General features: G+C 61.6%; 55 protein-coding genes (2 of these 55 running past the window's edge). 21 read left to right on the top strand and 34 right to left on the bottom strand.

Annotated elements, in window-relative coordinates; all coding sequences use genetic code 11:
* Positions 1–1,487, top strand: partial view of a YifB family Mg chelatase-like AAA ATPase gene (locus JNB88_RS01670; protein WP_220354033.1) — the 3' portion only. Its footprint begins 37 nt before the window's first position; only the last 1,487 of its 1,524 coding nucleotides appear in the window; the start codon falls outside the window, past its left edge; the stop codon is at positions 1,485–1,487.
* A 51-nt stretch (positions 1,488–1,538) separates the two neighbouring features.
* Here the strand turns inward: JNB88_RS01670 and cysK are convergent, their stop codons facing one another.
* Both cysK and JNB88_RS01660 read right to left on the bottom strand, forming a co-directional pair.
* Positions 1,539–2,501 (bottom strand): cysteine synthase A, encoded by a 963-nt coding sequence (gene cysK, locus JNB88_RS01665; protein WP_037130631.1) that lies wholly within the window; start codon positions 2,499–2,501, stop codon positions 1,539–1,541.
* 132 nt (positions 2,502–2,633) lie between these two features.
* Positions 2,634–3,251 (bottom strand): LysE family translocator, encoded by a 618-nt coding sequence (locus JNB88_RS01660; RefSeq protein ID WP_220354032.1) that lies wholly within the window; start codon positions 3,249–3,251, stop codon positions 2,634–2,636.
* Between the two features lie 228 nt (positions 3,252–3,479).
* On the opposite strand from JNB88_RS01660, the gene JNB88_RS01655 reads away from it, so the two are divergent.
* Entirely contained in the window at positions 3,480–3,998 is a 519-nt protein-coding gene (locus JNB88_RS01655) for a Dps family protein (protein WP_220354031.1), read from the top strand.
* A 20-nt stretch (positions 3,999–4,018) separates the two neighbouring features.
* Here JNB88_RS01655 and JNB88_RS01650 read toward each other — a convergent pair whose 3' ends face one another.
* Positions 4,019–4,915: a DMT family transporter gene (locus tag JNB88_RS01650; protein ID WP_220354030.1), complete on the bottom strand. Its 897-nt coding sequence runs from the start codon at positions 4,913–4,915 to the stop codon at positions 4,019–4,021.
* A gap of 104 nt (positions 4,916–5,019) precedes the next feature.
* On the opposite strand from JNB88_RS01650, the gene JNB88_RS01645 reads away from it, so the two are divergent.
* Positions 5,020–5,490 (top strand): Lrp/AsnC family transcriptional regulator, encoded by a 471-nt coding sequence (locus JNB88_RS01645; RefSeq protein ID WP_220354029.1) that lies wholly within the window; start codon positions 5,020–5,022, stop codon positions 5,488–5,490.
* 1 nt (position 5,491) lies between these two features.
* On the opposite strand, the gene JNB88_RS01640 is transcribed toward JNB88_RS01645, so the two are convergent.
* The gene (locus JNB88_RS01640; protein ID WP_220354028.1) at positions 5,492–6,394 is read right to left on the bottom strand and encodes a GNAT family N-acetyltransferase; all 903 of its coding nucleotides are present in this window, start codon (positions 6,392–6,394) and stop codon (positions 5,492–5,494) included.
* Positions 6,391–6,861: a dUTP diphosphatase gene (dut, locus tag JNB88_RS01635; RefSeq protein WP_220354027.1), complete on the bottom strand. Its 471-nt coding sequence runs from the start codon at positions 6,859–6,861 to the stop codon at positions 6,391–6,393. Before dut ends, JNB88_RS01640 begins: the two co-directional genes overlap by 4 nt.
* 90 nt (positions 6,862–6,951) lie before the next feature.
* Here dut and JNB88_RS01630 point away from each other — a divergent pair, with 90 nt between their 5' ends.
* A complete protein-coding gene (locus tag JNB88_RS01630; RefSeq protein ID WP_220354026.1) occupies positions 6,952–8,535 on the top strand; it encodes a peptide chain release factor 3 in 1,584 nt (527 codons plus the stop codon).
* Between the two features lie 54 nt (positions 8,536–8,589).
* Entirely contained in the window at positions 8,590–9,111 is a 522-nt protein-coding gene (gene tsaA, locus JNB88_RS01625; protein ID WP_220354025.1) for a tRNA (N6-threonylcarbamoyladenosine(37)-N6)-methyltransferase TrmO, read from the top strand.
* Positions 9,112–9,113: 2 nt separating this feature from the next.
* Here the strand turns inward: tsaA and JNB88_RS01620 are convergent, their stop codons facing one another.
* Positions 9,114–9,323 (bottom strand): TOBE domain-containing protein, encoded by a 210-nt coding sequence (locus JNB88_RS01620; protein ID WP_016552447.1) that lies wholly within the window; start codon positions 9,321–9,323, stop codon positions 9,114–9,116.
* 54 nt (positions 9,324–9,377) lie between these two features.
* On the bottom strand, positions 9,378–10,892 hold the full coding sequence (gene betC, locus JNB88_RS01615; protein WP_220354024.1) for a choline-sulfatase: 1,515 nt from the start codon (positions 10,890–10,892) through the stop codon (positions 9,378–9,380).
* A gap of 192 nt (positions 10,893–11,084) precedes the next feature.
* Here betC and JNB88_RS01610 point away from each other — a divergent pair, with 192 nt between their 5' ends.
* A complete protein-coding gene (locus JNB88_RS01610) occupies positions 11,085–11,987 on the top strand; it encodes a choline sulfate utilization transcriptional regulator (protein ID WP_220354023.1) in 903 nt (300 codons plus the stop codon).
* 13 nt (positions 11,988–12,000) lie between these two features.
* On the opposite strand, the gene otsA is transcribed toward JNB88_RS01610, so the two are convergent.
* The 5 genes from otsA to JNB88_RS01585 all read right to left on the bottom strand — a co-directional run bounded on the left by otsA (position 12,001) and on the right by JNB88_RS01585 (position 17,933).
* Complete coding sequence (otsA, locus tag JNB88_RS01605; RefSeq protein WP_220354022.1) at positions 12,001–13,377, bottom strand: alpha,alpha-trehalose-phosphate synthase (UDP-forming); 1,377 nt, start codon at positions 13,375–13,377, stop codon at positions 12,001–12,003.
* Between the two features lie 42 nt (positions 13,378–13,419).
* Positions 13,420–14,214: a trehalose-phosphatase gene (otsB, locus tag JNB88_RS01600; RefSeq protein ID WP_220354021.1), complete on the bottom strand. Its 795-nt coding sequence runs from the start codon at positions 14,212–14,214 to the stop codon at positions 13,420–13,422.
* Positions 14,215–14,362: 148 nt separating this feature from the next.
* On the bottom strand, positions 14,363–15,880 hold the full coding sequence (locus JNB88_RS01595; protein WP_220354020.1) for a S10 family peptidase: 1,518 nt from the start codon (positions 15,878–15,880) through the stop codon (positions 14,363–14,365).
* A gap of 86 nt (positions 15,881–15,966) precedes the next feature.
* Positions 15,967–17,259 (bottom strand): CynX/NimT family MFS transporter, encoded by a 1,293-nt coding sequence (locus JNB88_RS01590; RefSeq protein ID WP_220354019.1) that lies wholly within the window; start codon positions 17,257–17,259, stop codon positions 15,967–15,969.
* On the bottom strand, positions 17,256–17,933 hold the full coding sequence (locus tag JNB88_RS01585; protein WP_220354018.1) for a FadR/GntR family transcriptional regulator: 678 nt from the start codon (positions 17,931–17,933) through the stop codon (positions 17,256–17,258). Before JNB88_RS01585 ends, JNB88_RS01590 begins: the two co-directional genes overlap by 4 nt.
* 671 nt (positions 17,934–18,604) lie before the next feature.
* Between JNB88_RS01585 and JNB88_RS01580 the strand changes: the two genes are divergently transcribed.
* Entirely contained in the window at positions 18,605–19,414 is an 810-nt protein-coding gene (locus JNB88_RS01580; RefSeq protein ID WP_220354017.1) for a class II glutamine amidotransferase, read from the top strand.
* Here the strand turns inward: JNB88_RS01580 and coaBC are convergent.
* On the bottom strand, positions 19,404–20,612 hold the full coding sequence (coaBC, locus tag JNB88_RS01575) for a bifunctional phosphopantothenoylcysteine decarboxylase/phosphopantothenate--cysteine ligase CoaBC (RefSeq protein WP_220354016.1): 1,209 nt from the start codon (positions 20,610–20,612) through the stop codon (positions 19,404–19,406). The two genes, JNB88_RS01580 and coaBC, sit on opposite strands and share 11 nt — an antisense overlap.
* Before the next feature lie 124 nt (positions 20,613–20,736).
* Here coaBC and JNB88_RS01570 point away from each other — a divergent pair, with 124 nt between their 5' ends.
* Entirely contained in the window at positions 20,737–21,147 is a 411-nt protein-coding gene (locus JNB88_RS01570) for a DUF2946 family protein (protein WP_220354015.1), read from the top strand.
* 63 nt (positions 21,148–21,210) lie between these two features.
* Positions 21,211–22,581, top strand: a complete 1,371-nt coding sequence (locus JNB88_RS01565; protein ID WP_220354014.1) for a PepSY-associated TM helix domain-containing protein — start codon at positions 21,211–21,213, stop codon at positions 22,579–22,581.
* A 107-nt stretch (positions 22,582–22,688) separates the two neighbouring features.
* On the opposite strand, the gene JNB88_RS01560 is transcribed toward JNB88_RS01565, so the two are convergent.
* Together JNB88_RS01560 and JNB88_RS01555 are read right to left on the bottom strand one after the other, a co-directional pair.
* Positions 22,689–23,438 (bottom strand): SDR family oxidoreductase, encoded by a 750-nt coding sequence (locus JNB88_RS01560; protein WP_220354013.1) that lies wholly within the window; start codon positions 23,436–23,438, stop codon positions 22,689–22,691.
* Positions 23,439–23,559: 121 nt separating this feature from the next.
* On the bottom strand, positions 23,560–24,324 hold the full coding sequence (locus tag JNB88_RS01555) for an SDR family oxidoreductase (protein ID WP_220354012.1): 765 nt from the start codon (positions 24,322–24,324) through the stop codon (positions 23,560–23,562).
* Positions 24,325–24,449: 125 nt separating this feature from the next.
* On the opposite strand from JNB88_RS01555, the gene JNB88_RS01550 reads away from it, so the two are divergent.
* Positions 24,450–25,355, top strand: coding sequence for a LysR family transcriptional regulator (locus JNB88_RS01550; RefSeq protein WP_220354011.1), 906 nt, complete (start codon positions 24,450–24,452; stop codon positions 25,353–25,355).
* On the opposite strand, the gene JNB88_RS01545 is transcribed toward JNB88_RS01550, so the two are convergent.
* The gene (locus tag JNB88_RS01545; protein WP_220354010.1) at positions 25,356–26,228 is read right to left on the bottom strand and encodes a LysR family transcriptional regulator; all 873 of its coding nucleotides are present in this window, start codon (positions 26,226–26,228) and stop codon (positions 25,356–25,358) included.
* Positions 26,229–26,323: 95 nt separating this feature from the next.
* On the opposite strand from JNB88_RS01545, the gene JNB88_RS01540 reads away from it, so the two are divergent.
* Positions 26,324–27,604: an MFS transporter gene (locus JNB88_RS01540; protein ID WP_220354009.1), complete on the top strand. Its 1,281-nt coding sequence runs from the start codon at positions 26,324–26,326 to the stop codon at positions 27,602–27,604.
* Between the two features lie 27 nt (positions 27,605–27,631).
* On the opposite strand, the gene JNB88_RS01535 is transcribed toward JNB88_RS01540, so the two are convergent.
* The 8 genes from JNB88_RS01535 to ubiE all read right to left on the bottom strand — a co-directional run bounded on the left by JNB88_RS01535 (position 27,632) and on the right by ubiE (position 38,199).
* The gene (locus JNB88_RS01535) at positions 27,632–28,525 is read right to left on the bottom strand and encodes a DMT family transporter (RefSeq protein ID WP_223217063.1); all 894 of its coding nucleotides are present in this window, start codon (positions 28,523–28,525) and stop codon (positions 27,632–27,634) included.
* Between the two features lie 111 nt (positions 28,526–28,636).
* Positions 28,637–30,298, bottom strand: coding sequence for a urocanate hydratase (locus JNB88_RS01530; RefSeq protein ID WP_220354008.1), 1,662 nt, complete (start codon positions 30,296–30,298; stop codon positions 28,637–28,639).
* A 48-nt stretch (positions 30,299–30,346) separates the two neighbouring features.
* Positions 30,347–31,444: a DUF917 domain-containing protein gene (locus JNB88_RS01525; RefSeq protein WP_220354007.1), complete on the bottom strand. Its 1,098-nt coding sequence runs from the start codon at positions 31,442–31,444 to the stop codon at positions 30,347–30,349.
* Positions 31,444–32,706 carry a Zn-dependent hydrolase gene (locus JNB88_RS01520; protein ID WP_220354006.1) on the bottom strand — a complete coding sequence of 421 codons (1,263 nt, stop codon included), beginning with the start codon at positions 32,704–32,706 and terminating at the stop codon, positions 31,444–31,446. The genes JNB88_RS01525 and JNB88_RS01520 overlap by 1 nt, the downstream gene beginning before the upstream one ends.
* Positions 32,703–34,085, bottom strand: coding sequence for a dihydroorotase (locus tag JNB88_RS01515; protein ID WP_220354005.1), 1,383 nt, complete (start codon positions 34,083–34,085; stop codon positions 32,703–32,705). Before JNB88_RS01515 ends, JNB88_RS01520 begins: the two co-directional genes overlap by 4 nt.
* A 30-nt stretch (positions 34,086–34,115) precedes the next feature.
* Positions 34,116–35,699: an aromatic amino acid lyase gene (locus JNB88_RS01510; protein WP_220354004.1), complete on the bottom strand. Its 1,584-nt coding sequence runs from the start codon at positions 35,697–35,699 to the stop codon at positions 34,116–34,118.
* A gap of 92 nt (positions 35,700–35,791) precedes the next feature.
* On the bottom strand, positions 35,792–37,366 hold the full coding sequence (gene ubiB / locus JNB88_RS01505; RefSeq protein WP_220354003.1) for a 2-polyprenylphenol 6-hydroxylase: 1,575 nt from the start codon (positions 37,364–37,366) through the stop codon (positions 35,792–35,794).
* 56 nt (positions 37,367–37,422) lie between these two features.
* Entirely contained in the window at positions 37,423–38,199 is a 777-nt protein-coding gene (ubiE, locus tag JNB88_RS01500; RefSeq protein ID WP_220354002.1) for a bifunctional demethylmenaquinone methyltransferase/2-methoxy-6-polyprenyl-1,4-benzoquinol methylase UbiE, read from the bottom strand.
* Between the two features lie 151 nt (positions 38,200–38,350).
* Between ubiE and mutM the strand changes: the two genes are divergently transcribed.
* The 3 genes from mutM (at position 38,351) to rpsT (ending at position 40,493) form a co-directional block, all read left to right on the top strand.
* Positions 38,351–39,241: a bifunctional DNA-formamidopyrimidine glycosylase/DNA-(apurinic or apyrimidinic site) lyase gene (gene mutM, locus JNB88_RS01495; RefSeq protein WP_220354001.1), complete on the top strand. Its 891-nt coding sequence runs from the start codon at positions 38,351–38,353 to the stop codon at positions 39,239–39,241.
* A gap of 14 nt (positions 39,242–39,255) precedes the next feature.
* The gene (locus tag JNB88_RS01490) at positions 39,256–40,029 is read left to right on the top strand and encodes an enoyl-CoA hydratase (RefSeq protein ID WP_220354000.1); all 774 of its coding nucleotides are present in this window, start codon (positions 39,256–39,258) and stop codon (positions 40,027–40,029) included.
* Between the two features lie 185 nt (positions 40,030–40,214).
* A complete protein-coding gene (rpsT, locus tag JNB88_RS01485; RefSeq protein ID WP_016552476.1) occupies positions 40,215–40,493 on the top strand; it encodes a 30S ribosomal protein S20 in 279 nt (92 codons plus the stop codon).
* 417 nt (positions 40,494–40,910) lie between these two features.
* Here rpsT and JNB88_RS34535 read toward each other — a convergent pair whose 3' ends face one another.
* A complete protein-coding gene (locus JNB88_RS34535; RefSeq protein WP_220353999.1) occupies positions 40,911–41,144 on the bottom strand; it encodes a cysteine rich repeat-containing protein in 234 nt (77 codons plus the stop codon).
* Between the two features lie 185 nt (positions 41,145–41,329).
* Between JNB88_RS34535 and dnaA the strand changes: the two genes are divergently transcribed.
* Both dnaA and JNB88_RS01470 read left to right on the top strand, forming a co-directional pair.
* The gene (gene dnaA, locus JNB88_RS01475) at positions 41,330–42,877 is read left to right on the top strand and encodes a chromosomal replication initiator protein DnaA (RefSeq protein WP_220354253.1); all 1,548 of its coding nucleotides are present in this window, start codon (positions 41,330–41,332) and stop codon (positions 42,875–42,877) included.
* Between the two features lie 108 nt (positions 42,878–42,985).
* Positions 42,986–44,065: a saccharopine dehydrogenase family protein gene (locus tag JNB88_RS01470; RefSeq protein WP_220353998.1), complete on the top strand. Its 1,080-nt coding sequence runs from the start codon at positions 42,986–42,988 to the stop codon at positions 44,063–44,065.
* Here JNB88_RS01470 and JNB88_RS01465 read toward each other — a convergent pair.
* The 3 genes from JNB88_RS01465 to gcvA form a co-directional block, all read right to left on the bottom strand.
* Positions 44,062–45,189, bottom strand: coding sequence for an ABC transporter substrate-binding protein (locus JNB88_RS01465; RefSeq protein WP_220353997.1), 1,128 nt, complete (start codon positions 45,187–45,189; stop codon positions 44,062–44,064). The genes JNB88_RS01470 and JNB88_RS01465 overlap by 4 nt on opposite strands.
* On the bottom strand, positions 45,186–45,935 hold the full coding sequence (fhuF, locus tag JNB88_RS01460) for a siderophore-iron reductase FhuF (protein WP_220353996.1): 750 nt from the start codon (positions 45,933–45,935) through the stop codon (positions 45,186–45,188). Before fhuF ends, JNB88_RS01465 begins: the two co-directional genes overlap by 4 nt.
* A 170-nt stretch (positions 45,936–46,105) precedes the next feature.
* Entirely contained in the window at positions 46,106–46,993 is an 888-nt protein-coding gene (gene gcvA / locus JNB88_RS01455; RefSeq protein ID WP_220353995.1) for a transcriptional regulator GcvA, read from the bottom strand.
* A 217-nt stretch (positions 46,994–47,210) separates the two neighbouring features.
* On the opposite strand from gcvA, the gene JNB88_RS01450 reads away from it, so the two are divergent.
* Positions 47,211–48,128 carry a DMT family transporter gene (locus JNB88_RS01450; RefSeq protein ID WP_220353994.1) on the top strand — a complete coding sequence of 306 codons (918 nt, stop codon included), beginning with the start codon at positions 47,211–47,213 and terminating at the stop codon, positions 48,126–48,128.
* Here the strand turns inward: JNB88_RS01450 and hemW are convergent.
* From hemW to rph, 4 genes are read right to left on the bottom strand one after another with little or no spacing between them, the layout of a single operon-like run.
* Complete coding sequence (gene hemW, locus JNB88_RS01445) at positions 48,125–49,327, bottom strand: radical SAM family heme chaperone HemW (protein ID WP_220353993.1); 1,203 nt, start codon at positions 49,325–49,327, stop codon at positions 48,125–48,127. The genes JNB88_RS01450 and hemW overlap by 4 nt on opposite strands.
* Before the next feature lie 8 nt (positions 49,328–49,335).
* Positions 49,336–49,980 carry an RdgB/HAM1 family non-canonical purine NTP pyrophosphatase gene (gene rdgB, locus JNB88_RS01440; protein WP_037130522.1) on the bottom strand — a complete coding sequence of 215 codons (645 nt, stop codon included), beginning with the start codon at positions 49,978–49,980 and terminating at the stop codon, positions 49,336–49,338.
* An 8-nt stretch (positions 49,981–49,988) separates the two neighbouring features.
* Positions 49,989–50,405, bottom strand: a complete 417-nt coding sequence (locus JNB88_RS01435; protein ID WP_220353992.1) for a VOC family protein — start codon at positions 50,403–50,405, stop codon at positions 49,989–49,991.
* Positions 50,402–51,121, bottom strand: coding sequence for a ribonuclease PH (gene rph, locus JNB88_RS01430; protein WP_037130517.1), 720 nt, complete (start codon positions 51,119–51,121; stop codon positions 50,402–50,404). Before rph ends, JNB88_RS01435 begins: the two co-directional genes overlap by 4 nt.
* 177 nt (positions 51,122–51,298) lie before the next feature.
* Here rph and hrcA point away from each other — a divergent pair, with 177 nt between their 5' ends.
* Positions 51,299–52,387, top strand: a complete 1,089-nt coding sequence (hrcA, locus tag JNB88_RS01425) for a heat-inducible transcriptional repressor HrcA (protein ID WP_220353991.1) — start codon at positions 51,299–51,301, stop codon at positions 52,385–52,387.
* A 16-nt stretch (positions 52,388–52,403) separates the two neighbouring features.
* Here hrcA and JNB88_RS01420 read toward each other — a convergent pair whose 3' ends face one another.
* The gene (locus JNB88_RS01420) at positions 52,404–52,838 is read right to left on the bottom strand and encodes a GFA family protein (protein WP_037130515.1); all 435 of its coding nucleotides are present in this window, start codon (positions 52,836–52,838) and stop codon (positions 52,404–52,406) included.
* 217 nt (positions 52,839–53,055) lie between these two features.
* Between JNB88_RS01420 and grpE the strand changes: the two genes are divergently transcribed.
* Complete coding sequence (gene grpE, locus JNB88_RS01415; RefSeq protein ID WP_220353990.1) at positions 53,056–53,685, top strand: nucleotide exchange factor GrpE; 630 nt, start codon at positions 53,056–53,058, stop codon at positions 53,683–53,685.
* Between the two features lie 52 nt (positions 53,686–53,737).
* Here the strand turns inward: grpE and JNB88_RS01410 are convergent, their stop codons facing one another.
* The gene (locus tag JNB88_RS01410; RefSeq protein WP_220353989.1) at positions 53,738–54,682 is read right to left on the bottom strand and encodes a nucleoside hydrolase; all 945 of its coding nucleotides are present in this window, start codon (positions 54,680–54,682) and stop codon (positions 53,738–53,740) included.
* Positions 54,683–54,942: 260 nt separating this feature from the next.
* On the opposite strand from JNB88_RS01410, the gene JNB88_RS01405 reads away from it, so the two are divergent.
* Together JNB88_RS01405 and JNB88_RS01400 are read left to right on the top strand one after the other, a co-directional pair.
* Positions 54,943–55,374, top strand: coding sequence for an Hsp20 family protein (locus tag JNB88_RS01405; protein ID WP_220353988.1), 432 nt, complete (start codon positions 54,943–54,945; stop codon positions 55,372–55,374).
* A gap of 49 nt (positions 55,375–55,423) precedes the next feature.
* Positions 55,424–55,450 carry the start of a BQ00720 family protein gene (locus JNB88_RS01400; protein WP_007799651.1) on the top strand. The gene runs 231 nt beyond the window's last position, so only the first 27 of its 258 coding nucleotides appear in the window; its start codon is at positions 55,424–55,426; the stop codon falls past the right edge of the window.

The following is a 55,450-nucleotide window of genomic DNA, read 5'->3' as shown; positions in this document are numbered from 1 at the left end:
TAGAGGGTGTTCCGGTCGAGGTTCAGGTGATGGTTGCGCCCGGTCGGGTCGTGACGCAGATCGTTGGCCTTCCTGACAAGGCGGTTGCAGAAAGCCGCGAGCGTGTCCACGCCGCGCTGCATGCTTCCGGCCTAGCGCTGCCGGCCAAGAAAATCACCGTCAACCTGGCGCCGGCGGACTTGCCCAAGGAGGGCTCTCACTTCGATCTGCCGATCGCGCTCGGCCTGATGGCGGCTCTCGGTGCAATTCCCGCCGATGCGCTTTCCGACTATGTGGTGATTGGCGAACTGAACCTCGATGGAACGATTGCCCCCGTTGCTGGCGCGTTGCCGGCGGCAATCGGCGCCAACGCGATCGGCAAGGGCTTGATCTGCCCGGCCGAGAGCGGAGCCGAGGCCGCATGGGCGGGTCCCGATATCGATATTCTCGCGCCGCGAAGCCTGATCGCACTCGCCAACCACTTTCGTGGCACCCAGGTTCTCTCCCGCCCCGAACCTGCAATTCGCGCAAATACGGCGAGCCTGCCCGATCTTGCCGACATCAAGGGGCAGGAAAGTGCGAAGCGGGCGTTGGAGGTTGCGGCAGCCGGCGGTCATAACCTCCTGATGGTCGGCCCGCCCGGCTCGGGAAAATCCATGCTTGCGGCCCGGCTGCCTTCGATCCTGCCGCCACTTTCGGCCGCCGAGCTCTTGGAAGTCTCGATGATCCATTCGGTAGCCGGGCAATTGTCTGGCGGCAAATTGTCGGATCGACGCCCCTTCCGGACGCCTCACCATTCGGCGACGATGGCCGCGCTGATCGGTGGCGGTTTGCGCGCAAGGCCGGGCGAGGCGTCGTTGGCGCATCACGGCGTGCTGTTTCTTGACGAGTTTCCCGAGTTCTCGCCGCAGGCACTCGACGCCTTGCGGCAACCGTTGGAAACGAGTGAGTGCGTTATCGCGCGGGCGAACCACCGTGTATCCTACCCTGCCAATATCCAGCTCGTGGCGGCCATGAATCCGTGCCGCTGTGGCATGGCGGGCGAACCCGGTCACAGCTGCGCGCGTGGCCCACGGTGCATGGCGGACTATCAGGCGCGCATATCGGGTCCGTTGATGGATCGCATCGATATCCGCATCGATGTGCCTGCCGTTTCTGCCATCGACCTGATTCGACCGACACCGGCGGAGAAGAGCGCCGATGTAGCCGCCCGCGTCGCCCGAGCTCGGGACATTCAGCGAAACCGCTTCGGAGCGGGCGGCACCGGTACCAATGCCCGGTGTTCCACCGCCATGATCGAGAAGTACGCCACACCGGACACTGCTGGCCTGCAGTTGCTCCGCGACGCGGCGGAAAAAATGAAGTTCTCGGCGCGCGGCTACCATCGCGTGCTGAAGGTGGCGCGAACCCTGGCGGATCTCGAGGGCAAGGAAGAGGTGGGGCGCATTCACCTTGCCGAGGCAATCTCCTATCGGATCGCCGGCGAGCGATTGACCACCGCCGCATGAAATGAAAAGGGCGCCAGGAGGCGCCCTCGAGCCTCAGCAAGGAAGACCCGTTTAGCTGCCGAGGCCGTCGAAGAGCGCGGTCGAGAGGTAGCGCTCGGCAAAGGACGGGATGATCACCACGATGTTCTTCCCGGCGTTCTCCTCGCGGCTGCCGATCTTGATTGCTGCCGTCAATGCCGCACCGGAAGAGATACCGACTGGCACGCCTTCAAGCTTCGCGACTTCCCGGGCAAGGTCCAGCGCCTCGGCGCTGCTCACCGTGACGATTTCGTCATAGATGTGCGTGTCGAGTATGGCCGGCGCAAAGCCCGCGCCGATGCCCTGGATTTTGTGCGGTCCGGGCTGGCCGCCTGAAAGAATGGGAGATTCCGCAGGCTCGACGGCGACGACCTTGATGCCGGGTTTCTTCGACTTCAGCACCTGCCCGGCACCCGTGATGGTGCCACCGGTACCGATGCCGGCAACCAGGATGTCGACCGTGCCGTCGGTATCGTTCCAGATTTCCTCGGCCGTCGTGCGGCGATGGATCTCGGGGTTGGCCGGATTTTCGAACTGTTGTGGAATGATGGCATCCGGAAGCGTCGCGGCCAGTTCCTCGGCCTTCGCGATCGCGCCCTTCATGCCTTTTGGGCCCTCGGTGAGGACAAGCTCCGCGCCGAGCAGAGCCAGCATCTTGCGGCGCTCGACAGACATGGTTTCCGGCATCGTCAGGATCAGCTTGTATCCCTTGGCGGCGGCGGCGAAGGCCAGCGCAATGCCAGTGTTGCCCGATGTCGGTTCGATCAGGGTCGTCTTGCCGGGCGAAATCTTGCCCTGCGACTCCAGCGACTCGATCATGGCGACGCCGATGCGGTCCTTGACTGAAGCGATAGGATTGAAGAACTCCAGCTTGGCAAGCAGGTTTGCCTTCACGCCCTTTGCCTTGGCAAGCTTGTCGAGCCGGACAATGGGTGTGTCGCCGATGGTTTCGGTGATCGAGGAATAGATGCGGCCACGGCCCGGTTTCTTCGACATTAGGCTCTCCCTTGGTGAAACGTGCAGAGAGAATAGGGTCAAAGGCGAGTGGAGACCAGTGTGGCTTCACCCGCGGGAAGGCGCCCGCGGAGAAAAAATCCTTTAGGAGCCGGGCTTTGCCGAATGAATTTTTCAGGCCGCACGGGTGGCGATGAAGGCTGCCGTGCCCGCCAGAATGCCGGCCGCTGCCTTGTTCAGCGCCGCAAGCGCACGTGGTTGCTTGAGCAACATGCGGGCGCGCGATGCAAGCAGCATATAAGGCACCAGAACCACGAGAAGGACGACGAATGTGGTAGCCAGAAGGATACCGTATTCGCGAAGCCCTATGCTGTTAAGGTCGATCAGCGTCGGCACCAGCGCCACGTAGAAAAGCATGGTCTTGGGATTGCCAAGCGTCACCAGCAGGCCAGACAGAAAGCTCATGCCGACATTGCCGGCCTTCTTTGCCGCGATGTCCTGCGGAAGCAGCCCGGCGGTCCATAGCTTGTAAGCGATGTAGCAGAGGTAGAGAGCACCGGCGATCTTGATGACAATGAATATCTCGGTGAATGTCTGCGCCACGAAGGCCAGCCCGAGAATGACCGCTGTCAGGTAGGTCATGTCGCCAAGCACGAGGCCGAGACCCATGAAAAACGTTTCGCGAAAATTCGAGCCGAGCGCCCGGGCAACGATCGCTGTTATACCGGGCCCGGGTATTGCCGCTGCGATGAAGAGCGCCGCAGCGTAGGCGAAAAGCGCGGTGAATGACATGACGTGAACTCCAGCTTCAGCCGACTTCTACCTCTGCAGCCCATCGCATTCAAGGATGCGACGTCCTGTCATCATACTGCGGTAGCTTGCCGCTGTTGACGCCTGCTGTTGCAGTTCTAGTTCCAAGGCGGTGAATACGGCCGGTGAAAATCGCAACCGCCAAAGCGAAAGGGCGATGAAGCCGCTCTACACCTGCCGATGCCTGCCGCTCGCCAAAGGAGAAAGCTGATGAGCCCCACCGCAGCCGAAAAGCGCAGACTTGCACCACTCGCCACCCCGACAGACCTGAAAAGCAACGCCATTCAGGATATCTCGGCCGCTCTGGCCGCGTTGCTGGCGGATGTCTTTGCGCTCTACATCAAGACCAAGAATTTCCATTGGCATATGTCGGGACCGCATTTCCGCGACTATCACCTGATGCTCGACGAGCAGGCCGAACAGATTTTTGCCACGACCGACGCGATCGCCGAGCGGGCGCGCAAGATCGGCGGCACGACGCTTCGCTCCATCGGCCATATCGGCCGCCTGCAGCGCATCAATGACAATGATGCCGACTATGTCACGCCCGAGGATATGCTGGCGGAACTGCGGGACGACAACAAGCAGCTGGTGTCGCTGTTGCGCGAGACCCACGATGTCTGCTCCGAGCACAATGATGTTGCCACCACGAGCCTGCTGGAAGTGTGGATCGACGAGGCAGAGCGCCGCACCTGGTTCCTGTTCGAAACGACGCGACAGCAGAAGTAGCCACCGCGCCCTTTCACATATCAGCTTGCCCGCGTACGCAGGAGCTGCGCGGGCGTCCAGCCAAGGTTCATGCCGGCCGCGGCAATGAGAATGACCGCTGCGCCGGCAATCTGAAGTGGCTGCAATGCATGTCCGAAGGCCAGCCGGTCAACAAGGATCGCCGCGACCGGGTAGATGAACGACAACGCTCCCGTCAGGTGGATCGGCAGCTTCTGGATGGCGCCGTAGAGCAGCACATACATCAGCCCGGTATGCACAACACCCATGGTGACTAGGATCGACCATGACTGTCCGTCGGTGGGCAGGTCCGAAAAGCTCATGGTCGGCAACAGCATCAAAACGCCGGTTGCAACCTGGATGAGCGCAATCAGGTGCGGAGGCGTGCCCTTGAGCCATTTCGCCGCGAGCGCCGCAAGGGCATAGAAAAACGCGGCGCCGAGCGCCAGGAGGATGCCGAGACCATAGCCCTCATGCTGCCCAGCCGTTGCCGGCTTGGCTTCGACGATGGCCGCCATTCCGGCAAAGGCCAGCGTTAGCCAGAAGAGCTTTGCGGCGGTGATCTTCTCGCCAAGAAACAGCGCGCCGAGCGCAAGCAGCATGAAGGGTTGCGTATTGTAAACCGTTGTCGCTATCGAAATCGAGGCATGGCCGTACGCTTCAAACAGCAGCAGCCAATTGAGAACGATCGCCACGCCGCCGAAGACAGCGATGCCAAGCGCCTTCAAGGTAAGGATGCCCGGCCGCAACAGCCCCATGGTGGCGCAGACGACAAGAAGACTGACCGCACCAAAAAGGCAACGCCAGAACACCACGCCGCTTACCGGTTGTCCCGACATCACGACGAACCAGCCAATGGTTCCTGAAATCAGCATTGCTGCGGTCATCTGGGCAGAACCGGTGCGGACTTCGCTATGCATCGCATCTCTCCATATTGATGGAGGAAAGAATATTGCGACTACTGCTCGATCTATATAGATTGCGTTAGGTCCAGTGCAAAGTTGTCCTATTTTTGTGAGGAAAAGTGTCTGCTTCGCCTAATGACAACGGGATCGATGATATCGACCAGAGAATCCTGCAGGCATTGGCTGACAACGCCCGCATTTCCTTGAAGGAGCTGGCGCAGGCCGCGGGCCTGTCTTCGCCAAGCGCTGCCGAACGTCTGCGTCGTCTTGAGGAACGCAGGATCATCGCCGCTTTCACGATCGATATCGACGCCGCGGCGCTCGGATATCCGCTGCAGGCGATCGTGCGCGTTCGTCCGCTGCCCGGCCAGTTGCATGTCGTCCAGCACATCATCCAGGATACGCCTCAGTTCGTGGAGTGCGACAAGGTAACGGGCGATGACTGTTTCATTGCCCGGCTCGTTGTAGCCTCGATGGCGGAGCTGGACACGATTCTCGACAAGGTGGCCGAGAAGGCTGAAACGAGCACCTCGATGGTCAAGGCATCGCCGGTCAAGCGTCGCCTGCCTCCACTCTCACGAGGCCGATAGGTTAGAAGTCCGCCATCGGCGATAGCATCGCCGGTCGATCGAACGCGATCTCGGCCGGTGCGCGGATCATAAGCTGCGTGTGGGTCTCAAGCGGCTTCGCCTCTCCACTCCATCCGAGCTTGTCGGGACAAAACAGGACGTCGACTCTCTCGGCTTCGATCTCGAGCGCTCCCATGATCGCGGCGAGCGAGGGGATATTATCGCTGACGACGTCGAGAAGCGTGAAATGTCCGGGCGTTTCCATCTTCCACGCGACAGCGGCCCGTTCCTGTTCTATCCAGCTGATCCTGACCCCGGGATCGAGCTGCGTGTTGATGAGAAACATCGCGGCACTCTCGCGCACGGCGAACACGTTCGAGACTGGGGCGCGTGTCTGTAGAGCCATGCGCAATAGCTCGAAGTCTGCCTTTTCGAGCGGATCGAGACGCCGAGCCGGCGTCTGTGCCTTCGACGCGGCCGGCACTTTGCCGGAATAGGCATGCAGTGAAAGCGAGTGGAATCCGTAGGGTTCGTAGAGCGAAGGCTTGTCGGTGTAGAGCACGATCGCTTCGAAACCCTTCTCCTCGCACCAGGCGAGCGCCTTCCGGGTCAGGTCGCGATAGAGGCCGCGGCCGCGCCAGGGTGGCCGAACGGCGCCGGATTGGAAGGCTGCCGCGTTCACCCTACGCCCGTTGATAACGAGTGGCATGGAGAATGCCGAGAGGTTGGCGGCAAGCCGGCCGTCGTCGGTAAACCAGCCAAAGGGCATACTACTGGAATCTGGTCCACCCATTTGCTGCAATGGGCCGATGTCGATATCGAATGTGTCCTTCAAGAGATCGACCAGTGCCTGCCAGGCCTTGAGGTCGCCGAAGTAGTCACGGCGGAATGTCAGGCCGGAATGATCGACGCTCTTGGAGGTCATACTCCGGTCGACCCGAAACCGCCGGCGCCGCGCGCCGTGGCACTCGCCTCGGAAATCTCGAAGATATGAGCCTGGATCGCGGGTGCGATCACCATCTGGGCGATGCGCATGCCTCTGGTGATCTCGAACGGCTCTTCGCCGAGATTGATCAGCAGAACCTTGACCTCGCCGCGATAGTCGCTGTCGATGGTTCCGGGCGTGTTCAGGCAGGTGATGCCGTGCTTGAAGGCAAGGCCGGAGCGCGGGCGGACCTGGCCTTCGAACCCCTCAGGAATTTCGAAGATGAAGCCCGTCGGTACCAGCGCGCGCTTTCCGGGGGCGATCGTCATCGGTGCGGCGACATCGACGGCGGCGCGCAGGTCCATACCTGCCGCCCCCTTGCTTTCATAGGCGGGCAGATCGAGGTCCTGACCGTTGGCAAGGCGGATCAGGTTGAGCGTGGGGCGTGTATCGGCATGAATGGTCATGCGGCATTAGTTTGCGCCCGAAGCTCCAAGGTCAATTGCAATGCCCGGCTTTAATCGCTAGATACGCCGCAATTCCACAGGATTTACATCATGGCCGAAAGTCTCGCCGAGGCGGTCTCCCGCCGCCGCACATTCGCTATTATCGCGCACCCGGACGCGGGTAAGACCACGCTCACCGAAAAGCTGCTGCTGTTCGGCGGCGCCATCCAGCTTGCCGGCGAAGTCAAGGCAAAGAAGGATCGCATGCAGACGCGTTCCGACTGGATGAAGATCGAACGCGAGCGCGGCATCTCCGTCGTCACCTCTGTCATGACGTTCGAATACAACGACAACGTCTTCAACATCCTCGATACGCCCGGTCACGAGGACTTCGCAGACGACACCTATCGCACGCTGACGGCGGTCGACGCCGCCGTCATGGTGATCGATGCCGCCAAGGGCATCGAGCCGCGGACGCTGAAGCTGTTCGAAGTCTGCCGCATGCGCGACATTCCGATCATCACCTTCATCAACAAGATGGACCGCGAGAGCCGCGACCCGTTCGAAATCCTGGATGAAGTCGAGGAAAAGCTGGCGCTCGATTGCGCGCCGGTGACGTGGCCAATCGGTCGTTCGAAGACCTTCTGCGGCTCCTACCACCTGGCGACGAACGAGGTGCGCGGTGCCGACACGCAGGAACACCTGACCAAGGTCACCGATCCCGAAATGGCGTCGCACCGCCTGCCGGAAAATGAACGCGACGCTTTTACCGAGGAGACGATGCTGGCGATCGAGGCCTGCAAGCCCTTCGACCGGAAGGCGTTCCTCGAGGGCCATCTGACGCCGGTCTTCTTTGGCTCCGCACTGCGCAATTTCGGCGTTCGCGATCTTATCGATGCGCTCGGCGAGTTCGCGCCGCCGCCGCGTGATCAGGTCGCCGACATCCGCACCGTGCACGCGACCGACGACAAGATGACGGCCTTCGTCTTCAAGATCCAGGCCAACATGGACCCCAACCATCGCGACCGTATCGCCTTTGCCCGCATCTGCTCGGGCAAGCTCGAGCGCGGCATGAAGGCTCGCCTGTCGCGAACCGGAAAACAGCTCGGCCTCACCGCGCCGCAGTTCTTCTTCGCCTCGCAGCGGCAGCTTGCCGACACGGCCTATGCCGGCGACGTCGTCGGCATCCCTAATCACGGCACTCTTCGCATCGGCGACACGCTGACGGAAGGGGAGTCGTTGGTGTTCCAGGGCGTGCCGAACTTTTCGCCTGAAATTCTACGCCGCGTGCGCCTGGAAGACGCCATGAAGGCGAAGAAGCTCAAGGAAGCGCTCCAGCAGATGGCAGAGGAGGGCGTCGTCCAGCTATTCTCGCCGGAAGATGGTTCGCCGGCTATCGTTGGCGTTGTCGGCGCGCTGCAGCTCGACGTCCTGAAGGAGCGCCTGATGGCCGAGTACGGCCTACCGGTCTCCTTTGAAATGTCGCGCTTCTCGGTCTGCCGCTGGATTTCGGCCGACCAGCCCGCGGAGCTCGACAAATTCGTCACCGCCCGTCGCGGCGATATCGCTCGTGACCTCGACAACGATCCCGTGTTCCTGGCTCAGGACAGCTTCTCGCTTCGCTATGAAGCCGAGCGCTATCCGGCGATCAAGATGGCCGCACTCAAGGAATATCACGCCGTCAAGGCGGCGTGATATTGGATCGGATATAGCGATCTGCCATGATGCTTTGACAACGAGGAGTGTGGCATGGTTCGCGAGAATGAAATCAGGGAAAATGAAGTCGCCGTCGAGTTGCCGCCGGCGATCGATGCCGGGTTGGTATTCATCGGGCGCATTCTCACGCCGTGGACCTCGCGCATGGAAACGCCCCGTCAGGGGCGTCACGACGGTCCACTGTGCAGGATCGAGATATTCGAGCCGTGGAAGCAGGCACTTCAAGGTGTAGAGGCCTTCGAACGGCTGGAAGTGCTTTACTGGCTGGATCGGTCACGGCGTGACCTCGTGCTGCAAAGCCCGGCCAACAGCGGAAAGGTGCACGGCACGTTTTCCCTTCGCTCGCCGGTGCGGCCAAATCCGATCGGCACCTCCATCGTCAAGCTGGAACGTGTCGAGGATGGCATTCTGCTGGTTCGCGGGATGGATTGCCTGGATGGAACGCCGTTGCTCGACCTGAAGCCCGATCGCACGCTGTTCAAGCCGATCGCGCCGCCGCAGCCTGGAGACTTCCAGACTGGCGACGACGTGGCGCATTACTGCAAGAAGGCCTGACGTCAGTCGACGGCGACCATGACGTCGGAGGCCTTGACGACCGCATAGGCGTCGCCGCCGACGGCCAGCCCCAGTTCATCGACCGCTTCGTTGGTGATCGAGGACGTGACGATGGAGCCACCGCCAATATCGATCCGGACGTGCGCCGTGGTCGCCCCCTTCTTCACCTCGACGATCTTTCCCTTCAAGCGATTGCGTGCACTGATCTTCATGGGAGCCTCCTGTTTTGCGTGTGGACTGTAGTGGCTATGGTGTGCCGCCGCAATCTACTCACCGCGCGGATAACGCTGGCTTTCCTCCAGCACGTTCAGATCCATGTGGTTGCGCATGTAGCGTTCGGACGCCTTCTGCAGCGGCTGGTAGTCCCAAGGATAGTACGCGCCGTTCCGCAGCGCCTCATACACCACCCAGCGGCGTGCCTGGCTTTCGCGCACGGCGGCATCGAAGTTCTGCAGGTTCCAGCGTTTCTCGGCCTGGGCGGTGAGCTTCGCCAGGATATCGGCATACCCGGTATCGCCGGCGAGGTTGGTCAACTCCTTGGGGTCTGCCTCGAGATCGAACAGCATCGGCGGATCCTTCTCGCATAGCGTCAGTTTGAAGCGGCCGTCGCGGAGGCAGACGAGTGGGGCTTCCGACCCCTCGGCGGCATACTCCATTGGCACCGGACCACGACCGCCAGCGCCTGTCGCAAGGGGGGTCAGGTCCTCGCCATCCGTCCATGGCGCGAGCTTCACGATGTCGATGCCCGCCAGTGCCGCCAGCGTCGGCGTCACATCGAGCGTCGAGACCGGCTGCTGGATAGAGGCCGGTGCCCAGCCCGGCGCCGCAATCGTCAGCGGCACTCGTGACGAACCATCGAAGAAGCACATCTTGAACCAGAGGCCACGGTCGCCGAGCATGTCGCCGTGGTCGGAAACGAACAGAACGATCGTGTTGTCGGCCATGCGCGCACGCTCGAGCACATCAAGGATCTCGCCGATCTTGTCGTCGATGTAGGAGATGTTGGCGAAATAGCCCTGGCGCGCGCGTCGGATCTGCTCCGGCGTGATCTCGAACGCATCATAGTCGCAGGCCTTCAAAAGTCGCTGCGAGTGCGGATCCTGCTGGTCGAACGGAATAGCATCGACATCAGGATCAAGTGCCGGGGAGTTTTCGTAGAGGTCCCAGTATTTGCGGCGTGCGACATAGGGGTCGTGGGGATGGGTGAAGCTCACGGTCAGGCACCAAGGCCGGTCGTCGTGGCGGCGCGAGAGGTCGTATAGCTTGCGGGTCGCGTAGTAGGCGACCTCGTCGTCATACTCCATCTGGTTGGTGATTTCGGCGACGCCGGCACCGGTGACCGAGCCGAGATTGTGGTACCACCAGTCGATGCGCTCCCCGGGCTTGGTGTAATCTGGCGTCCAGCCGAAATCGGCGGGATAGATATCGGTGGTCAGACGTTCCTCGAAGCCATGCATCTGGTCGGGGCCGACGAAATGCATCTTTCCTGAAAGGGCGGTATGATAGCCCGCGGCGCGCAGATGGTGCGCGAAGGTCGGAATGTCAGACGCGAATTCGGCCGCGTTGTCATAAACGCGGGTGCGGCTCGGCAGCTGCCCCGACATGAAGGATGCCCGCGCCGGCGCGCAAAGCGGACTTGCCGTGTAGGTGTTGGCAAAACGCACCGAACGCTCAGCCAACGCTTTCAGATGCGGCGCGTGGAGGAAATCAGCCGGCCCGTCGGGAAACAGCGTGCCATTGAACTGATCGACCATCAGAATGAGGATATTCGGGCGCGCCATGCGTATCGTCCTTCGGTTTGCGGGAGCGGGAACTTAGCCGCGTCCGCTGCGCTATTCCAGTCCGCATCGACTGGAAGGCGCGACAGGAACCTCGGCCTCATCTCGCATCTGCCATTTGATTGCTTTATTGATTATCGATATCAATTGACCTGTGAAGCGGGCATTTTTTGATATCGTCTCTAAGGATTTTTTATGGAAAGACGCCGCGTCGAACTTGGGTGGATGCGCATATTCGCCGAGATCGGCAAGACCGGTAGCCTGTCGGCTGCGGCAAGCGCTCTTGGCCTGACGCAACCGGCGGTCAGCTATCAGATTCGGCGGCTGGAGGAGCAACTGGGCGTCAGCCTGCTGAAACGACAGCATCGCGGCGTTGAATTGACGGCGGAGGGCCAACGCCTGCTCGATGTAGTGGCAAAAAGCGTCGGCGAGATTGACGAGCTGGCGCGGCGCTTTCGTACCGAAACGGACAGGCCGACGATCCGATTGCGTACGGACTTCGCGTTCTCTTCGCTCTGGCTGATCCCGCGGATGCACGCATTCCGCACGCTCTACCCGGATGTCGACATTCAGATTGTCGCGACCCAACGAACGGAGAAAGGTCGTTCGGACGATGGAGACGTTGCCGTGGTCTTTGGTCGGCGATCCGAGTTCGATCGCGGCGCGGTTCTGCTCTTGCCGGAAAAGGTCGCGCCGGTCTGCACCCAGGGCTTCCTCGATCGCTATGGCTCCCTCTCGACGCCTGATGATCTAGCGAAGACTCGCTTGATTCACCTCGACACGGAGGAACCGTCGCCTTGGTTCGACTGGCGGCACTATCTCGCGGAGTTCGGTGTCCGCCGCGATGGTCAAGCCGGGCAGGGCGACCTCAGCTTCAATACCTATTCGCTGGTGGTGCAGGCGGCAATCGGCGAACAGGGCGTTGCGATCGGATGGATGGGTCTGGTCGACTCCCTGCTCGAAACAGGGATGCTGAAGACCGCTGGCGCCACGCTGGAAGCACCGGATCGGGGCTATTGGTTGCTGCCGCCGCGCACGCGAGACGCCCAGAGCGATCTGCTTGCAGCGTGGCTCATGGCAGAGGCGGGCATCAACTGACGCCAGGCCGCCTTCAAGCGACGAGGTCATCGAGGAAATCCTGGCACCAGCGCGATACATCGTGCACGAGCAGGTGATCCATCATCTTCTGCCAACGTTCCTGGCGTTCCTCAAGCGGCATATTCAAGGCCCGCGCCAGCGCGTTGGCTGTTCCCTCGATGTCGTAGGGATTGACGAGCAGTGCGCCTTTCTTCAGTTCGCGGGCCGCGCCGGCGAAGCGCGAGAGCACCAGCACGCCGGGATCCTCCGGGTCTTGGGCGGCGACGTACTCCTTTGCTACGAGGTTCATGCCGTCACGAAGCGGTGTGACCAGTCCAACCTTTGCCAGTCGGTAGAGGCCGGCCAGGATCGGGCGGCTGACGGAGCGGTTGATATAGCGGATCGGCACCCAATCCACCGTCCCAAGGGCGCCGTTCACCCGGCCTGACTGCTCGGCGACGGTGCGCTGCATCTGTTCGTATTCAGGCACCTCCGAGCGGGATTTCGGCGTGATCTGGAGATAGGTGACTTGCCGCTGATGAGCCGGATTGTTGAGGATGAAGCGCTCGAAGGCATCGAGGCGCTGCGTGATGCCCTTGGAGTAGTCCAGCCGATCGACGCCGATAATGAGGTCGCGATCCCTGATACTCTGCCGCGCCCTCTGTACCAGATGATGGCTGCCCGCCCTCTTGGCGAACTCGGCGAATGCAGCCGTCTCGATGCTGATGCCATAGGCCCCGCCCTTGAAAAACTTGTCATTTGCGGTGAACCGGCCATCGCCAACCGCATCGCCCATGTCCTCGCGCCGCAGGCAGCCGGCGAAGTTTTCCAGATCATGATCGGTCTGGAAGCCGACGAGATCGTAGGCCGCCAGACCATGCATGATCTCCTCGTGAACCGGCATGGTGTAGAGCACATCAGCGGGCGGCCACGGGATATGCAGGAAAAAGCCGATCCGATTCTTGAAGCCCATCTGCCTGAGTTCCGCGGCAAGCGGGATCAGGTGGTAGTCGTGCACCCAGATGATATCGTCCGGCCGCAGCAGCGGTGCCAGCCGATGCGCGAAGAAGCGGTTGACGCGGAAGTACCCTGCCATTTCCTTGCGACCGTATTCCGCGAGATCCAGCCGGTAGTGACAGATCGGCCAAAGGACCCGGTTGGCGAAGCCGTGGTAATACTCCTCGACATCCTTGCCGGTGAGATCGGTCAGGGCGTAGGTGATCTTGCCTTCTTCCGTCAGGGAGAGCGGGCCGGGCTCGTTGTTTTCGCTCGACTTTCCGGACCAGCCCATCCAGATGCCACCGCGCTGTTCCAATGCCGCTTTCAGCGCCACGGCCAGGCCGCCAGCGGAAGCCGCCCCCTCTTTTGTCGGGGCGGGCACGCGATTGGAAACGATGACGAGACGGGACACAGGGATTCCTTTCCTGGGAGGGGCAGCACATCAGTGCCTGGTTCAAACGGCGAGCTGCCCAATGAGTTCCCGCACTGCCGCTGCAGAGGGCAACGTTAGCGCGGCGGCCGTTTCGGAGGGGGAGCCCACCCGAACGGAGAGACCGCCTTGGCGATTGGCGGCGTGGAACATTGCCTCATCGGTTACATCGTCACCGATGGTGATCGGACGTCTGCCTGCAAATGGCGGCATCGATAGAAACGCCTCGACAGCGCTTCCTTTGTCGGCGCTGGCGGGGCGGATCTCGAATACCATCTTGCCCCGCTGCAAGGTCCAGCTCGGCCCGGCCTTGGACAGCAGCTGTGTCATGAGCGGTTCCAATTCCGCTTGCCACTGCGGCGCAAGCCGGTAGTGGGCGGCAACGGCTGCCCCCTTGTCTTCGACGAGGACGCCTTCCATGCCTTTCGTCGCCTTGCGGAGGTCCGCCTTCACTTCATCGAGTGCAGCGGTGCTCTCGGCCCTGATGACACTGCCATCGGGTCGGCGCAGTTCGGCGCCATGCAGGCCGGCGATCGGAAATCCAAATGGCGCGAACAGCTCGTCGGCATAGGCCAGCGCTCTGCCGGTCACCAGGGCCAGCGCTCCTCCGAGCTTCCGCGATACCGCATCAAGGGCGACCGGCAGCGACGGTGGTACAACGATGGCATCCGGCACCTCGGCCAGATCGAGGAGCGTTCCATCGATATCAAGAAAAAGAGCGCAGTCTTGAGGTGAGAACGAAAGAGCGCTCAGCAATTCGCTCCGCCCTGAGACCGCTTGCGGCGTCATGGCGGATATTGGCTCACTCGGGTACGACATGGAGGCTTAACTATGTCGGCATCCACCGAAGACAACCCTAGCTGTCAAGCAATGCGAGAAGATCTCATGTTTTCGAGTGTCGTCCGGTTCCACTGCCGACGAAGCGCCGCGGGCGAAAATATGAGCAAAATCAAAGAACGCAGCGTAATCAATCGGCTGGGTCGGAACCCGAGTGGACCGTGAAGAACGCTTTTGCGTCGGCTGTAAAGGCCGCGCGCTGATCCGCTCGCGTATAGAACATGTGCCCGCCACGGTAGACCTTCAGTGCCACCCGTTCGCCGGCAAGCGAGGTCGGCAAGTGATCGACGACGTAGCGGCTGACGCCATAGGGGGTGACGAGATCGCTGTAGCCGTGAGCAATCAACAGGCGGAACTTCGGGTTGGATGCGAGCAGCTGGCGGATGTCGTCGGTGACGCTCGCCTGCAGCCGCGAGCCGCCACCACGCCCGCTCCATTCCCACTTGCGGCTGACATCGCTATCGAGCAGCGAATAGGTCATTTCCGTTTTGAAGGCGAGTTCGTTGCGGGCGTAGTCGGCGAAGGCGCCGCCATAGGCGCGGGTGAACCCGTCGAGGATCGCATCGTCACCGCGGTCATAGTCCGACTCCGGGTAAGGATCGGGTGTCGAGAACGCTGCATCGTAAGGGCTTACCACCTGGCCGTCGCCTTCGCCGGATCGCTTGGCATAGGCGCTTCCAAGGAAGCCGCGATTCTTCGCCACGACATCCTCGGGAATGCCGGTCATTCCGGCAATCTTGCCGTAGAAGGCGTTTGCCGCCTCGCCGGTCGGCGGCGGGCCGGCAAGCGTTGTCAGGTAGTCGCCCAACGCAAATTTCTCGGCGTCGCGCTGCTGCGCCTCATCGAAACTGTTGCGCCTGTCCATGTTCGCCGCCGCAAGCGACGGAAATTCCAGTGCCGCTCCGAGCGCGAACTGGTCGGCATTGAACATCAGTTGAGCTTCGAGCAGCGGCGAGAGCATGATAGCGCCGGAAACGATAATGCCCTGGCTGTCCTTCAACGCGCCAGCGACCTTGGCGGCGCGGAAGCCGCCGTAGCTCTCGCCAAGGAGATATTTGGGCGAACCGGAGCGGTTATTGTGGGCGACGTAGAGAGCAATCGCCTTTGCGATACTCTCCGTGTCGGCGTTGACGCTGTAGTATTTGGAGGCGTCGTCGGCCCTGGCGGTTCGGCTCCAGCCCGTACCGATCGGGTCGATGAGAACGAGGTCGGTAAAATCAAGCCAGCTCAACGCATTGTCGGTCAATTTGGCGTCGGCTCCATCGTCGCCATCTGGGCCGAAGTCGAGGATACGTGGTCCGACAAGCCCAAGATGCAGAAAGGCCGATGCGGCGCCCGGTCCGCCATTGAAGGCAAAGGTCAATGGGCGGTCGGTCGCTCCGTTCTTGGCGACGTAAGCCGTATAGAATATGGCGCCTGCCTTCGAGCCGTCCTGTGCAAAGAGATCCAATGTGCCGGCCGTGGCCACGTAGTCGATAGTCCGCCCACCGATTGTCATCGTGTGCTCTGTGACTGAATCGCCCGGCAACAACCTCAATACGCCGTCGCTGGATGCACTCTGCGAGGTGGCTTCACTCCTGCTGGCCTGTGCGAATGCGGGGGCGGTAAGCAAAGCGGTTGCGAGCAGGATGGCGGATAGGAAACGCAAGACTTCTCCTCCGGAGCAGGCGGCATGGAGGTGTCAGCCTAACATCGCCTCGACGGGGGAGAAATCAACAGATGGTGAGGCGGACGTCAGCCCGCCTTTTCGATTGTCCGTGCGTTGACATATTGCGCGCGACCGGCATTCCAGCCGTTGATCGCGGCGCCGAGGCCAAGCGCGACGAAAAGCACTGCCGACCATGCAAAGCTGCCGGTCCAGCCGCGGATCAGCCCGACCACGAGCGGTCCTATGGCGGCAAGAAGATAACCAACGCACTGTGCCATCCCGGAGAGGTGGGCGGCGACATGCGGATCGCGCGACCGCAGCACGATCGTCGTCATGGCGACCGCAATCAGCCCGCCCTGGCCAATGCCCTGGAGGGCGGCCCAGACCCAGACCGTCGACAGCGGTGCGAACAGCAGACCGAGCAGGGCGACGACCGCGACGACGCAGAGCGACGCATTGATCACCCGCTGGTCCTTGCCCCTGACTGCGATGTGGGGCGCAACCAGGCACGCCGCCGCCTGAACCATCACCGAGACCGAGACGATTGCTCCCGCGGTGACGCCATCAAGACCTCGCTCGCGCAGGATTGGCACGAGCCAGCCGAAGACGCAGTAGGCCAGCGCTGATTGCAATCCCATGAAGAGCGTAACCTGCCAGGCGAGGCGATCGCGCCAGAGCCCTTGGACAGAAAAGCCGCTACGCTTGACCTGGTTCTTCGTGGACAGAACCTGCGGCAGCCAGATCATCGCGACAACCAGCGCAGGCAACCCCCACGCGGCCAATGCGCCCGAGAGTGAGCCGCCGAGAATGCGCTCGAGCGGCAGCGTGAAGCCTGCCGCGCTCGCCGCGCCGGCACATAGCGCCATCGTGTAGAAGCCCGTCATCAGTGCCGCGCGATCGGCAAAGTCACGCTTGACCAAGCCGGGCAGCAGCACGTTCCCGACAGCGATGCAGGCACCAGCAAGCGCGGTGCCGACGAAGAGCAGCGGAATGGATGAAAAACCGCGGAGAGCCGTGCCGAGCGCCAGCAGGACGAGCACTCCGAGAAGCGTCCGTTCCGCCCCGATCCGTTGGGCGAGCCGCGGCGCCAGTGGCGAAAAAGCGCCGAGGCAGACGACGGGCAGGGTGGTCAGCAAGCTGGCACCGAGCGACGAGAGCCCGAGTTCCGTCTTGATTTCGGGCAGCAGTGCCGAGGCGCTGGAGAAGACGGGGCGCAAGTTGAAGGCGATGAGGACAAGGCTGGCCCCAAGGAGGAGACGTACCGCCGCGCTGCTGCCCACCGGGGGCTGCGGTGGCGGGACGCTATCGGCTTCGGCGTCGATGAGTTGCTCGTCCGCAAGGTCGTAGACGTGCGTGGAATCCTGGAGGGGCGTGGTCACGAAAGAAGCATCCGGTCGAGTGCGCTGATGATGGGAGCCATGAAGCGGCGAACTGCCGCGTCGGCCTGCTGCGGATCGCCGGTTGCGATTGCGTCGATGATATCGGCATGCGCCTGCATATCCGGCTCGGGGATCTCCTCGCCCAGTGTCGCCTCGATCGTGTCGGCAATCGAGGCGGAAAAGAACTCGTAGATTTCGATCATCGCGCGGTTGGCGGACGCGGCAATGACCGCCTTGTGGAAGGCAAGATCGCGTTCGATGAAGACGTTCTTGTCGCCGCCGTCGAAATTGCCACGCCGGGCAAGAAGACTTCGCAACTCCGCAACGATCTCAGGCGTTTGTCGCACCGCCGCCAGTCGCGCCGCTTCGACATCGAGCGCGCAACGCGCTTCGAAGAGATCGCGCAGGCTGGCGCGGCGCGCCATGGTGAGCGGCAGCCGCGTGTCGGTTATCGAGAGGACATAGGTTCCCGAGCCCTGCCGGGTTTCGAGCAGACCCTGCGAGACGAGCACGCGCACGGCCTCGCGAATGGTGCCTCGGCTCACAGAGAGCATTGACGAAAGGGTTGCCTCGTTGGGCAATTTCTCGCCAACGGCCCATCGTTTCCCCAGGACTTCGGCCCGGATTGCCTCAATGGCCGTGTCGGCAAGCTTCGTTTTTGGAAGTGGCTGCATTGTTCTAATTCGTAAAGTCATCTGATGACTTTACGAATTACTCGGGATCGCGGCTCTCGTCAATCGCATGCCTGAAAATGAAAAGGGCCGCTCGAGGCGACCCTTTCCATGAGTTCTGGCCTGTAAATAGCCGGACCGTCAAAGCGATCCTAGGAAGGTGCGGCTAGAGCGAGGGCTGCCTCGCTTTCATCACCACTTCCATGCCTTTTACGAGGTCTGAAATCTCATTAGACATTGGATCACCTTCCTTTCGTTCTGTTGTCGATAGATAGAAAGGTAGGTTGATTCGGCCGAGATGCAAGAAAAACCTTGGCCCGGAGGCCACGATATCTTCTTCGTTAGGAGGCATTACTTCCTTATCGTCGGCAATAGGCCAATCTTTACAATGTGCTCCTGTCAGAGTGCTCCGACTAAAGTCGTAACCGCACGATCTGTGGATTAAGCCGGCTCAGGATGCTGGCGCGACCCGCGAGTCGGCGGCCTTGGGAATGCTGTTCACAAAAGAACATGAGGCGTCGCGCAATTTGATCGCGTGAGCCGTCAGAAATTTGTCATCTTCCGCCTGCAAGCCGCATACCTGTTTGGATCTTGTTAACCATCGGATTCGACAATCAACGTTGCGTTTCAGCATTCTCCCGCCTCGATGGCGCGGGTTCCGGAGTGGAAAGAGCATGTGTCGCTGGGCAGCCTATCGTGGAGACCCCCTCTACCTCGAGGAACTGGTGTCCTCGCCCGCGCACTCGCTGATCGAGCAATCGCATTGCGCCACCCGCGCCAAAACCCCGACCAATGGCGACGGCTTCGGAATAGCCTGGTATGGCGACCGGCCGGAACCGGGGCGCTACCGCGATACTCTGCCGGCCTGGTCAGACTGCAATCTGAAGAGCCTGGCGCGGCAGATTCGCTCGCCGTTGTTTCTCGCGCATGTGCGGGCGGCAACGGGCGGCGGCACCCGGCGCGACAACTGCCATCCCTTTGCCTTCGCCAACTGGTCCTTCATGCATAACGGCCAGATCTCCGGCTTCGAGCGCCTGCGCCGGCCCATGGAGGCCATGCTTGATGATGAACTCTTCAACGCCCGCGGCGGCACCACCGATTCCGAACTGATGTTCCTGCTTGCCCTGCAGTTTGGCCTGCGCCAGACGCCGATGGCAGCCATGGCGGAGATGATCCGCTTCGTCGAGGGCCTTGCCGAAAACATCCTGGGTTCAGCCTTGGTGCGCTACACGGCCGCCTTTTCCGATGGCAAGTCACTCTATGCGATCCGCTACGCGACCGACCGCAAGGCGCCAACGCTCTACGCCTCTCCTGTCGGCAGGGGCTATTGCCTGGTATCCGAGCCGCTCAACGACGATGTCGATGCCTGGGCGGAAATTCCGGATGGCAGCGCAGTCGTTCTTGGCGACAATGGCCTCGACATCGCGCCGTTCCATCCGGCGCAGTCGGTGGCAAGAAGTGCGCCCCTTGCCATCACTGCTTGAGCCGTTCGGCGATCAGCGCCGCGAGCCTGGTCGCAACCTCGTCCTTCGCCAGGTCCGGCCATTGCTCGATGCCGCTGCGCGCGACGATCTTCACCCTGTTGCGAAGCCCGCCCATGATGCCTGTTGCAGGCGAAACATCGTTGGCGACGATGATATCAGCTCCCTTGCGTTCAAGCTTCGTCCGGGCATTGCTCTCGACTTCCTGGGTCTCGGCGGCAAAGCCGATCACCAGTTTTGGCCGCATCGTGTGATGCCCGACCGTTTTCAGAATGTCGGGGTTCTCAGTTAGCGCAAGCGTCGGAATGGATTCGCCCGGGTGCTTCTTGATCTTCTGGTCGGAGGCAGACGCCACACGCCAGTCGGCGACGGCCGCTACCATCACCGCGACGTCGGCGGGAAGCGCGGCAAGAACGGCGTCGCGCATCTGGTCCGCGCGTTCGACGTGGATGACCTTCACACCCATGGGATCAGGAATGGAAACTGGCCCGGAAACGAGCGTCACATCCGCGCCAAGCGCAGCAAGCGCCGAAGCAATAGCGTGTCCCTGGCGACCGGAGGAGCGATTGGCGATGTAGCGCACGGGGTCGATCGGCTCATGCGTTGGTCCCGACGTCACAATCGCCTTGCGGCCGGTAAGCGGCTTCGGCCCATCGCTTAGCAACGCCTCCACGGCAGCAACGATCTCGAGCGGCTCGGCCATCCGCCCGATGCCCGCTTCGCGGCTCTCCGCCATCTCGCCCGACATCGGTCCGACGAAACGGATACGGTCGCCGCGCAGGGTCTCGACGTTGCGCTTCGTTGCCGGATGCGCCCACATGTGCGGGTTCATGGCAGGCGCCGCGAGCACTGGTCGGTCGGTCGCAAGCAGCGCCGTCGAGGCAAGGTCGTCCGCAAGGCCGTTCGCCATCTTGGCAAGCAGGTCCGCCGTCGCCGGAGCAATCAGCACGAGATCGCAGTCGCGTGCGAGTCGGATATGCCCGACATCCTGCTCGTCCTGACGCGAGAAAAGATCGGTGAACACATGGTCGGCGGCAAGCGCTCCGACGGCGAGCGGCGTCACGAACTCTTGGGCACCATTGGTCATCAGCGGTCGCACCGACGCACCGCGCTCTCTGAGCCGTCGGATCAGGTCCAGGCTTTTATAGGCCGCGATCCCGCCCGATATGATGAGGAGGATGCGTTTGCCGCTGAGAACCATGGCGTTCGTCCATTGAGTATCTGATTGTCTCAAACCCTAAGCCTTTGGGGAATAATAAGCAATCGGCAGCGGAAGCGTATCGGTCGCAGTGACAAGGCGGTACTCCTGTGTCATGAATCAAGGCATGGGGACCATACGGAGCTTCTTGCGGGATCGTGTATCGGCCAGCGCTGTCGCGCTGTTGGTCGCCTGCCTGCTGTTGATCCAAGGGCTCCTGAGCGGCACTGCTCAAGGTGCGATGGCGGCATCAGCTGCCGATCCCTTCGCGATCATCTGTTCTTCGGGCGGACACGGGGCGGCCGTCGACAATACCGGGCATGGCAATTTGCCGGCCAAGAAGGCGCCCGAGTGTCCGTGCGGCACGCTCTGCCGTCTGGCATCGGCTGCCATGCCGGCAATTCTCGCCGGGCAGACGACCGCCCTCTACATCGCAGTCGAAGCCGCGATCGACGAAACGATCCGAACCGATGCCGCCGTTTCCCCCGCCTTGCGCGGGCGGATCGCTGAACCACGAGCACCTCCCATCACCGCCTGACGTCATCGCTCCACCTCGCGCGCGTCGCGCAGAGGCTCGATTTTCCTACGTTGGGAGACATTCATGTCCGATCTTACCATCGGTCGCGAGAGCGTCGGCGCTTCGGTGCGCTCCGCCTCTGACCTCTACCGCGCCGTCTGGCGATGGCATTTTTACGCGGGCCTTCTCGTCCTGCCTTTCATGATCACGCTGGCGATCACCGGCGGGCTCTATCTCTTCAAGGATGAGATAGACGCGGCGATCCACTCCGATCTCAAGCGGGTCGAAGTACAGCAAACCGCAAACCGCGCGGCACCTTCCGTGATGGTGGCCGCTGCCCTTTCTGCTTACCCCGGAACCGCAGTCAAGCTTACCGACCCGGGCACGCCGGATTCCTCTGCTGAAATCACCGTCAGCACGGAGGCGGATGGCAACCTTGCGGTCTACGTCGATCCCTACAGCGCCAAGGTGCTGGGGGCACTGCCGGATCGCGGCACCGTGATGTGGACGATCCGGTACCTTCATAGCCTCAAATATTTCGGCAACTATGCGCGCATGCTGATCGAGATCGCTGCCGGCTGGTCGATTCTGCTGGTTGCGACAGGCATCTACCTCTGGTGGCCACGCCTGCAGACGGGCGGTGTTCTCTCCGTTCGCGGCACACCCAAGCGGCGGGTTTTCTGGCGTGACACCCATGCGGTCACCGGGCTTTTCGTCGGCTTCTTCATCGTTTTCCTCGCGATCACAGGAATGCCGTGGTCCGGCGTCTGGGGCGGCAAGGTCAACGACTGGGCCAACGGCAACAACTTCGGCTATCCCGCCGGCGTACGCGTCGCAGTGCCGATGTCCGACGAGCATCTTGATCATGTGGCCAAGACCTCGTGGTCGCTGGAGCAGGCGCAAGTGCCGCAGTCGTCAGGGCACGACCACCATGCACAGCCGATTGGCCTCGATGACGCCGTCGCCACCTTCGATCGTCTTGGCCTGCACCGGGGTTACGCCGTCAACATACCGAACGACGCGGATGGGGTGTTTACCGGTTCGGTCTATCCGGACGATCTCTCGCAGCAGCGGGTCGTACATCTCGATCAGTACTCCGGCAAGCCGCTGATCGATATGAGCTATGCCGACTACGGTCCGCTCGGCAAATCGCTGGAGTGGGGCATCAATGTGCATATGGGCCAGGAGTTCGGTCTGCTGAACCAGCTCGTGCTGCTGGCTGCCTGTGTAGCGATCATCTTGCTCGCCGTCTCGGCCGCTGTCATGTGGTGGAAGCGGCGTCCGGTCGGCTCGCTCGGCGTGCCGCCCCTGCCGGCGGACAGACGCGTATTTCGCGGCCTGATCGCGATCCTCGCCATCGGCGGGATCATCTTTCCGCTCGTAGGCCTGTCGCTCATCGTCATGCTGGGCCTGGATTGGCTCTATGTTCGATCCAGAAGGTTGCGATCGAGTTGAGGGGAGCGGCCGCGCTTGCGTCGCGGCCCAGTCCCAGGACAACAGAAAGACCGCGGAGGAGAGGTTCCGCGGCCTTTCTCATGCATCCTCTTCCGGGGTCTCGGTCCTCAGAGGTTGCTCATCCCGCCATCGATGACGAGTTCGCTGCCGACGATGTAGGCGGCCTCATCGGAGGCGAGGAAGATGATGGTCTTTGCCACTTCGCCGGCATCGCCGAACCGGCCTACCGGGATTTGCGCCTGGATCTGCGAAGCCATCGCCTTGGCGTCGGCTTCCGACATGCCGAACTTGCCATAGAGCGGCGTCGCGATCGGGCCCGGGCTGACGGCGTTGACGCGAATGCCGCGGCCGATCAGTTCACCGGAGAGCGTCTTGGCCAGCGTCAGCAGCGCGCCCTTGGTCAGTGCGTAGACGCTCGAATTCGGCATGCCGATATGGGCATTGATCGAGGTGTTGAGAACGATCGAAGCCTGCTTGGAAAACAACGGCAACAGTGCCTGGATCAGGAAGAACGGGCCCTTGACGTTGATCGCGATAGATTTGTCGAAGGCTTCTTCGCTCCATTGTTCGAGTGGGCCGAACTCGGCCACGCCGGCATTGATGAAGAGGATGTCGAGGTGCCCGAAGGCATCCTTGATCGCGCTGGCGACGACCTTCTGGCCGGCAGCGTTGCCGGCATCCGCCTGTATGACCAATGCCTTGTCGCCGAGCTCGGCGCGAGCTGCCTCGACACTCTTGGCGCTGCTGCCGGTGATGGCGACACGGGCGCCTTCGGAAATGAATTGACGGGCGGTTTCGAGCCCGATGCCGCTGGTGCCGCCGGTGATGAGGGCCGTCTTGTTCTGTAGGCGTGCCATTGTCGTAGTGTCCTTGTGATCCGATTGATGTTGGGAGGATGCGATTGCAATTGCTAGCCGCGCGATCCGCTCTTCCCCGAAAATCTCTCCGGTCAGAGCGGATAGCTGATATCTTTCGAACTCAGGTGCGGGTGATCGAAGCGCCGCCGTCGACGAGCGAGGCCGTGCCGGTGACGAAGCTTGAGTCATCGGATGCGAAGTAGAGCACCGAGCGGGCAAGCTCTTCCGGCGCAGCAACGCGCTTCAGCGCATGTAGATTGGTGATGAAGCTCTGTTTGCCCTCAGTATCGTTCATCTCGCGATACATGTCCGTATCGACCGCACCCGGCAGAACGGCGTTGACGCGGACGTTCTTGGGGCCGAACTCGGCGGCGAGCGCCTGCGTCAAGCCGATAAGGCCCGATTTGCTGGCGGCATAGGCGGCAACGCCGGGGAAGGCGAAGCTGTAGCCGACGAAGGTGGAGGTGAAGATGACGGAGCCGCCGCCATTCTTTTCCATCTGGCCGATCTGATGCTTGGCGGCCAGGAAGGAGGCAGTCAGATTGATCGTCAGCGCTTCGGCGAATCCGGCTTCCGAAACACCGGTGCTCGGGCCAGCTTCGCCAAGGATGCCGGCATTGTTGAAGGCGATGTCGAGCTTGCCGTAGCGGTCAACGGCGGTGGCGACGAGCGCCTGGTGATACTCTTCCGAGCGTACGTCGCCGGCCACAGCAACAGCCTCTCCACCGGCAGCCTTGATCTCCTCGACCAGGCTATCAAGTTCGGCCTTGCGGCGGGCGCCGACGACGACCTTTGCGCCTTCTGATGCAAAGAGCGTGGCCGTTGCGCGGCCAATGCCGGAGCTTGCGCCGGTGACGATGGCGACTTTTCCATTCAAGCGGTTCATTGTTCCATCTCCAGTTTGGGTTTGGGATGGCGATTGCCGTCCCTTTCGATGAGCAGAAGATGGCATTTTCTTTTCGTTCGGATTAGTCTCCAAATGATGGAACTCGAATTCGGATTTGCCGAACGATGATTAGGGTTGAGGGGATAACGGCTTTTGTGGCCGTCGTGGAATCCGGCTCGGTGAGCGAGGCCGCGCGACGTCTGCGGCTTTCCAAATCCGTCGTCAGCGAGCGGCTGGCGGAACTCGAACGATCGCTCGGTGGTGTGCTCCTGCATCGTACCACGCGAAAACTCACGCTGACGGAAGACGGGGCGGCCTTTCTGGAGCGTGCGACACGGATCGTTCAGGAAATCGAGGAAGCCACCGCCGAGATGGCAGTTCGCCGCGGCACGCTGTCCGGTCCGCTTCGCATCGCCGCCCCCGTGACCTTCGGGCGTATGCATCTCGGCCCCGCGCTCTATCCCTTCCTGGCCGCGCATGCGGAAATCCAGCTGGTGCTCGACATCGACGACCGCCGCGTCGATGTCTCCTCGGAGGGGTATGATGCCGTTGTCCGCCATGGCCCGATCGTCGATTCCCGGCTGGTGGTGTGGAAGCTTAGCCGCAGCCGTCGGCTTTTGGTCGCCTCGCCGGACTATCTCAGCCGCCATGGTGTGCCGAAGTCGCTTGCCGATCTCGATGGCCACAAGGGTATCTTCTATACCAACCGGGGCGTTGCGGATTGGCGGTTCCAGACGCCGGATGGTGCCATTGTCGTGCGCGCAAGCCAGGCCGTCGGCATGAACAACGGCGACATGATCCGCGATGCCGCCGCCGCCGGTCTCGGCATTGCGCTGCTTCCCGCCTTCATTGCCGGACCGGCGATCAGCACCGGGCAGTTGCAGGAGATCGATGTCGGCTACAGACCGGAAGCGGAATTCATCTACATGGCGCATCCCGAGGGTCGCAATCCCTCTGCCAAGTTGCGCGCTGTTGCCGAGCACCTTCGCAAGACCTTCGGTGATCCGCCCTACTGGGACCCCGCCGGTTGATTAGATCAAGCTCATCAGATTGGCGGCGACGCGCGAACGCTGCGCCTTCAGCATAGCAAGCCCGAGACGCGCCACCAGCGGCGGCCCCCCGATCGGACGATAGGCAACACCGTCGAGAGCAAGATGCGCGATCGAGGCCGGTACGATCGACACGCCAAGATCGGCGGCAACAAGATTGATGACCGATGGGATCTGCGGTGCTTCCTGCGTCACCACGAGTTCGAAACCGGCATCGCGGCACCCACGCACGATGTCATCGTAGAGACTGAGGCCGACCGTTCTGGGGAAGAGGATGAATGGCTCGCCGGCAAGCGACGAGAGAGGCAGCTTGTCAAACCTTGCCAGCGGATGATGCGCCGGCAGTGCGATCAGCATCGGTTCGTCTGCCAGCCGCTTCAGGGTGACATCCCTCGGATCTTCCAACCCCGGCCTGATGAACGCGACGTCGATCTCTTGTCGCAGCAGCTTTTCCATCAGCCAATTGCTGTTCATTTCGGTGAGCGAGAGGCTTACGTCCGGCCATTTTCCGCGGAAGCGACGGATCGTGCCACTGACTGCCGTGTTGAACGCCGATGATGCGGTGAAGCCGAGTGCCAGGCGGCCCGTCTCTCCCCGTGTTGCGCGTTGGGCGGCGAGCTTCGCCTTCTCGGCAGCCGCAATGGCGGCCCGACCCTCCGGCAGAAAGGCGATGCCCGCCTCGGTCAGTTCCGCGCCGTGCGGAACCCGATGAAACAACGCCGCACCGATCTCGTTCTCGAGATCACGGATCTGCTGGCTGAGCGGCGGTTGGCCGATCCCAAGCTTTGCGGCTGCGCGGGTAAAATTTCCTTCCTCTGCCACAGCAAGGAAATAGCGGATATGCCGCAGCTCCATAGGTATCTCCAAAACATATCAAGAATGCAAGTTTCATATATTGGACAAATGATGCGTCGCTGGCTAGATCGAAAGGCGTGAAAGGTTGGTCCCCCATGCCACGCGTCGCAGACAATCAGCCAGATTCCCTGGAAATCCAGTCCCGCCCTCATCTGAAGGTGGTGAGTACCGTAGCCGATCCGCAGGAAAAACAGTTCCTGCTGCGCGGCACGCCGTCCTATCGGCGGGCGAGCCTTGCGCTCTTTCTCTCCGGCTTTGCCACGTTCTCGCTGCTCTATTGCGTGCAGCCGCTGATGCCGATCTTTGCCACGGATTTCGGCATCAGTCCGGCCGCAAGTTCATTGTCCTTGTCGCTCTCGACCGGCTTCCTTGCCTTCGCGATCTTCTGCGCCGCGGCGGTCTCGGAAAGCTTCGGCCGTCGCAGCTTGATGTTCGCCTCTCTGCTCGGTGCGGCCCTTTGCACGATTGCCTGCGCTCTGGTGCCAAGCTGGCATGCGCTCTTGGTTATCCGTGCTCTGGAAGGGCTGTTGCTCGGCGGCGTGCCGGCGGTGGCGATGGCCTATCTCTCCGAGGAAATCGATCCGCGTGGCCTTGGCGCTTCGATGGGCCTTTATATCGCTGGCAACGCCTTCGGCGGTATGGCCGGCCGTGTTGTGACCGGCACGCTGGCCGAGTTCTTCTCCTGGCGTATCGCGTTGGGCGCGCTCGGCGTACTTGGCCTTGCCGCCGCAATCGGCTTCTTCTTGCTGCTGCCCGCATCGCGCAATTTTACACCGCAAAAGGGTTTTGACGCCCGGTTTCATGCGAGGGCCTGGGTCGGTCATATCGGCAATCCGGCGTTGCCGCTGCTCTTCGCAATCGGCTTTCTCGCCATGGGCACTTTCGTGACCGTCTATAACTACATCGGGTTCCGCCTTGTCCAGTCACCATACAATCTCAACCAGACCGAGCTTGGCCTGATCTTCACGGTCTATCTCTTCGGTATCGCGGCCTCCTGGATCGCCGGATTGCTGGGGGATCGGATCGGCCACTTCATCGTCCTGCCGGCCGGTATTGCCGTTGCCGCCGCCGGTGTTGCGGTAACCCTTTCCTCCTCATTGCCGCTGATCGTCCTTGGGATTGTGCTGCTGACTTCGGGCTTCTTCATCGCTCACTCTGTGGCGAGCGCGCTCGTCGGCCGGCTGGCGCGTGGCACGAAGGGACATGCTTCCGCACTCTACCTGCTGTCGTACTATATCGGCTCAAGCGTTGCCGGTTCTGTCGGCGGCTATTTCTGGGGCGCCGATGGCTGGAATGCCGTTGTGATCTTTACCCTGTCACTGCTGGCACTTGGCATGGTCGCGGCGCTCGTCGCGGCAAGGCTCGCGAAACGGTAGGACAAACGTTCGCGAGCCGTAAGCTGGCTACACGTTCTTGAGCGTGCGTCGCGGCTGCTGGGTTCCTCTCATCCCGCTCCAGAGATACCAGAAAACGGCAATCAGGATGATGACGCCGCCGATGATTGTCGAAACAGAAGGTGTCTCCGAGAAGGCGAGCCAAACCCAGAGTGGGCCGAGCACGACATCAAGCAGTCCGATCAGCCCGGCCTCACTGGACGGGATATAGCGGCCGCCGGTCATGAACAGCAGATAGGCGATCCCTGATGTTGTCGACCCAAAGACTGCGAGCACTGCGATCTCCTGCCAGCTCGGCAGCGTGTGGGACATCAGGGGCAAGCAAAGCAGCACGCAGAAGCCAGACCCCAGCGCATTGACCGGTGCGAGCCGCAGCGCGGGATAGCGCCGCGCTGCTACGAGCAGAATGCTGAAGGTCAGCGTCATCAGAAACGCCAGCGCGTTGCCAGCGATATCCTCGGGCCTTGCGCCGAAGCCGGCGACGATCACCACGCCGACAAAGGCAATGAGGCTGGCGATGAGCACGCGACGACTGATCGTCTCCTTCAGCCAGATATAGGCGATGGCTGCAGCGACGAAAGGCACGGTGGCATAGATTGCAAGGACGTTGGCCACTGTCGTCAGCTTCAGCGCGCCGACATAGCCATACATCGAAATGGCGGCCATCAGCCCGAAGAGGGGGTAGAAGTAGAGCGGCACCTTGCCCGGCTCCGCACTGATCCGCTTCTTCGCAAAGGTGATGATCGCAAGCGTCAGCCCGCCAAACACCGAGCGCCAGCCGAGCACGGTCCAGATGTCGAGATCGAGCGCCCGCACGAAGAGGCCCGCCGTGCTCCACATGATCGTGGCGATGCCGACGAGGAGGATACCGTAGGCGCGGGGCTGCATGGCAAGTCCGTTCATGGGAGGGCAGGGTCGAATCGATGTCCGATATTTATCAGACATCAATGACTTCTGATTGGTCCGTTGCGCCACGTCGTAGCGCAATCCGACGAAGAAACCGGGTCGCCGCTCCTATCCCAAGCGGATATAGGGGACGTCCTTTTTTGCCACCTCGTCCAGCGCCTCTTCATAGCCGGCATCGGCATAGCGCATGACCCCAAGCGCCGTGTCGTTGGTGAGCGCATGGTCGAGCCGCTCGTCGGCGGCATCGGTGCCATCGGCCACGACGGTCACGCCGCAGCTCGTCATGTAGCCGGCATAGCCGCCGCCGCCCGAATGTACGACCACGAGATCGGCCATCGACGAGCAAAGCATCATCGCATCGATCAGCGGCCAATCGGCAATCGCGTCGGAGCCGTCCTTCATCCGCTCGGTCATGATGTTCGGATGCGCCATCGCACCGGCATCAAGATGATCGCGCGAGAAGGCGACCGGACCTTTCAGCTCACCGCTTGCGACCAGTTCGTTGACCCGGCGGGCCAGCATCGTGCGCTCACCATGGCCGAGCCAGGCGATGCGCGCCGGCAAGCCCTCGAAGGGCACGTGCTCGCGCGCCAGCCGGATCCAGTTGGTGATGATCTTGTTGTCTGGGAACATCTCGAGCAGCAGATCGTCGATCCGGGCGATGTCGCTTTCTTCGCCGGACAGTGCCATCCAGCGGAAGGGGCCGATTGCCCGGGCAAAGAGCGGCCGCAGATAGGCTTCGGTGAAGATCGGAATATCGAAGGCGTTGGCGACGCCGCCTTCCTTGGCCTGTGTGCGAATAAGGTTGCCGTTGTCGAAGACTTCAGCACCTTTTTTCTGGAAGTCCAGCATCGCCGTCACATGCTGCACGATCGAAGCGCGGCTTGCCGCCATCAGCTGCCCCTGGCCCTCGTCGCGCAGCTCGCGCACCTGCGCGAGGCTCATGCCCTTCGGCACATAGCCATAGACGAGGTCGTGCGCGGATGTTTGGTCGGTAACGATATCCGGCACGATGCCACGCCTGGCGATTTCGGGATAGATTTCCGCCGCATTGCCGACGAGGCCGACTGAAAGCGCCCGCTTTTCCTTCACGGCAGCATCGATCATCGAGAGTGCCGTATCAAGATCCGGTGCGACTTCCTGCAGGTAGCCGATCTCCTGGCGCTTCTTGGCGCGCTCGGGATCGATGTCGACGCAGAGGATGGCCGCACCCGCCATGCGGCCGGCAAGCGGCTGTGCGCCGCCCATGCCGCCGAGCCCCGCCGTCAGCACGAAGCGCCCGAAAAGGTCCCCACCGAACCGGCGCTCTGCAATGCGCATGAAGATTTCATAGGTGCCCTGGATGACGCCCTGGCTGCCGATGTACTGCCAGGCGCCAGCCGTCAGCCCGCCCCAGCAGATCAGCCCCTTCCGCTGCAGCTCGTAGAAGACCTCGGCCTTCGCCCATTGCCCGACAATGTTGCAGTTCGCCATGATGACAAGCGGTGCCTTCGCATGCGTCTTCACAAGGCCAATCGGCTTGCCGGACTGGATCAGCAGCGTCTGGTCCTCGTCCATTTCAGTCAGCGCCTTGACGATGCCCTTGTGCGCCGCCCAGCTTCGCGCGGCCTTGCCGAGCGCGGCGTAGACCACGAGATTGTCCGGATCCTCTCCGACGGAGAGAACGTTCTCGAGCAAGCGGAGGAGTGCCTCCTGCCGCCAACCCTTGGCGCGCAGCTCCGGCCCGCCCGGAATCGGAAATTTCGGATGACGTGGATTGGGCTTCAGCATCTTGGTTGTTCCTCTATCTTCGCTTGCCGTGTCGGAATCGGGCGCGCCTCAGGCTTTCGCGGCCAGCGCGTAGCGGGCAAGTTCGATCCCCATCGCCTTTTCCACCGGAGGATAGACGGTCGGGTCGAGAACGCTTGCCGACAGCGGAATGATGCTCATCGGCACATGCAGGATGAACACATGCATGCCGCTCTCCAACTGACCGACACTCAGTGGTTCTCCCTCGGGCGAGAGCGTCGTAATGACCGAGGGGAAGGTGGCGATCCGTTTGCCCTCGAGGTCGTCGACGGCCATGTATTCATTCATCACATGCATGGTCACCGCCTTGTCGCCGGAGCCGACGACGATCGTGCCGATGTCGAATGCCTCCTTGGTATAGACGACGTCCTTCTTGGTGATGATACCTTCGGCCAGGATGTGGCCGCCTGTTGTCTTGCAGATGGCGTCGATCACGGCTGAACCGCCTTTCTTCTCAGCGGCAATAATCGCCTCGCCCAGTGCCAATGCCATCGAGATGCCGCCAAGTGCTGCGTGGGTACGCACATAGGAGGCGCGCAGCGGGTTGCGGCAGCTGGCGATGAAGCCGCCCGACTGGTCGGAAGTCGCCCGAAGAATCGGCGAGATCTTCGCTGTGGCTCCCTTCACGACAAGCTCGATGTATCGGTTCTCGGCGCGGTTGCCGCCAACCGCCGTCTGGATCATCTGTTCAGGCGAGCCAGCCATGCCGATCGAGCCCATGTCGCCGGTCGGATGCGCGCGGATATCGCCGACGGCGTCGACGACCTTGGTTCCGAGAATGGCGGAGGGCAGCCAGCCGTTCAGCGTCGACGACTTGCCGTTCTGGCCGATGATCAGGCCGGACAGTCTCTCGCCGAGCTCTTCCTGCAGCAACTGCACGGCCTTCACATAGTCGATGCCCTGCATTTCCCAGGGTGTCGTGGAGGCGGGCGCGCCGATCGCGGCGGCCGTCGCGATCCAGTCGTCATCTTTCAACTCGTCGATCGATACAAGTTCCGGCTTGCCGACGTTGACTGCGGCATAGCCGAGCATGCGGCCGTGATCCGCCCAGCCGCCGCCACCGGCGGCATAGACCGACCCGCCCTTGACCGCTGCTTCGACGTCCTTCTCAACCAGTATGCGTCCCATCAGGCATTCTCCTGCTTCAAGCTCTTGTCCATGTCCAAGACGGCTTCGAAAAGCACGGCCGCCCCAAGCGCGATGTCGTCGTTCTCGGCCCATTCGTCGGCGGAGTGGCTGCGCCCCTCCTTGCAAGGTACGAAGATCATGGCTGCTGGCGCGACCTTGGCAATCCAGGCCATGTCGTGGCCGGCGCCCGATGCCATTCGGCGGTGCCTGGCGCCGACGGTTCCACATGCCCTTTCAAGTGTCTTCAGCAGTCCGGCATCGCTCGGCGTCGGACGGTTATCCGAAACCCGCATGGGGCTCTTGATCGATACTCCGTAAGCGATAGCTAACTTAATGACGTGCTCGTCCAGCCACTCACAGAAGGCTTCCATGTCGTTGCGGACCTCGGCGCGTGCATCGATCAGCAGGACGACCTTCGAGGGAACGACGTTGGCCGCATTCGGCTCGATCCGGAACTCGCCGACCGTCGCCGCGAAATGTCCCGGTGTCTTTGCACGGGCGGCTGCGGCATCGCGGATATCGAGAACCAGTTGCGCGGCGGCGACCAGCGCATCCGAGCGGCTATCCATCGGCGTCGTGCCGGCATGGTCGGCGCGCCCCTCGACGACAATCTCAATCCGGGTGATCCCGGCGATCGCAGTGACGATGCCGATATCCTTCTTCTCGTTCTCGAGGACCGGGCCCTGCTCGATATGCAGTTCGAGAAAGCCTGAAATATCGGGCCTGCTTTGCTGCTGCAGCACGCTCGGGCGCCCGCCGACCTCGGCGATCGCCTCGGCCAGATCGCGCCCGTCCGTCGTGCGGGCAAGCCAGGCTTCCGGCAGCTGCCCGGTCATGCCCCGGCTGCCGATACAGGAGACACCGAAAATGCTGACCTCCTCCGCAAGGAAGTCGACAATCTCCAGGTCGTGATCGAGTTCGATCCCCTGATCACTCAGCGCGCGGGCGACTTCCAGTGCTGCCACGACGCCGGCAATGCCGTCGAAGCGCCCACCATCCGGCACTGTGTCGGAATGCGAACCGAGCATGATGGTACCGAGTCCGTCGATGGCGCCACGTCGCTTGCCGATGAGGTTGCCGGCAACATCGATCCGTGTCTCAAGCCCAGCCGCCCGCATGCGCGCTTCGATATGGGCGCGGCCCTCGAGAAAGAGTGGCGAGAAGGCGCGGCGGGTCCAGGGATGGCCGGGTTCGGTGATCCCGGCCAGGGCGTCGATATCCTCCGCGATACGACCCGCATTGACCGGCAGGTTCCTGCTCATTCTGCGGCTCCGGCGATCACCTGCCTTGGCAGCGGACGCACAAATCGGCCGGTCCCCGGCTCAGCCAGCACGGTCGCGCCATCGGTGATCTTCTCCCCGCGCAGATAGGTCGCAGACACCGTCCAGGGAAGGCGAATGCCGTTGTAAGGGCTCCAGCCGACGACGTTGTTGCCGCTGGCTGCAGCGTCATAGACCGTTTCACGCGGCTCGAGCACGACGATATCGGCGTCCTTGCCTGGCGTCAGCGCCCCCTTCACGTGGTCGAGACGGAAATGCTTTGCCGGGTTCTCTGCCATCAGCTTGGCCGCCCAGGTCAGCGGGATGCCGCGCTCGGAGGCACCCTTGATGAAGAGCGGTACCATCACTTCGAGCCCGGGAACACCTGAAGCGTTCGCGAGCATGTCAGGGTTGGTCTTGCGATTTTCGGACCAGCTGACGTGGTCCGTCGAGACCAACCAGACATTGCCTTCCGCGACCCTGCGCCATAGCGCCTCGACTTCGGCGCGTGGTCGGATCGGCGGATTGATCTTCGCCTTGCCGCCGAGCCGCTTGACGTCGTTTTCCTCGTCCAGCGTCAGGTAGTGAATGCAGCATTCGACGGTCGCCTCGAAACCATCGCGGCGGTAAGCGCGTGCGATGTCGTAGCCGCGCCCGAGCGAACAATGCACCACATGCGACGGGCAACCCGTATTGGCGCCCGTCTCGAAGATGGTGTGCATGGCGAGCAGCTCGGTGATCGGCGGCCGGGACAGTCCATGCGCCCGCCAATCCGTGATCCCACTTGCCTTCACGCGATCCATGTAGGTGCGGACGGCCTCGTCATCCTCGTTGTGGACGCCGGCGGTCAGCCCGGTCGGCGCAATCGCGGCAAAGCATTCGTCCAGCAGGGCAGGGGGGATGCGCGGAAATCGTTTCGGATCCGTACCGAACGTCGAGAACTTGAAGGCGGCAACGCCTGCGTCGACCATTTCGGCGACCCGCTTGGCGCCTTCCTCGGGATCGACGGTGCCGTAGAGCGCAAAATCGACCCGCGCCTGCGGGCCGGCATGGGCGATCTTCTTCTTTACGGCTTCCGCCGAACAGACAAGATTGCCTTCATCGTAGGGCATGTCGACGATCGTCGTCACACCGCCGGCAGCAGCCGAGCGAGTCGACCAGATGAAATCCTCCTGGTCCTTCTGCGACAGCGAGTGAACCTGGGCGTCGATGGCTCCGGGCAGGATCAATGCCTTGCCGAGGAGATGGCGTTCGCGCGCGGCAGGCGGCACGCCAAGGCCGATCTCCGCAATCTTGCCATCGCGGACGGCAACGTAGCCGGCTTCCAGAATGCGCTCCGGCAAAACGACCGTGCCTTGCAGAACGAGATCGAAATCAGCCATGCCGCTTTCTCCGTGGCGAATATTGAAGGATCAGATGGCGACCGGTTCCTGGGTCAGACGCTGCTCGATGCGCGCCAGCGAGCCGAGCGCAAAGAAATCGTCGAAGGATGCGATCGGCACCTCTTCGATCAGTTTCGACATGAAGGCGTCGGAACCAAGCTCTTCCTCGATCGCTTCCACCTCGGCGGAGAGCGGTCGGTCGACCGTATAGAAGTCCGCGTGCTTGCGAACGACGTCGTAAAGCATTGCGCCGACACCCTTCGGCTTGTCGCCGAGGATGTCCACGGCCTGGGCGGAAAGCAACGCCTCGAGAGCAGCAAGTCGCATCAGGGCGCGCATCTGGCGCTCGAAGCGCTCGATCACCAGCGGCAGGAATGCAGCCTCGTCCTCAAGCCCGGCCGCGACCACCAGCGACTGCGCGGAAACCGGGTTCGACATCGAGAGCACGCGGGAAAAAATCTCGCCGGCGAGCTTGATGATCGGGCCGAAACCCGTTGCGATACGTCCGGGCGGCACGAGATTGACGGGCAGATCACGGCGCTGGCCATTGCCAAGCAGGACGCAGCGGTTGAAGGCATTGCGCGCCGCGTGCGCCATGCAGAGAGCGGCCGATTCCAGCAGGATCGTCACGTCGAGCGGCAGTGACCCGCCTGAGGTCATCACTCGACCCTCGACGACGACAGGATTGTCGTCGGAGCGTCCTGTTGCGGCCAGGATCTTGTGACCTGTCGTCAGCAGGTTCTCGATGACCGCGCCAAAGACCTGCGCGATCATGCGAAGGCTGAGCGGGTCCTGGACGTGGGTCTTGACCGGCCAGTGCCAGGCGTCGGAAGCATTGCAGAGCCAGGAGCCGATGAGGGCCTCCCGGGAGGTGCCAACATGGCGAACGGACAGCCAGGGATCGCGGGACGCGCCGAGTGCGCCCGATGCCATCATGCCAGTGGCCAGCAGCACGCGGATGGAGGCCGCCGCGTTGCGTGTCGCATCAGCCGCCGCGGCAAAGCTCACGGCGTTGATGCTGAGCGAGGCAAGGCTGTCGCGCGGGGCCATCGTGAAGGGCTTCATGCCCGCCGCCGCGAAAGCGTCGGCCGCCTGCATGCGCTTGCCGCGATAGACGGCTTCACCGACTCCCGTCAGCACGGCGCCGATCTGTCCCATGAGGCCGATGTCGGCACAACCGATGGACCCCGTGCGGCGGACGACCGGAATGATATCCGCGTCCAGCATCCGCATATAGGCGTTGACGAGTTCGGACGTGCAGCCGACTTGTCCCGTCAGGGCGGTGTTGATGCGAATGGCCATTGCGTTGCGCACAACGGCGCTCGAAAACGGCGTCCCCGTGCCGAAGTGATGCGCGCGCACGAGCCCGAGATTGAAGGCATCCAGATCCTCTGGGGACCACTCGACATCCTTCATAGCGCCAACGCCGGTGGTTGCGCCGTAGACGGGCATGCCGGCCTTGATCGCGTCCTCGACAATCCCGCGGGCAATCTCGACCCGAGCCATGCCTGTCGTCGAAGCTGAAAGCGCCACCTTGCCCGATCCGATCCTCACCATCTCGGCAAAGCTGAGCGGCTGTCCGGAAAGTTCGATGCGGGGGCGTTCATGCTTCATCTGCCATATCTCCTTGAAAAGTGAGACTATGCGACGGCGCTACTCGATGGGATATCCCAAATGTCGAACACAACATGCATTGCGGCGATGGATCAGGTCACCACCCAGGCTATATAGAGAAGCGTCAGCGCGATAATCCAGAGGGCGTACCGGCCGGAGCGATTGTGCCGCGCCTCGGACTTGCCGATCGCCTCGGCCGTCGCCGCGTCGAACCGCAACCCGTGCTCGCTCATGTGCAGCAGTTCATGATGAAACTTCTCGGTCTTTGCCGCAATCTCGGGCGCGGCCTCGGCAAGCTTCACAGCCGCCTTCAGCCCGTCCTTGAGATCGGTGACGATGCGCTTCGGGCCGAGATTGTTGCGGATCCAGTCGCCGACGACGGGTTCGGACGCCTTCCACATGTTGAAGCGTGGATTGAGCATGCGCGACACGCCTTCGACCACGACCATCGTCTTCTGCAGCATGACCAGTTCCGGCCGCGTCGCCATGTCGAAGAGTTCGGTCACCTCGAACAGCAGCGTCAGCAGCTTGCCCATCGAGATCGTTTCGGCTGGCTGGCCATGGATCGGCTCGCCGATCGCGCGGATCGCCTGCGCGAAACTCTCGACATTGTGGTGACCCGGCACGTAGCCTGCTTCGAAGTGGACCTCGGCGACCCGGACATAGTCGCGGGTGATGAAGCCGAAGAGGATTTCGGCCAGAAAACGGCGCTCCTTTTTCCCCAAACGCCCGACAATCCCCATGTCGACCGCAACGATATCGCCGTGCTCGTCGACAAACAGGTTACCGGGATGCATGTCGGCATGGAAGAAGCCGTCGCGCAGCGTGTGGCGCAGAAACGACTGAATCAGCGTGTCCGCAAGCAGGTTGAGATCGTGACCGGCGGCGCGCAGGCCCTCGACATCCGACATTTTCACGCCGTCGATCCACTCCATGGTGATCACGTCGCGGCCGGTGCGCTCCCAATCAACCTTCGGGACACGGAAGCCCGGGTCTTTCTCGGTATTTTCAGCGATCTCGGAAAGGGCTGCTGCCTCAAGCCGCAGGTCCATCTCAACCTTGGTCGTCTGCTCCAGAGTCTTCGTGACTTCCACCGGCCTCAGGCGCCGGCTCGAAGGCATGAAGCGCTCCTGCATGTGAGCGACGAGATACATCGCCTCAATGTCATGGGTGAAACGCTGGCGCACGCCGGGGCGGACGACCTTCACCGCAACCTTCTTGCGTCCCGCGGGCGTATTGACTTCGGCGGGGTGCACCTGCGCGATCGATGCGGCGGCAATCGGCTCGCCGAAGCTTGCATAAAGCTCCTCGATCGGGCGGCCGAGCGATCCAGCGATGCTCGCCTTGGCAGCGGCAAGCGGAAAGAAGGCCATGCGGTCCTGAAGTTGAGACAGATCGTCGGCGAACTCGACGCCAACGACATCCGGGCGCGTCGCCAGGAACTGACCGATCTTCACATAGGAGGGGCCCAGTCGCTCGACTGCTTGTGCCAGCCGGTCGCTGCGCTTCTTCGATTTGGAGCGATTACGCGCGAACAGGCCGACAAAGGACTTGGCAAGGCCAATCGAGGGCGGAAGGTCTTCCGACGGCAAAGCCGAAATCACGCCTTCGCGCACGAGAATCCAGCCGACGCGCCAGAGCCGGAAATATGCTCCCAGAGTGCTCATGCCGGATTGCCTGCCTGCGAAAGCGAGCGGGTGAACGATTGCTGTCGAACCATCCCTCAGAGCTTCCAGCCAGAGTGGAGAGCTGCGATCCCGCCGGTATAGTTCGTGAAGCTGACGCGCGAGAAGCCGGCATTGCGGATCATCTCGGCGAAGTTCTCCTGATTGGGGAACTTGCGGATGGATTCCACGAGGTACTGATAAGGCTCGGCCTCGCCGGTGATCGCCTTGCCGAACTTCGGAATGGCATTGAAGGACCAGGTATCATAGACGCGGTCAAGGAGCGGCATGTCCACTTCAGAGAACTCGAGCACGAGCAGCCGACCGCCGCGCTTCAGCACGCGGTAGGCTTCGCTGAGCGCCACGTCGATGCGCGGCACATTGCGGATGCCGAAGGCGATCGTGTAGGCGTCGAAGCTGTTCGGTTCGAACGGCAAGTCCTCGGCATTGGCCTCGACGAAAGTCAGGTTGTCAGAAAGCTTCTTCTTGGCGGTGCGCTCGGCGCCGACTGATAGCATCGAGCCGTTGATGTCGAGCACGGTCGAATGCGCCATCCGGTTGGAGGCTTCGATGATGCGAAAGGCGATGTCGCCGGTGCCGCCGGCCACGTCGAGCGTCCTGTAGCCAGGCTCCTTGCGCGGGTTCAGAGCCGAGATCATGGCGTCCTTCCAGACGCGATGCATGCCGACCGACATGACGTCGTTCATGATGTCGTAGCGCTTGGCGACCTTGTGGAAGACCTCGTTGACGAGACCTTGCTTTTCACCGTCCGCCACTTCGCGGAAGCCGTAGGATGTTTCCATGCCGCCTTCGGCGGAGGTACGGCTTTCTGACATCGAAATACTCCATCTTTCTGAAATCGGCGCGGCGACCATAGCGAACGGACGCGCGCGGCGCTATCTGTGGGCCACGGTCAAGGCCGCGGCACCTTGGCGCTATAGCGCACAACGCCCGTGGTTGAAACATGTTAGATATAGATGGGTTAAGATGCCGGAATTGCCAGAAGTCGAAACCGTCCGACGCGGGCTTGCTCCCACCATGGAAGGTGCGCGGATCGCCCGCCTGGAGTTGCGCCGCAAGGACCTGCGGTTTCCCTTCCCGGACGGTCTGGAGACGAGGGCAACCGGCCGGGAGATCGTCGCGCTCGGCCGCCGCGCCAAGTATCTGCTGATCGACCTCGACGACGGCACGACGATCATCTCGCATCTCGGCATGTCCGGCTCGTTCCGCATCGAGGCGGGACCGCTTTCCGATGTTCCCGGCGAGTTTCATCATCCCCGTTCGAAGGATGAGAAGCATGACCACGCAATCTTCCATCTGGAAGGACCGAACGGCATCAGCCGCGTCATTTACAATGACCCGCGCCGCTTCGGCTTCATGGATATGGCGCAGCGCTCCGAACTCGATCTCAATCCTTTCCTCTTTGGCCTCGGGCCGGAGCCGACGGGCAACGAACTCAGTGCCGCCTATCTGGCGGAACGCTTCATGGGCAAGGCGCAACCACTGAAGAGCGCGCTGCTCGATCAGAAAAATATCGCCGGGCTCGGCAATATATATGTGTGCGAGGCGTTATGGCGCGCACATCTGCGCCCGACCCGTGCGGCAGCGACTGTCGTCACCAAGACCGGCAAGCCGACCAAGCAAATGGATTTCCTGGTCGCCTCGATCCGTGATGTCATTGCTGACGCCATCAAGGCGGGCGGCTCGTCGCTGCGGGACCATATCCAGACGGATGGCTCGCTCGGTTACTTCCAGCATTCCTTCTCGGTCTATGACCGCGAAAGTCTACCTTGCCGCACGCCTGATTGCGGCGGTACGGTCGCACGCATCGTTCAGGCGGGGCGTTCGACCTTCTATTGCCCTGCTTGCCAGAAATAACGGGAGGATTATCCATGACCTATGAAACACTGATCGTCGAAACCCGCGGCGCAGTCGGGTTGATCACCTTGAACCGCCCGCAGGCGCTGAACGCGCTGAATTCGACGGTGCTGAAGGAGCTTCTGCAGGCCTACGAAGCCTTCCAGGCCGATGATGCCGTCGGCGCCATGGTGTTGACCGGTTCCGAGCGCGCATTCGCCGCCGGTGCCGACATCAAGGAAATGCAGCCGCTCAGCTATGTCGATGTCTATAGCCGCGATCTGATGAGCGGCTGGGACGACGTCGCCAAAGTGCGCAAGCCTGTCATTGCGGCCGTCAGCGGCTTCGCGCTCGGCGGCGGCTGCGAGCTTGCGATGATGTGCGATATCATCATCGCCTCTGAAACGGCCAAGTTCGGCCAGCCCGAGATCACGCTTGGCGTCATCCCTGGGATGGGCGGCTCTCAGCGGCTGACGCGTGCCGTCGGCAGATATAAGGCCATGGACTTGATCCTCACCGGCCGGATGATGGACGCTGCCGAAGCCGAGCGCGCGGGACTCGTTTCGCGTGTAGTGGCGCCTGAACGTCTGCTGGACGAGGCATTGGAGGCTGCTGCCAAGATTGCCTCGCTCTCCCGCCCTTCGGTCCTGATGGCCAAGGAGGCGGTAAACCGCGCCTTGGAGACGACGCTGGACGAAGGTCTGCGCTTCGAGCGCCGGCTTTTCCATAGCCTGTTTTCCACCGAAGATCAGAAAGAGGGGATGACGGCCTTCATCGAAAAGCGTAAGCCTGCCTTCAAGAACCGCTGAGCCTTGGAGAAAGGCGGCGTTTCCTTGAAAATGCGCGTTGACGTGGGTCGGCTTTAGGGTTATATGCCCGCCCACGGTTCGGGAAGCCACTCCGGTTTTCCGATTATGCTCCCGCATTGCTGTATGAAGTGGCCGCAAGGCCCGCGGTAATGACGGAGTTTGTTCGAATTCTTAGAGAGGCATCCATGGCCAATACAACTTCGGCGAAAAAAGCGACCCGCAAGATCGCCCGCCGTACCGACGTCAATAAGGCTCGTCGCTCGCGCGTTCGTACTTTCGTTCGCAAGGTCGAAGAGGCAATCGCATCTGGTGATGCTGCCAAGGCAAAGGAAGCTTTCCTGGCCGCTCAGCCGGAACTGGCTCGCGCCGCAAGCAAGGGCGTTGTTCACGCCAACACGGCTTCCCGCAAGGTTTCGCGCCTCGCAGCTCGTGTGAAGGCTCTGTCGGTTTCTGCGACCGCATAATCTTTCGTTAATAAACCTATCATTATGATTAGCCCGGCAACTTTGTCGGGCTTTTTCGATTCTGCCGGTTGGCTTCCGTATGGTTAATTCGGCGACGTTTTCATGTCGGGCGTGTGACACGAAAAATACAATAAAAACAAACACTTATTGTAGGATACTTCAGGTGCGCTCGACTCAGGGCCTACAATCTGCGGTCTGAGCAGAGTCAAGCAGCTTTTTTATTTTTTTCTTTTTATACGTGTCAAAAATGCCGGCGGCGGGAATCTCCTTGATTCAAAAGCGATTCTTTTTTGACATGGATGTGACGCCCTAAAGCCGTCGCCAGAGTCAACGGCCCGCTCTTAATTTTGCGTAAAATTCATCGTTGATTCCCGCATTCGATCCTGCCTAAATGCCCTCCAACAAGGGGTCCAGACATCACCTGTGAAGGCTAGGTCTGAAACTGCCACGTCGGCAGGGCGATGAACCTGTGCCACTTGTTACGGAGAGTTTAGGCCTCCGTTTTTTCAAGCACTTGAGCATTTTTGACCGCGACGTGGCTGTCGCGGAACAGTGTTGTTTTGTGTGTTGGTTGCACGCGTGGCGTGAAACCGGAGTAGGGAAGAGAAGTCGTGACAGGACGACCGGGCGCCGCGTGACGAGGAGCGGCATTCAGTCCGACGGAAAGCAGTCGAACCGCATGATGCGGTCTTGCGTTTTCCTGGGAACGTCTTGTGAGTGGGGCAGTACTTGAGTGAACCGGCAGGCGAGTGGCTCATGAGGGTGCCACTTTCTGGCCATAGCGGGGAAATAATCGGGCGACGAACTAGGTCGGCCGACGAATGGAAGGCGGCATGATGCAGATGAATACAATGAAGGCGGATGCCCTGGAGAGTGGGGACAATGAACCGCAGGCGTTTGGCTCTATTTGTGCTGGAGCGGCAGGGGAAAAGGGAGACATGAAGCATGGTGTACTTTTCGAGCGTGTCAGCGCCCGTCTGAAGGCGCAAGTCGGCCCGGATGTTTATGCAAGCTGGTTTGCCCGGCTGAAACTACATTCGGTTTCCAAGAGTGTCGTGCGCCTCACGGTGCCAACCACTTTCCTGAAGTCCTGGATCAACAACCGGTATCTTGAACTGATCACCAGCCTGTTCCAGGCAGAAGACTCCGAAATCCTGAAAGTCGAAATTCTCGTGCGTACAGCAACGCGTGGCGTTGGAAAGCCGGCTGAAGAGCCGGTTTCGCCGGAGCCTGTTGCTGCCGCACAAATGCGCCGCCCTGTGGCGCAGCATGCCGGCCAGATTGCGCAGCAGGCGGTCTCTTCCGCGGCTGCGGCCCGCCCGGCCAGTGCCGGTCAGCCGCTCTTCGGGTCGCCGCTGGACTCGCGCTTCACCTTCGACACCTTCGTCGAGGGCAGCTCCAACCGTGTGGCACTCGCCGCTGCCAAGACGATTGCGGAGGCCGGGCAGGGCGCTGTCCGTTTCAACCCGCTGTTCGTCCATTCCAGCGTCGGTCTCGGCAAGTCGCACCTTCTGCAGGCGATCGCCAATGCCGCGGTTCAGAACCCGCGCGCACTGCGCGTCGTCTACCTGACGGCAGAGTATTTCATGTGGCGTTTCGCAACCGCGATCCGCGACAATGATGCCCTGACGCTCAAGGACTCGCTGCGCAACATCGACCTCCTGATCATCGACGACATGCAGTTCCTGCAGGGCAAGATGATCCAGCACGAGTTCTGCCACCTGCTGAACATGCTGCTCGACAGCGCCAAGCAGGTCGTGGTCGCGGCCGACCGCGCGCCCTGGGAGCTGGAGTCGCTCGATCCACGCGTCCGCTCGCGTTTGCAGGGCGGTGTGGCGATCGAGCTCGACGCCCCGGATTACGAGATGCGTCTCGAAATCCTGAAGCGTCGTCTTGCGAATGCTCGCCTCGAAGATCCGTCTCTGGAAATTCCGGCCGAACTGCTGAACCATGTAGCGCGTAACATCACGGCAAGCGGTCGCGAACTGGAAGGCGCCTTCAACCAGCTGCTCTTCCGTCGCTCCTTCGAGCCGAACTTGACGGTCGAGCGTGTCGACGAGTTGCTCGCGCATCTCGTTGGTTCCGGCGAGCCGCGCCGTGTCCGTATCGAGGACATCCAGCGGATCGTTGCACGGCACTACAATGTGTCGCGTCAGGAGCTGGTCTCGAACCGCCGCACCCGTGTCATCGTCAAGCCGCGCCAGATCGCCATGTATCTGTCGAAGACATTGACGCCACGGTCCTTCCCGGAAATCGGTCGCCGTTTCGGCGGTCGCGATCATACGACCGTGCTGCACGCGGTGCGTAAGATCGAGGAGCTGATTGCCGCGGACACCAAGCTCTCGCACGAGATCGAACTGCTGAAGCGTTTGATCAACGAATAGCAAGGCAACCTTTCTATGCAAGTTTTACGGCCGGGCATTGCTCCGGCCGTTTTCTTTTGCGCACAATCTTCTGTACCCTTCGAATCGGGATCTGGCGGGGAGGAACCGATGAGCTTCGACAGGATCGCTGTTCTCGGGCTGGGCAAGGTTGGGCGGTTGGCGGCAACGCTCCTGCATGAGGGCGGTCTCCAGGTGCTCGGCGTGGATATCCAGGCGCCCACGGAAGATCTGCCATTCGAATGCCGTAGTGGCGATATCTCGGACCCCTCGGTTGTCGGCGAACTCTTGTCCAGCGTGGAGGCAGTGCTTTCCTGCCTGCCCTATCATCTCAACCTCAACCTCGCCCGCGCAGCCCATCTCGCGGGGATCCATTATTTCGACCTTACGGAGGACGTGCCGACCACGAATTCCATCATCGAGCTGTCCAAGACTGCTCGTGGCCTGATGGCGCCGCAATGTGGTCTTGCACCCGGCTTCGTCGGCATTGTCGGATCAAGCCTTGCGGACGGATTCGATAAATGCCGTTCCATTCGCATGCGGGTCGGAGCGCTGCCGCAACATCCGACGGGGCTCCTCGGTTACGCTTTCAATTGGTCGCCGGAAGGCGTGGTCAACGAGTATCTGAACGATTGCGAAGTCATCGAGGGCGGTGTCCGCAAGCTCGTCTCACCGATGGAATGGCATGAGACGATCTATGTCGAGGGCGTGAAGCTCGAGGCATTTACGACGTCAGGGGGGCTTGGAACCATGTGCGACACCATGCTCGGCAAGGTCGAGAACCTTGACTACAAGACGATGCGCTATCCCGGGCATATGGATCTGATGAATTTCTTCTTCCATGAACTCCTGATGCGCGACAGGCGAAAGCTCGCCGGCGAAATCCTCACCAACGCCAAGCCTCCGGTTGACGACGACGTTGTCTATGTCCACGTGGCGGCGGAAGGCACGGTGAACGGCAGTCTGCGCCGCAAGGAGTTTGTACGCGCCTATTATCCGATCGAGATATCAGGCGTCCGCCGGACGGCGATCGCATGGACGACGTCGGCCTCGGTGGTTGCCGTCATCGAGATGGTGCGCGCCGACCTGCTGCCGTCCGCCGGCTTCCTGCATCAGGAGTATATTCCGCTGGAGATGTTCCTTCAGACGCCGACCGGCAGCCTTTTCAAGACCGGCGCAGCAAGCCGCTAAGCGGTGAGGCTGGTCCAATATGCCCCTTCCATGGGAACAGCGGCGAAACGCTCGTTGATCTCGGCGAGGCTGCCCGCCGGATCGACGTCGCCGAACAGGTCAGGCCGTACCCATGATGCGATGGCTTCCGCAGCCAGGACATTCAGCGGAACCGCGTTGAAGAAGTTCCACATGCCGTGCACGTTTCCTTCGCGCACGGCCTTGATTGGCGCAAGGCTTGGTGCCTTGACGGTTTCCCTGAGCGATTGCCGGGCTTCTGCGGGATCGACACCGGGGCCGATGGAGAACACCGTGTAGGTGCCGCCCGGTGAGCCGGTAGCGATATAGACGTCCGGTTCTGCCGCGATGATGTATTCCGCCGTCACCGGCCCGCCCTGTGGAGGCAGGTTCTTGTCCGCGATGTTACGGCCGCCGGCAAGCGTGATGAGTTCGCCAAGGCCGGTCCGACCCACTGCCCAGCTGCCTCGCGTCGGGCTTGGAAAGGCATCCATCAATACCAGTGGCCCCGCTGCGCCCTTTCCGGCCGCGCCCGTCCTGATGCGCTCAACCCGCTTCTCGAAGAACTGAGCGTAGCTTTCCGCCTGCTGGTCGCATTCGAGAACGCGACCGAGCAGGCGCATGTCCCGGGGGGTGCTTTTCAGCGGATCGAGATTGAAATCGACGACGACCACCGGCACGCCGATCGATTCGAGATAGTCGATGGCACGTTGGCCCTGCTCGCCGTCGGCCTGCCACCGGCCCATGATGGCAAGATCGGCCTCCAGGGAGAGTGCGGCTTCGAAGGACATGCCATCCGCCTGCCCATTGCTGACAAGCGGTACGTTGTCGATGGCCGGAAACTTCTTGCGGAAGGCTTCATAGATGAACGAGTTGTCCGTCTTCATGTCGGTCGCCCAGCCGGCCAGCAGGCTGACCGGATCCGGATGGATCAGGGAGAGCGCGAAGAGATTGAAACCGGTACCGAGGATGATCGCCTTGGGTTTCTTCGCGATTGTCACCGTTCGGCCGACAGCATCGGTGACGGTCAGCGGCCAGCGTGTTTCCGCCCTTAGCAGGGTTGGCGTGCAGAGTGTGGCGGACGCCGCAGCAAGAAAGCCGCGTCTGGTGAAGGTGGACGACGTCATTGAACGTTCCTTTGGCTTGGAAGGGCACAAAGCTTGCCGCAGCTCGCTACACCAGGCAGCATGTAGCGCAGGCAGCATATCTTCCGTCGGGCGACGCACTCGCCGCCTTCCTCGACATATCGGACGCTGCCGCAGAGCGGGTTGACGCCGCCGTCGGGCAGGCAGCCGCGGACGAAGACCGGCAGATCGGGGCCTTCTGGCTGCTGCGTCAATCGCAGCACGTAATCCAGATAGACAGCGGCATTGTTCCAGCACAGCTTGGCCGAAATACCGGAGGCGGTGAGCTTCCTGATGGCATCAGGCAGATGCCCTTCCAACAACGGCCCAATGGCTTCAAAACCTTCCCCATCGCCACCCTCGGCGTGCCTGCCCCGGTGCGGGACGCCGAATGCGCGCGGCAACCCGTTCTCCTGTAATGCAATTGTCATTCCGTCGAAGGCAACGGGAAGCTCCTGCGCGGCGAGGCGGCGGGCCAACACATAGGGAATCGATAGGGTGGAGAAGTAGTACAACGACCACATCGAGACGACAGCACGCCTGTCGCTATTGCCGCAGGTCTCGGCGTAGTGATCGATCGCCTGCTTGAACCCGCCGTTGCTGAAGAACAGCGGCAGCGGTACTCCGTCCGGCAGATCGGCGGAAAGAGCCATCTTCTCACTGCACCATGCGTGCTCGCCAGCGAAGGCTGCAGAGAGGATCGAGGCGCTGCCGCCCGGATCAGCCACATGGTGCTGTGCGCTTCCCATCAATTCACCAGGTATGGCGCGGAAAGGAGTCGCGCGAAAAATGGGAAGCTGTTCATCGGTGTATCGGGCGGAGTAGCTCGTTTCAGATTTTATGTGGAGTGTAATAGTCAAGAAAGAGCCCGAAGGAAACCCGCTTCACGAATTAAAGAGAGGCTCTTATGACGAGTAGGCTACTCAGGCCGTGCTTCCGACAGCAGCCAGCGGCGAAAAGCTGCCGCTGCCGGCCGCTCCAGAGCAGGTCCGGGATAGACGAGATGAAACGCGAGGCGGCTCGCGATACCGAGCGGAAAGGGTGTAACCACGGCACCCTCGCTGAGGTCGCGCTCAAGGAACGACCGTCGCATCAGCGCAAATCCTAGTCCGGCCTTCATGGCGTCATAGGCTCCGTTGCCATGCATGAAGACCGGCCCGCGCGACGGATCGACGCCGGTCGCGCCCGCTGCCTGCAGCCAGAGCTGCCAGTCATGGCGATAAACGTCGTGGATCAGCTGGAAGCGGGCAAGGCCGTCCGGAGAAGGATCGTCACCAAGCTCCAGTGCAAGCCTTGGCGTGCAGACCGGTACGAGCTCGTCGTCCACAAGGCGCTCGCTGATCAGGCCGTCATAGCCACCGAGCCCATGACGGATCGCGAGATCGATCCGGTCACGCTGAAAATCGAGCACGCGATGCGACGCGCTGATGCGAACGTCGATTTCGGGATGCATCGCCTCGAAGCGTCCGAGACGCGGTACGAGCCAGTAGGTCGCAAAGCCCGCCGTGCAGGTGATGTTGAGGACGGCGCCGCGTCCCCGCGCCGTGATCGCTGCCGTAGCCTCCCGAACGAGCCGGAATGCCGCCCTGAGCGTCGAAAAGTAGTCTGCGCCCTCCACTGTCAGGGCGAGCGCGCGCGTTTTCCGCTCGAAGAGTTTGACGCCAAGCGATGCCTCCAGATCGCGGATCTGGAGGCTGATGGCTCCCGGCGTCACATTGAGCTCCTTCGCTGCCAATGTCATGCTGAGATGCCGGGCGGCCGCTTCAAAGGCACGCAGCGCCGAAAGGGAGGGAAGGTAATCGCTCATGGTTTAGCTCAGCTATATCATGCAACGAGAAAGACTCGTTTGTCCCAAGATCAGAACGGCAATAATATCAGTACAGAAGCACTCGCAAAAGCTCTCTTGAGCAGGGTAATGGGCAAGGATAATTCAAGGTTCGATGCGTTCGCACCGCGCAACAATCGGGTGGCGGCAGGCTTTGACGGCGTATAGGCCAGTCACAGGCTGACGTAGGGAGAGACTGATGCAGCAGAAACAGATGGGCTTTGCCGAATGGGGGATGTTGCTGGTGCTCTCCCTGTTGTGGGGCGGGTCGTTCCTCTTCAACGGCATTCTGGTGAAGACCCTGCCGCCCTTCACGATCGTCACGGGCCGGGTTCTTATCGCCGCGCTGGCGCTCAATGTCATCGTACGGGCGACCGGCCATGCCATGCCGCGCGACGGCAGATCCTGGGCGGCGTTCTTCGGCATGGGCATCCTCAACAACATGATCCCCTTCTGCCTGATCGTCTGGGGCCAGACGCATATTGCAAGCGGTCTTGCCTCGATCCTGAATGCCACAACGCCGCTCTTTGGCGTCGTCGTCGCCCACTTCCTGACCGCGGATGAGAAGATGACCGGAAACCGCCTGCTCGGCGTTCTCGTCGGCTTTGCGGGCGTCGCCTACATGATCGGCTTCGATGCGCTTCGCGACCTCGGGTCCAACGTACTTGCGCAGCTTGCCGTGCTCGGCGCGGCGGTCTCCTATTCCTTCGCAGGGATATTCGGGCGCCGCTTCCGCCAGATGGGGATGGCGCCCCTCATTCCCGCCGCCGGGCAGGTTACCGCTTCGACTGTGCTGATGCTGCCGATCGCGCTTGTTGTCGATCACCCCTGGACATTGGCCGCCCCGTCACCTGAAGCCTGGATGGCCTTGCTTGGCCTGGCTCTCCTGTCGACAGCGATCGCCTATGTGCTGTTCTTCCGCATCCTGGCAACGGCAGGTGCGACCAACCTCATGCTCGTCACCTTCCTGATCCCGGTCAGCGCCATCCTCCTCGGTGCCGCCATCCTCGGCGAGCAGCTGCAGGCCAAGCATCTGATAGGCATGGCGATGATCGCGATCGGCCTTGCGGCGATCGACGGACGACTGCTTTCCCTCGGCAAAAAGCGGACCGCCTAGCAGGCGAGATCGGCAACGACGGAATCGAGGATCAGCATGCCTGAGGGCGTGCAGCGAAGCCTGGAATTGCCGATCCGCTCGATGAAGCCGTGCTCCAGCAGGAATTCTTCACGCTTCGGGTCGGGATCGCGACCGGAAAGCTGCTGCCAGCGCGCGAGGTCCACGCCTTCCTTGAGGCGCAGCCCCATGAGAAGCAGTTCGTCCGCCTGCTCCTCATAGCCGAGCTGTTCTTGGTCGAGCATGCCGTGCCCGTCGCGCTCGACAAGCTCGAGCCAGCCTTCCGGCCTGCGCTCGGTCGCGGTCGCGATCTTCATGCTGCCGCGCGTCAGCCGTCCGTGAGCGCCTGGGCCGATGCCTGCGTAATCGCCGTAGCGCCAGTAAGTGAGATTGTGCCGGCTCTCGGCGCCCGGGCGCGCGTGGTTGGACACCTCGTAGGCCGGCAGACCCTCGCGGGCCGTGATTTCCTGCGTCGCTTCATAAAGCAGGGCCGATTGATCGCCGTCCGGTACGACAAGCTTGCCAGCCTTGTGGAGACCGTAGAAGGGCGTGCCTTCCTCGATCGTCAGCTGGTAGAGCGAGAGGTGGTCGACTGCGTAGGAGATCGCCTCCTTCAGTTCGCGGTCCCATTCGTCGACTGTCTGGTTCGGGCGGGCATAGATCAGGTCGAAGGACATGCGCGGGAATATCTCGCGCGCGAGCTTGATCGCTTTCAGGGCGTCGGCAACGTCGTGCAGCCGTCCAAGGAACTTCAGATCGCGATCATTGAGCGCCTGGACGCCGAGCGAAACGCGGTTGACACCGGCGGCGCGATAGCCGCGGAAGCGCTCCGCCTCCACGCTTGACGGGTTCGCCTCCATGGTGATCTCGATACCATCGGGCATATGCCAGTGCTTGCCGATGCCGTCGAGAATGGCCGAAACCGTCGAAGGGTTCATCAGCGATGGCGTGCCGCCGCCGAGGAAGACGCTCGTCACCGTCTTCGGTCCGCTCAGTTGGCGCACCGTCGCCATTTCCTTCAGGAAAGCCGCGGTGAAGCGCTCCTGATCGACCGGCTGATGGCGGACATGGCTGTTGAAGTCGCAATAAGGGCACTTGGCGGCACAGAACGGCCAATGCACGTAGACGCCGAAGCCGGGTTCGCCGGTGTCGGGCAGAAGAGCGGCATAGCGCGTCAGGTCAGGCTGTTCCAAAGTGTCCACGTTTGCCCTTAGGCTTCCAGGCAGGTTTCGACGAAAATCTTGAAGGCGCGCGCACGGTGCGACAGGGCTTCCGCGTCGCCCGGCTTCCAGCCGTGCTTTTCTTCCGCGCTCATCTCGCCAAAGGTAGTCTCATAGCCTTCGGGTTGAAAGACCGGATCGTAGCCAAAACCCTGGCTGCCGCGCGGCGGCCAGGCGACAGCGCCTTCGACTTCGCCCCGGAAAAGCTCCGTATGACCATCCGGCCAGGCCAGGCAGAGGACGCTGACGAAGCGCGCCGTGCGCTGTTCCGGCTTCGAAGCGCCGGCCTTATCAAGCGCAGCCTCCACCTTTTCCATCGCCATGGCGAAGTCGCGGGTGCCGTCTGGCTTCTCGGCCCAGTTTGCTGTGTAGACGCCGGGATCGCCGCCGAGCGCATCGATGACGAGGCCGGAATCGTCCGAGAGCGCAGGAAGTCCGGAGGCTTCGGCCGAGGCGAGCGCCTTGATCCTTGCGTTTTCCTCGAAGGTTGTCCCGGTTTCGTCGGGCTCGACGAAGTTCAATTCGGCGGCCGACTTCGCCGTGAAACCGAGCGGGCCGATGAGGTCCTGGATTTCCCGGATCTTGCCGGCGTTGTGGCTGGCTACGACGATGGTCTTGGTTTCGAGCTTGCGCATTGATTGTCCTATTCTATGCCCCAGATCCGTGCTTCGGCGCATTCGAGGCTGTTGCCATCAGGATCGCGGAAATAGATCGATCGGCCGCCTTGCGGCCAGGTGACTTCGGATTCGATTACCACACCGGCTGTCGTCAACCGCGCCGCCATCGCGTCGAGATTGTCAGCAGAGACACGGAAGCAGGCATGGCCCGCACCGGTCGTGCCGTGTGGCGGCACTTGCAGAGAGGTGGACGAAGGCGGCTTGATTGTTTCCTCAGGGTTGAAGATCAGCAGCACGCCGGCGCCACAACGATAGAAGACATGCCGGTTGCCGCTCCGCGAAATCTTCGAGAGGCCGAGGATGCCTTCATAGAAGGCTTCGGCCTTGTCGAGATCATCGGCATAAAGCGCCGTCTCCAGCATGCCTTCCAGCATGTCGTTCATCCCGCGATGGCCTGCTTCTGCATGGCAACCAGTTCAGCGATACCTGCCTTGGCGAGTGCCATCAGCGAGGCGAACTCCTCGTCGGTGAAGGGCGTCCCTTCGGCCGTGCCCTGGATTTCGACAATGCCGCCAGCGCCAGTCATCACGAAGTTCGCGTCGGTCTCGGCCGAGGAATCTTCGATGTAGTCAAGGTCGATCACCGACTGGTTGGCGAAGATGCCGCAGGAAATGGCCGCGACATGATCCTTCAGCACGCGCTCGACCTTGAGCATGTTGCGGCTTTCCATCCACTTCAGGCAGTCGTAGAGAGCGATCCAGGCGCCGGTAATCGAAGCAGTCCGCGTTCCGCCGTCCGCCTGGATGACATCGCAGTCGAGCGTGATCTGGCGCTCGCCGAGTTCCTTGAGGTCGACCACGGCGCGCAGCGACCGGCCGATCAGGCGCTGGATCTCCTGGGTGCGGCCGCCCTGCTTGCCGGATGCGGCTTCGCGCTTCATGCGTTCGCCTGTGGCGCGCGGCAGCATGCCATACTCGGCCGTGACCCAACCCTTGCCGGTGTTGCGCAGCCATGCCGGCGGCTTTTCCTCGACACTGGCGGTGCAGAGCACATGTGTATCGCCGAACTTCACCAGACAGGAGCCTTCCGCGTGCTTGGAGAAATTGCGCTCGAAAGACACCTTGCGCATCTGGTCGGTTTTTCTGCCTGAGGGCCGCATACTATTCTCCTAATCCATCATGCCGAAGGGCGCGAGCAGCCTTCGGATAGATCATGCGTGCTATGGTGTTGAGAGCTTCTACGATTGGCGGCGCTCATTTGCAATTTCCCTTTTGCCGCCGCGGGGAGATTGGCTATATTTTGTCGGATCATCGTCAGCACGGGTACGCAAGGTTTCATGGAGTTCAGATCGACGTCGGTTTCAGATGCAGTGGCTGCGCTGGATGAACGCTCCAAGGAAATCTTTCGCCGCATCGTAGAGGGCTATCTGGAAACGGGTGAACCGCTCGGGTCCCGCAACCTGTCGCGCATCCTGCCGATGTCGCTGTCGCCGGCGTCCGTGCGCAATGTGATGAGCGACCTGGAGGAACTCGGCCTCATCTATTCGCCGCACGTCAGCGCCGGTCGTCTGCCGACGCAGATCGGCCTGCGCTTCTTCGTCGACGCCTTCATGCAGGTCGGCGATCTCTCGGCGGAGGACCGTGCCAGCATCGATCGGCAGGTGCGTGCCGAAAATCGCGACAATCCGATGGAATTGATGATGAACGAAGCCAGCCGCATGCTCTCGGGCATTTCGCGCGGCGCCGGACTTGTCATCACCTCGAAGAGCGATCCCGTACTCAAGCATGTCGAGTTTATCCGCCTCGAACCGACCAAGGCGCTTGCGGTGCTCGTCGGCGACCACGATCAGGTGGAAAACCGCATCATCGAGCTGCCGGCAGGCGTGACCTCGTCGCAGTTGACAGAAGCCGCCAACTTTCTCAACGCCCATATGACCGGGCAGACGCTGCCGGAACTGCGCAATCAGTTGAGCCGCCTGAAGGATGATGTCCGCCGCGAGCTCGACACGCTGTCGCAGGATCTTGTCGAGCGCGGCATCGCCGTATGGTCCGGCAGTGCGGATGAAGGCAAGCCCGCCCAGCTCATCATCCGCGGTCGCGCCAATCTTCTGGAAGGCCTGGCCGGCGCCGAGGACCTTGATCGCCTGCGGATGCTCTTTGATGATCTCGAGAAGAAGGACAGCCTGCTGGAACTTCTCAATCTCGCTGAAACCGGGCCAGGCGTACGCATTTTCATCGGCTCGGAAAACAAGCTTTTCTCGCTCTCCGGATCCTCGCTGATCGTCGCGCCCTACCGTGACGATGATGACCGGATCGTCGGCGCCGTCGGCGTTATCGGCCCGACGCGCCTCAATTACTCGCGTATTGTCCCTATGGTCGACTATACGGCCCAGCTGATGACGCGGTTGTCACGCAGCACGAAGTGAGTTTCGCTGGCGAACGCTACTCGGGCAGTGTCTCGCCTGAACCGCCCATCTCCGCAGGCATGTCCTTGTATTTCGGCAGGCCGTCACGAATACGCAGCACGCTCTCCTGGTAGTTTACATGCAGCGTGGGTGCGTATTTCAGGTCGGACAGAAGGGCTGCATAAACGTCGGTGACGCCCCACGTTGGGTGCTCGGTGTAGAGATGCCCGCCACAGCGCTCGCAGAACTTCCGCACGCTTGTATCGGACTTCTGGTAGGCTTCCACGTGCATTCCGCCCTTGGTGACGTGAACGTCGTGGGGCTGCCAGAGCGTGAAGGCGTTGACGGGCCCCGCCGACCAATGCCGACACGACGCGCAGTGGCAATAGCCCATTGCTACCGGCTCTCCGGTGGCGACGATCTCCACGGCACCGCAGAAGCAGCGTCCGACATAACTTTTCTGATCGTCCATGATGATAGCTCCCTGACCTGGAAAGGTCGAAGCGCGGTGATTTAGGTGCAACTAAAATAAAAGAACTTTCGTATGGTCAAGTCAAGTGACGCTCACGAGAGGTCGTGAACGACGGGCACCCTGGGAGTCATGGTTTTCGGTCACGCAGACTTGATTTTTGCCCGCCAAAGCTCGATATCGGGCACATCCTAAAAGACACCAATTACCGGAGAACGTCATGACTGACGAAACGACGAAGAACGGACCAGACGCAGCCGCGGCCGAAGCCGCAGCGGACGCCGCCGCAAACGTCGAGAACGAAACAGCTGCCAACGAAGCCGTGCCCGATCCCTTGGATCTGTTGAAGGCCGAGAATTCGGAACTGCGCGATCGCTATCTGCGCCTCGCTGCCGACATGGATAATCTCCGCCGCCGCACCGAGCGCGAGGTCAAGGATGCCAAGTCCTATTCTGTCGCCGGCTTCGCGCGCGACATGCTGGCCGTTTCGGACAACCTGCGCCGCGCCATCGATGCGATCCCAGAGGAAGCGAAGGCTTCCGCGGATGCCGGTCTGACGACGCTGATCGAAGGCGTGGAGATGACCGAGCGTTCGATGTTGTCGGCGCTCGAGCGCCACGGCGTCCGCAAGCTGGAACCGGTCGGCCAGAAATTTGATCCGAACTTCCACCAGGCCATGTTCGAGGTGCCAAACCCCGACGTGCCGAACAACACCGTGGTTCAGGTGGTCCAGGCTGGCTACACGATTGGCGAACGCGTTCTGCGCCCGGCCATGGTCGGCGTCGCCAAGGGCGGTCCGAAGCTCGTCGAACCCGAAACCAATTCGGTTTTTGACCAGAAGGACGCCTGATCCGATCGGCCCGCTTCCGCGGGCCTGATCGCTCAGGAGCGCCCTTAAGGCATCAGATGCGGGCGAAGCGCTCGATCAGCAGATCGAAGAAGCCGTCCGCATCGACATCGCGCATGACCTGAGCATTGCGTTTGCGGTCGGTCACGTGCCACCAGTCGACCACGGTCATGCCAACGGTCAGTTCCGACTTTACCTCGATCTCGACATTGCAGGTCCGGCCTTTGAAAAGCTCAGGCTTCAAGAGATAGGCGACAACCGTCGGATCGTGCAGCGGACCACCGTCAGAACCGTACTTCTCGACATCGAAGCGCTCGAAGAACTCCAGCATCTCGACCATGGCGATCGCCGGGCGCGTACCGAGATCGGCCATGCGCTTGACACGGTCCTTGCGGGTCAGGAGCTTGTGCGTGACATCAAGCGGCATCATGACGATGGGAATCCCCGAGCGGAAAACGATATCGGCTGCTTCGGGGTCCACGTAGATATTGAACTCGGCGGCCGGCGTAATATTGCCGCCCTCGAAGAAGCCGCCTCCCATCATGACCAGCTCACGGACACGAGGAATGATGTCGGGTGCCTTCTGGAAGGCCATGCCGATGTTGGTCAGCGGGCCGAGCGTGCAGAGCGTGACCGTGCCTTCAGGCTGGCTGCGGAGCGTTTCGATGATGAAGTCCACGGAATGCTGCGCTTGTAGCGGCATCGTGGGCTCGTCGAGCACAGGGCCGTCGAGCCCTGTTTTGCCGTGGACGTGCTCGGCGGTGACCAGCTTGCGCGCGATCGGCTTGTCGGCACCCGCAAAAACCTTGATATCGGTACGCTCACAGAGCTCGCAGACGATGCGCGCGTTGCGGCTCGTATAGGACAGGGGCACATTGCCGGCAACCGTGGTGATTCCCAGCACCTCGAGCTCTTCCGGGCTGCCAAAGGCCAGCATGATGGCCGCCGCGTCGTCCTGACCGGGGTCGGTGTCGATGATGATTTTTCTAGGGTCTGCCATTCCGATCGTTCCATCCTCGTGGTGCGCGACTTCTTGGCATGCACCGTTTGTTTATTTTCCCGTCGCAAATCGGCACAGCCGGACCGGGCAGGTTTTGATGCGAGGCGGCGCCTGCTTTGTCAAGTCACGGCCTGTCTGCCCGCACGGGGAGCGACTGTGGATAGCGCCTTGCGCCCGCCGCCAGCAATTCCCATATTAGCGGCATCCGGATGCTGTCTTTCAGGTCCGGCAAGGTCGCTTGAATCAAGGACTTGAAGACTATGAGCCGCATCACGCCTTTCGCGAGCCCCTTACTCTTGGGCTTTGACGCCATGGAAAAGACGCTGGAGCGCCTGTCCAAGGCCAGCGACGGATATCCCCCCTACAATATCGAGCGTCTCGCCGCCGATCGCGCCTCTGGTGATCCCGAAAGACTGCGGATAACCCTTGCCGTGGCCGGGTTCAGCGAGGAAGAGCTGGACGTATCCGTCGAGGAAAACCAGCTTTCGATCCGTGGGCGTCAGGTCGATCAGGGCGAACGGGACTATCTCTACCGCGGCATTGCCGCCCGTCAGTTCCAGCGCACTTTTGTTTTGGCCGATGGAATGCAGGTTTTGGGCGCTTGCCTGAAAAATGGATTGCTGTCGGTCGATCTCATCCGCCCGGAGCCGAGCCGTATGGTGAAGAAAATTAACATTTCGGTCTCACAGTAGGACAACGGCGCAAGTTGAGCCGTTGGTCCCTTCTCTTGGAGGTACAGGAATGTTGATGAAAGAAGCCAATTCGCAC

This window comes from Rhizobium cauense (assembly GCF_019511525.1).
Taxonomy (GTDB): domain Bacteria; phylum Pseudomonadota; class Alphaproteobacteria; order Rhizobiales; family Rhizobiaceae; genus Rhizobium; species Rhizobium cauense.
The sequence above is the reverse complement of the archived record's forward strand: the minus strand, read 5'-3'. Positions and strand labels throughout refer to the sequence as shown.

Excerpts from the sequence above, each read along its gene's own strand:
- cysK (WP_037130631.1), bottom strand. The coding sequence starts at position 2,501 with ATGTCGAAGAAACCGGGCCGTGGCCGCATCTATTCCTCGATCACCGAA.
- JNB88_RS01660 (WP_220354032.1), bottom strand. The coding sequence starts at position 3,251 with ATGTCATTCACCGCGCTTTTCGCCTACGCTGCGGCGCTCTTCATCGCA.
- JNB88_RS01655 (WP_220354031.1), top strand. The coding sequence starts at position 3,480 with ATGAGCCCCACCGCAGCCGAAAAGCGCAGACTTGCACCACTCGCCACC.
- JNB88_RS01650 (WP_220354030.1), bottom strand. The coding sequence starts at position 4,915 with ATGCATAGCGAAGTCCGCACCGGTTCTGCCCAGATGACCGCAGCAATG.
- JNB88_RS01640 (WP_220354028.1), bottom strand. The coding sequence starts at position 6,394 with ATGACCTCCAAGAGCGTCGATCATTCCGGCCTGACATTCCGCCGTGAC.
- dut (WP_220354027.1), bottom strand. The coding sequence starts at position 6,861 with ATGACCATTCATGCCGATACACGCCCCACGCTCAACCTGATCCGCCTT.
- JNB88_RS01630 (WP_220354026.1), top strand. The coding sequence starts at position 6,952 with ATGGCCGAAAGTCTCGCCGAGGCGGTCTCCCGCCGCCGCACATTCGCT.
- tsaA (WP_220354025.1), top strand. The coding sequence starts at position 8,590 with ATGGTTCGCGAGAATGAAATCAGGGAAAATGAAGTCGCCGTCGAGTTG.
- JNB88_RS01620 (WP_016552447.1), bottom strand. The coding sequence starts at position 9,323 with ATGAAGATCAGTGCACGCAATCGCTTGAAGGGAAAGATCGTCGAGGTG.
- betC (WP_220354024.1), bottom strand. The coding sequence starts at position 10,892 with ATGGCGCGCCCGAATATCCTCATTCTGATGGTCGATCAGTTCAATGGC.
- JNB88_RS01610 (WP_220354023.1), top strand. The coding sequence starts at position 11,085 with ATGGAAAGACGCCGCGTCGAACTTGGGTGGATGCGCATATTCGCCGAG.
- otsB (WP_220354021.1), bottom strand. The coding sequence starts at position 14,214 with ATGTCGTACCCGAGTGAGCCAATATCCGCCATGACGCCGCAAGCGGTC.
- JNB88_RS01585 (WP_220354018.1), bottom strand. The coding sequence starts at position 17,933 with ATGCAGCCACTTCCAAAAACGAAGCTTGCCGACACGGCCATTGAGGCA.
- JNB88_RS01580 (WP_220354017.1), top strand. The coding sequence starts at position 18,605 with ATGTGTCGCTGGGCAGCCTATCGTGGAGACCCCCTCTACCTCGAGGAA.
- coaBC (WP_220354016.1), bottom strand. The coding sequence starts at position 20,612 with ATGGTTCTCAGCGGCAAACGCATCCTCCTCATCATATCGGGCGGGATC.
- JNB88_RS01570 (WP_220354015.1), top strand. The coding sequence starts at position 20,737 with ATGGGGACCATACGGAGCTTCTTGCGGGATCGTGTATCGGCCAGCGCT.
- JNB88_RS01565 (WP_220354014.1), top strand. The coding sequence starts at position 21,211 with ATGTCCGATCTTACCATCGGTCGCGAGAGCGTCGGCGCTTCGGTGCGC.
- JNB88_RS01560 (WP_220354013.1), bottom strand. The coding sequence starts at position 23,438 with ATGGCACGCCTACAGAACAAGACGGCCCTCATCACCGGCGGCACCAGC.
- JNB88_RS01555 (WP_220354012.1), bottom strand. The coding sequence starts at position 24,324 with ATGAACCGCTTGAATGGAAAAGTCGCCATCGTCACCGGCGCAAGCTCC.
- JNB88_RS01550 (WP_220354011.1), top strand. The coding sequence starts at position 24,450 with ATGATTAGGGTTGAGGGGATAACGGCTTTTGTGGCCGTCGTGGAATCC.
- JNB88_RS01545 (WP_220354010.1), bottom strand. The coding sequence starts at position 26,228 with ATGGAGCTGCGGCATATCCGCTATTTCCTTGCTGTGGCAGAGGAAGGA.
- JNB88_RS01540 (WP_220354009.1), top strand. The coding sequence starts at position 26,324 with ATGCCACGCGTCGCAGACAATCAGCCAGATTCCCTGGAAATCCAGTCC.
- JNB88_RS01535 (WP_223217063.1), bottom strand. The coding sequence starts at position 28,525 with ATGAACGGACTTGCCATGCAGCCCCGCGCCTACGGTATCCTCCTCGTC.
- JNB88_RS01530 (WP_220354008.1), bottom strand. The coding sequence starts at position 30,298 with ATGCTGAAGCCCAATCCACGTCATCCGAAATTTCCGATTCCGGGCGGG.
- JNB88_RS01525 (WP_220354007.1), bottom strand. The coding sequence starts at position 31,444 with ATGGGACGCATACTGGTTGAGAAGGACGTCGAAGCAGCGGTCAAGGGC.
- JNB88_RS01520 (WP_220354006.1), bottom strand. The coding sequence starts at position 32,706 with ATGAGCAGGAACCTGCCGGTCAATGCGGGTCGTATCGCGGAGGATATC.
- JNB88_RS01515 (WP_220354005.1), bottom strand. The coding sequence starts at position 34,085 with ATGGCTGATTTCGATCTCGTTCTGCAAGGCACGGTCGTTTTGCCGGAG.
- JNB88_RS01510 (WP_220354004.1), bottom strand. The coding sequence starts at position 35,699 with ATGAAGCATGAACGCCCCCGCATCGAACTTTCCGGACAGCCGCTCAGC.
- ubiB (WP_220354003.1), bottom strand. The coding sequence starts at position 37,366 with ATGAGCACTCTGGGAGCATATTTCCGGCTCTGGCGCGTCGGCTGGATT.
- ubiE (WP_220354002.1), bottom strand. The coding sequence starts at position 38,199 with ATGTCAGAAAGCCGTACCTCCGCCGAAGGCGGCATGGAAACATCCTAC.
- mutM (WP_220354001.1), top strand. The coding sequence starts at position 38,351 with ATGCCGGAATTGCCAGAAGTCGAAACCGTCCGACGCGGGCTTGCTCCC.
- JNB88_RS01490 (WP_220354000.1), top strand. The coding sequence starts at position 39,256 with ATGACCTATGAAACACTGATCGTCGAAACCCGCGGCGCAGTCGGGTTG.
- rpsT (WP_016552476.1), top strand. The coding sequence starts at position 40,215 with ATGGCCAATACAACTTCGGCGAAAAAAGCGACCCGCAAGATCGCCCGC.
- JNB88_RS34535 (WP_220353999.1), bottom strand. The coding sequence starts at position 41,144 with ATGCCGCTCCTCGTCACGCGGCGCCCGGTCGTCCTGTCACGACTTCTC.
- dnaA (WP_220354253.1), top strand. The coding sequence starts at position 41,330 with ATGCAGATGAATACAATGAAGGCGGATGCCCTGGAGAGTGGGGACAAT.
- JNB88_RS01470 (WP_220353998.1), top strand. The coding sequence starts at position 42,986 with ATGAGCTTCGACAGGATCGCTGTTCTCGGGCTGGGCAAGGTTGGGCGG.
- JNB88_RS01465 (WP_220353997.1), bottom strand. The coding sequence starts at position 45,189 with ATGACGTCGTCCACCTTCACCAGACGCGGCTTTCTTGCTGCGGCGTCC.
- fhuF (WP_220353996.1), bottom strand. The coding sequence starts at position 45,935 with ATGGGAAGCGCACAGCACCATGTGGCTGATCCGGGCGGCAGCGCCTCG.
- gcvA (WP_220353995.1), bottom strand. The coding sequence starts at position 46,993 with ATGAGCGATTACCTTCCCTCCCTTTCGGCGCTGCGTGCCTTTGAAGCG.
- JNB88_RS01450 (WP_220353994.1), top strand. The coding sequence starts at position 47,211 with ATGCAGCAGAAACAGATGGGCTTTGCCGAATGGGGGATGTTGCTGGTG.
- rdgB (WP_037130522.1), bottom strand. The coding sequence starts at position 49,980 with ATGCGCAAGCTCGAAACCAAGACCATCGTCGTAGCCAGCCACAACGCC.
- JNB88_RS01435 (WP_220353992.1), bottom strand. The coding sequence starts at position 50,405 with ATGAACGACATGCTGGAAGGCATGCTGGAGACGGCGCTTTATGCCGAT.
- rph (WP_037130517.1), bottom strand. The coding sequence starts at position 51,121 with ATGCGGCCCTCAGGCAGAAAAACCGACCAGATGCGCAAGGTGTCTTTC.
- hrcA (WP_220353991.1), top strand. The coding sequence starts at position 51,299 with ATGGAGTTCAGATCGACGTCGGTTTCAGATGCAGTGGCTGCGCTGGAT.
- JNB88_RS01420 (WP_037130515.1), bottom strand. The coding sequence starts at position 52,838 with ATGGACGATCAGAAAAGTTATGTCGGACGCTGCTTCTGCGGTGCCGTG.
- grpE (WP_220353990.1), top strand. The coding sequence starts at position 53,056 with ATGACTGACGAAACGACGAAGAACGGACCAGACGCAGCCGCGGCCGAA.
- JNB88_RS01410 (WP_220353989.1), bottom strand. The coding sequence starts at position 54,682 with ATGGCAGACCCTAGAAAAATCATCATCGACACCGACCCCGGTCAGGAC.
- JNB88_RS01405 (WP_220353988.1), top strand. The coding sequence starts at position 54,943 with ATGAGCCGCATCACGCCTTTCGCGAGCCCCTTACTCTTGGGCTTTGAC.